Below are 56,050 nucleotides of genomic sequence, written 5' to 3' on the forward strand. Positions count from 1 at the left end.
GGGTTTACCCGTCCACAAAATTTGACACAGCCCAGCGTTTAATGCGACTCGGTGAGTTCGGGTTTGCTCCTAAGCTCACTTTTTGGCGTATTGATTGAGTTACGATGAGCGTTGATCGGGCAGGGACTCAAAACAGATTGGTGCAGCAACGATGAACCGTTTCACAGCGACCGCTGAGCACTCATCCGGCTGGTGGGTGGGGCAACTTGAAGAAGACGCTGGCGTCATAGTCCAGGCTCGATCTGTAGAGCAACTTAGAAATGAGTTCCGAGAAGCACTCCGACTCTTCCCCGAGCTCACCGCACACCCCGCCACTGCACACATTGAGATTACAGTCGTTGGTGAAGCAGGCGGTGCTGGATCGACCTCCTAGTGGCGCTTCGGGGCGATGCAAAATGTTGCAGGGCCGGGAGCTGCGACCTGCGCGGAGTGTAAAAACCTGCCGGCGAAGGTGCGGGGTTTTACACAAACGAAATAAGTAAAGCGGGGCGTCGGCGGCGGTGCGGGTCGGGGGACAGACCAGCGGCCGACGCAACCGGCAGGGGTGGGGCCTAACGCCCACGGAAGGCGCGGTCGTTGAGGTCCCTGCGGGCCTGCTCCAACGCAACCAAGTCGGAGAAGAGGGCGTTGTAGGCCTCTTCGTCGTCAGAGGGGCGCATGCGCTGCAGCTGCGCCTTGAGCTGAGCGATCTGCTCGCCGACGCGGGTCTCCTGCAGGCGGGAGAGGACGGAATCGGCGTATTCATCGAGGTCGTCGGCGTGAATGGGCTCGACGGCGAGTTCGGAAACAAAGTTGCGGCCGGAAAGGTCGCGCATCTCGCCGGCGACGGCAGCGATCCAGGAGGCGCCACCGTCGGGGGCAGAGTCGGTGGGCGCAGCGCCAGCGGGCCCTGCGACAGCAGCGGCACCAGCGGGCCCTGCGGCAGCAGCGGTACCAGCACCGGCACCCGCGCGGGCGCAGCCGCCGGCGGCGGTGATGGCCTCACGGACCTGCTGGTAGGCGTCGTTGGTGAAGGCGTCCGGGTTGATGCCGTCGAAGTAATTGCCGGCCTTCGACGGGTGCTGCAGAGCGATCTTCAAGGCTTCGCGCTGGGGCCACAGCATCGGGTCGTCGGGGCGCGGCGGAATGAGCAACTCCGCCTGGCGGCCGGAGGAGTCAGGACCTGCGGCGGCCTGCCGGGCGGCAAGGGAGACGCGCTGGCGCTTCTCCTTCTTCGGCTTCTTCGCCTCGGCGCGGACCTGTTCCAGCACTTCGTCGGGGTTGGGCCAGCCCACCCAGCCGGCGAGGCGGCGGGCGTATTCCTGTTGGAGAACTTTGTCGTCGATGGAGGCGACGACGGGGACGGTGCGTCGTAAAGCTTGGACGCGTCCTTCGGCGGAGTCGAGGGAGAAGTTCTTCAGCAGGGACTCGATGACAAACTCGTAGACGGGGATGCGGGAGGCGACGAGGTCTCGAAGCGCGCTGTCACCCTTCTCCAGACGCAGGTCGCAAGGGTCCATGCCGTCCGGGGCGACGGCGACAAACGACTGGCCGCCGAACTCCGTATCGGTGTTGTAGGCGCGCATCGCAGCCTTCTGGCCGGCCTCGTCGCCGTCGAAGGTGTAGATCAGTTCGCCGCGGAAGAAATTATCGTCGAGCATCAGGCGGCGGATCAGGCTCATGTGCTCGGAGCCGAACGCGGTACCGCAGGTGGCCACCGCGGTGGTCACGCCGGCGGCATGCATGGCCATCACATCGGTGTAGCCCTCCACCACCACCGTCTGGTGCTGCGTGGCGATGTTGCGCTTCGCCTTATCGATGCCGAAGAGCACCTTCGACTTGTGATACAGCATCGTGTCGGAGGTGTTCATGTACTTGCCCATGGGGTCGTCGTCGAAAAGTTTGCGCGCGCCGAAACCGATCGTGTTCGACGCGGCATCCTTGATCGGCCAAATCAGACGACGTCGAAACTTATCAATTGGCCCGCGCTTGCCCTGCGAGGAAATACCGGCGTCGATGAGTTCCTGGACCTCAAAACCCTTGCGCAGCAGGTGCTTTGTCAGCGTGTCCCAACCGTCGGGGGCGTAACCGCACTCGAAATCCATGATCAACTCGCGCGAAAAACCACGGTTGAGCAGGAAATCGCGGGCGACCTTTGCCTCAGGTGTCTCCAACTGCTCGCGGTAAAACTCGTGCGCCGCCTTATTCGCTGCCAGCAGCCGCTGGCGCGTGCCCGGCTTCACATCACGCGCACCCGTAGAACCGCCCTGGTAATTAATGCGGTACCCAATCTGGTCCGCAACCGCCTCCACGGCCTCAGGGAAGGTCAACTGCTCCATCTCCATCAGGAACGAGAACACATCCCCGCCCTTGCCCGTAGAGAAGCAGTGATAATACCCGTGAGCAGGGCGAACGTGGAAACTCGGGGTCTTCTCGTCCTTGAACGGGCTCAGGCCCTTCAGCGAATCGTGCCCGGCAGGTTTCAACTGCACATACTCGCCCACAATCTCGTCGAGCGGTGCGCGCTGACGGATAGCCTCAATGTCACTATCCGGAATTCTGCCCCTTGCCATGGCGCTCATCGTAGCGTGTGCAACGATATGGGCCTATGAAGCGCCCGATTGTCCTGCTGACCTGCCTCGCGTTGAGCAGTTGCGTATCGACGACCCCCTCACCCACCCCGGCACCAACCAGCGCCGTGTCGTCGAGCGCGACCTCCAGCGCGACCGCCTCGGGGCTGCCGGCGTGCGGCTCACTTCCCGACGAAGCTTGGGACACCGTCGAGCTCATCAAAGCTGGCGGACCTTTCCCCTACCCCGCCAACGACGACAAACGCTTCGGCAATTACGAACGCGTCCTCCCCCAGGAGTCCCGCAACTATTACCGCGAGTACACCGTGGACACGCCGGGGCTGCGCCACCGCGGGGCGAGGCGCATCGTCACCGGTGGCGACGCTTCCGGCGTCGAGGCCTGGTACTACACCGACGACCACTACGAATCCTTCTGCGAAATGGAAGTCAACTGATGAATCCGATCTTTCTCGCCACCCCGGTCCACACGCTTGAGGACCTCGCCCGCGGCATCCTCACCGCCGCCTACGGCCCCAAAGACGCCGCCGACCGTCCCGTGCCCACAAACCTCGACGCGCTCGCCGACCTCCTGCGGGAAACCCAAGTGAAACGGGTGGTGGTGGCTTCCTGGAGGGTGGAGGGGTCGTCGACAAGCAAAATGCGCGCAGTGTTTGAGGATGAAGGGGTCGAATTGGCAGCTTAGGGGCAAACCCGAACTCGGAAATGTCCACTATATTGTGCACGCGAGGGGTTCCCAACGCAGCCGCCAGGCGCGATACTGGCTTGCATGGGGTATGCAGAAATGGCTCACCTTCGGGGGTTGAGAGAAGATTTTGACGAGCAAGCCAACGCGCCCAGCGCGAACCCGCGCTACGTAACGCGGACTACCACCGTCGAGGAAGAATGGTGGCAATCGCTCCCGCTGCGCGATCAAATGCTGGTCCGCGGTGCGGGAGTCTCGCGCGACAGCCGCAAAGCAATCCTTCTTGGCCGTTGGGCCGCAGTACAACACGGCATGTGGATCGGGCCACTCACAGACTGGACCGTCGACGTCGCACTACCATCCGGAAAACCGCCCGCCAAAAGCAAATGGCCCATCCGGACACGATTCCGCTCAGTGCCCGTGCGTGACGACGAAACCATCACCGCCCAAAACATCCGCTACACCGACCGACTCCGCACCTACATCGACCTATTCCGCTTCGGCACCATCACCGACCAACTCACAGCAACCGATTGGATTCTGGGGCACTACTCACGCCGCAAAGTGCACGATTACATCGACGGGTTCGAAAGCTGTCGGCCTGAGATTCTCAAACGGGCGCACAATATCGTCGCCACCGTGACGCCTCTTCCCGAGTACAGGTATAGCCTCGCCCGCGCCGTCCTCTCCTCACACCGGATTGACTGTTACCCGGTGTTCCTAAAACCATGGGTCACATCCGGGCCTCTGATTGTCGACTGCGGCGGGATGCGCAACATCGCCATCATCATCGACGACGCCACCGGCTTCGATTCCGACTTCGGTTTCCCCGAAGACACACGCGCCTCCTGGACTTCGCACCACAACTTCCCGACAGTGCGCTGGGACTTCTCAGATCTGTTCTTCAGACCGGACCTTTTCATGAGGGAAGTAGGCCGGGCGCGTAATGCCGTCATATATAAGCACTCGCTGCCAAAGTGGGAGTGGTGAGGCGGTCGCCGGCTGTGTGAGCGCGTTGTGTGGGCGGTGTGTGAGCGCTGTTTGAGCGCGGTGAGGCGACCGCCCTGAGGGGTGAAAGGTGTCCGATTGGCAGCTTAGGGGCAAACCCGAACTCGGATGCGCGGCACGACCACAGTGGACCGCAGTGGAACGCAGTGAAGGCCGGTAGGAATCGCCGTCGGTGCGAGTTCGGGTTTGCCCTTAAGCTCAGTTTTCGCACATGTGCACCCCGGCGTGGGATGTGGCCGGGCGTGGGCGCTCCGGGGTGGAGGGGTCGTCGACAAGCAAAATGCGCGCAGTGTTTGAGGATGAAGGGGTCACGCTGGTCGCGTAACCACGCACGCGTCATCTGACGGGTCGAGCCACTCCAACTCTTTGCAATCAACCCCCTCGGCTATAGCAGTCGCAGTTTCCTTCCATGCTGTGAACTCGGCTGCCAGCAGGCTGGGGTCTTCCGAAGTAATCGCTTCTCGAAGGTCACGCGCGCACGCCTCTCGGTCGTCCGGGGAAAGCGAGACCATCCACGGAAACGCTCGAGTCATTCGTTCCACGCGATCAAACAAATGCCTTCGCCTTTCGATACAGCTAGAAAAGTTCTACTACGCAAACTTATGCGGTCATCGCGCGGAAGTCGAGGGGTATCAGACATCCCGTTCACATAAAACAGCGCATAAAAACACCCCAAATGGAAACTTAAGAGTGTGCTGTGTGTCATAATTCGCAAACTGTGAACCACGACACGAATGGAGGACGCCCATGAGCTCGCTCATCCTTGTGCTCGTCGGCCTCGCGATGATGGCCGCCGGCTACCTGCTGTACTCGAAGTTCCTGGGCAAAAAGGTGTATCAACTCTCGGACGCCTACTCCACGCCCGCCCACACCATGGAAGACGGCGTGGACTACGTGCCCACCAACAAATACGTCCTGTGGGGCCACCACTTCACCTCCGTGGCAGGCGCGGCGCCGATCATCGGCCCGGCCGTCGCGGTGATTTGGGGTTGGGTGCCGGCGTTCCTCTGGGTGACGCTCGGCACGGTGTTCTTTGCGGGGATGCACGACATGGGGGCGCTGTGGGCGTCGCAACGCCACCGCGGGCACTCCATTGGCACACTGTCCGGCCGCTACATCGGCGCGCGCGGACGCAACCTGTTCCTCATCGTGATCTTCCTGCTGCTGCTCATGGTCAACACAGCGTTCGCGGTGGTGATCTCCAACCTACTGATCTCCACCCCAACCGCCGTCATCCCGGCCTGGGGCGCGATCCTGGTGGCCCTGCTGATCGGCCAGGCGATCTACCGCTTCAACTGGAACTTGCCGCTAGTGTCCTTCGTCGGCGTGGCGGCGCTCTACGGCCTGATGATCCTCGGCGACCGCATGCCACTCGCCCTGCCCGAAGTCATGCTGGGTATTCCGGATCGCGGCTGGTGGATCATCTTCCTGTTCCTCTACGCCTTCATCGCCTCGCTGCTGCCGGTGTGGGTGCTGCTGCAGCCGCGTGACTACATCAACGGCCTGCAACTGTTCGTCGGCCTGATCATTCTGTACGGCTCGTTCTTCGTCGTCCGCCCGGAGGTCGTCGCCCCAACACTTCGCGACACCGTCCCCGACGGCACCCCCGGCATCTTCCCACTCTTGTTTGTCACCATCGCCTGCGGTGCGATCTCAGGCTTCCACGGCATTGTGTCCTCGGGTACGTCGTCGAAGCAGATCGATAAGGAAACCGACGTGCGCTTCGTCGGCTACTTCGGCGCCGTCGGCGAAGGCCTGCTCGCGCTGGGCACCATCGTTGCGACGACCGCCGGATTCAACACCATCACGGATTGGGAAAACGTTTACAACGAATGGAACGCCGGCGGCGTCAACGCCTTCATCCAAGGCGGCGGCGCGCTGATGAACGAAGGCCTGGGCATCCCGCAGTCCCTGTCCGCAACAATCTTGGCGACGATGGCCGTCCTCTTCGCCGCTACCACCATGGACTCCGGTATCCGCCTGCAGCGCTTCGTCGTCACGGAAATTGGCGACCTGATGGGCTTCAAACTCTCCGGCCTCATCGCCACCATCATCGCGGTCGGCTGCGCACTCGGCCTGACATTCTCCATGGGCATCGACGGTTCCGGCGGCATGCTCATCTGGCCACTGTTCGGCACCACCAACCAGCTCATGGCGGGCCTGACCCTGTCCATCGTGGCGATCATGCTGACCAAACTGCGCCGCCCTTCCTGGCCGGTGCTCGTCCCGCTGGTGTTCGTCACCATCATGTCCCTGTGGGCGGCGGTGCTGCAGGTGCGCACGTTCTACAGCTCCGGCAACTGGCTGCTACTCGTCCTCGATGTGATCATCATTTGCTGCGCGATCTGGGTCATCGTCGAAGCGTTCACGGCGATCGCGAAGGCACGCCGCGAGCCCGCAGTGATCTGGCGTGACGACGAAACCATGCCCGGCGAACACGCTGCCGCCGCAGCTGATGCTCGAGCGATTTAAAGCCTTCGCGGCCGGCTTGGACGAGTTCTACAAGGCGCCTTATCGTCGAGAATTTGCCCGCGCCGCCCGCGAAGAAGACGACCTGTTTACGCTGCTCGTCGCCTCCGAAACGCTCGGCATCCCCAACCCCGCCTCCTTTTACACCCTCGAGCTCATGCCTTTGCTTTACGACGAATTCCACGCCTGGCACACCCGCATGGGCATGTCCCACTCCCCCTTGGATGGCGTGCGATGCTGCTAGAAACCGCACCCGTGATGTTCTTCGGCGGCAAAGGCGGGGTTGGCAAAACAACCGTCTCCGCCGCCACCGCGGTACGCCTCGCCGAAGCCGGCCGGCGCGTACTGCTGGTGTCCACCGACCCGGCGCACAACCTCGGCCACATCTGGAACGTGTCGCTCTCCGACAGACCGACCGAACTCGAACCCGGGCTTTCCGTCGTCGAACTCGACCCCACCACCACCACCGAACGCCACCTCGCCGACGTTGAACAGTCCATGCGGGCAATGATGCCGGAACGCATGCACCCCGAAATCCGCCGCCACCTGGACCTGTCGCGCAACTCCCCCGGCATGCACGAGGCGGCGATGCTGGAACGCGTGGCGGAACTTGTGGACACGCAAGGCGTCGACCACATCATTTTCGACACCGCCCCCTCCGGCCACACCTCCCGCCTGCTCGCCCTGCCCGAGTTGATGGCGGCATACACCGGCGGGCTGATGCAGCGCCGCGAACAGTCCGACAAGTTCTCCCGCGCCCTGCGTGGCCTCGGCGGCGCGGACGAGGACCCGGTGCAGCGCCGCAACCAGCAGATCCGCACCACATTGTTGCGACGCCGCCGCAAGTTCGAGCGCCTGCGCGACATTCTCACCGACCCGGCCCGCTGCACGTTCACCATCGTGCTCACCGCCGAGCGGCTGCCGGTCCTCGAGAGCACCGAACTTTACGACGACCTCACCCAGCACCACATCCGCGTCTCCGGCCTCGTCGTCAATCGTCGCAGCCCCGCCGACACCGCTGGGGCTGGCGCTGGCTCGAGCGCTGGCGAGTTCTTGGCCGCCCGGCGCGCCGTGGAAGACGAAGCGCTTGCCCTTCTGGACGCGAAACTGCCCAACGTGCCGCGCGTGGAACTGCCGTGGCTGCCCGGGGAGATCGGCACCCGCGCCGCGCTCGCCGACATCGCCGCGCGCCTGTAGCCTCCCCGAGCCCCGCTCCGAGGAGTGGAAGGTGTCCGATTGGCAGCTTAGGGGCAAACCCGAACTCGCTTCGAAGCCCTTTTTCATCTGGCCAGCTGAGTTCGGGTTTGCTCCTAAGCTCACTTTTCGCCGTATTCCACCTCGGCGCGGTATAGGCTCACTCGCAATATCTGCGAGCGAGAGGAGCCCCAATGTGCCGTCCCGTCCACTGCACAACCTGCGGCAAGACGCAACGGCCGCGGGCCTAGTAGAAGCCCTCGAAGGCACTGGCTTTCTTCGTGGTGCGCTCGAGGCGGGACTCGGTCATGGAGGCGATCTGGTCGATGATCACGCGCTCGCGCTCGGCGTCGGTGTCGGCCGCTTCGAACCAGGCACGGAACATCGTGTCCAGGGTGCCCGGGGCGCCGGCGCGCAAGTACTCGTGGACGCGGTAGATGCGGTCGCGCTGGCGGTCCTGGCGCGCAAGATGGGCGGGCACGTCCATGACGTAGAGCACCGCGACGGTTTTCAGCAGGCGGACTTCGGCCTCGACGTCTGGCGGGACGATGAGGCGGCCGTGCTGGCGGCCCATCACGCCCGAGGCACCCGCAGCGCTCGCAGCGCCCGGGGCTGCAGCAGCGCCCGAGGCGCCCGCAGTGCCAGCGCCCGCAATGCCAGCGCCCGCAGCGTTCCCCTCGAGGGTCGCCTTGGTCACGCCGCCGATGTAGCGCCCCACCAACTGCGACGTCAGCCCCTTCAGACCGACCCAGGAGGACAGGGTGTAGTCGAAGTCGGCGGCGGCTGCGATGGCGGGAAGGGCGCGGAGGCGGTCGGCGGCGTCGACGAGTGAGTCGGCGTCGCCACCAAAGGCGGCGGCGCCCTTCTCAGCGAGGGCGGCGAGTTCGACGAAGTCCCACAGCACCTGCAGGGAGACGCGCCCGGAGACGATGCCGTCTTCGACGTCGTGGACGGAGTAGGCGATGTCGTCGGAAAAGTCCATCACCTGCGCCTCCATCGGCGGCATGTCGTCGGTGTGGCCTTCGCGCGCCCACGCAAGCACCGCTGCATCCTCGTCGTATGCGGAGTACTTCCGGTTCAGGGTGCCGTCTGGGTTGGTGCGGGTCACGGGGTATTTCACGGCGGCATCGAGGGAGGCGCGGGTGAGGTTGAGGCCGTACGAGTGGTCGTCGATAAGCACTTTGGGCTCAAGGCGCGACAGGATGCGCAGAGTTTGCGCATTGCCCTCGAAGCCGTCGGGCGCGACCTCGTTGAGCGCGACCTCGCCGTTGTGGCCGTACGGCGGGTGGCCAATGTCGTGGGTGAGCCCGGCCATCTCGCAAAGATCGGGGTTCAGGCCGAGGCCTTCGCCGATGCCGCGCGAAATCTGGGCGACCTCCAACGAGTGCGTCAGGCGCGTGCGCGGGGTGTCACCGTCGCGCGGGCCAACAACCTGGGTCTTGTCCGCTAATCGACGAAGCGCCGCCGAATGCAGCACACGGGCCCGGTCACGCGCGAACGCCCCGCGTGAATCCGGCGCAAGCTGCGCCCCCTTCGGCCCCTCAGCGGTGCGGCGTTTCGTATCGTCGGCGTTATAGGCGTACACGAAGCGCTACCCTAGTCGCATGACTAGCCGTTACCTTCGCGTCCTCGCCGTCGGCGGCATGCTGTTTCTCGCAGCGCCCGCCTCAGGTTTTGCCGAAACGCCCGCGCTTGCGCAAGGCGTAGCCACGGAAACTAGCGTCCAGCCAGGGCTTTTGACCAAGCCTGTGACCGACGACGCCGGCGTGCTCACCGATAGCGAGCGCGCCGAGATTGAGCAGGCGATTCAGCAGGTCAGCCAGTCCCAGGGCAAGTCGGTGCGGGTGGTGTTCCTGCGTACCTTTGGCGACATCACCCCGTCCGACTGGGTCGACCAGGCCGTCGCCGCGAACGGTTCCAACACCGCCGTGCTGGTGATTTCCCCCGACGAGCGCGCCTACAACGTCGGCGGTGGCGAAGAGTGGACCCAGGCCGAGATCGACCAGATGAACGACGCCGCCTACGCCCAGTTAAGCCAACACAATTGGTCGCAGGCGGCGCTGAATGCGGTTGAGTCGGTGAGTGGGTCGTCGTCAAGCGATGGCGCTGGCGCAGGCTGGGTCGCAGGCGGCCTCGGAGTTGCGGCGCTCGCCGGCGGCGGCATGTACGCGGCGGCGCGCAAGGGCTCACGCAAGCAGCAGGCGAAGCAGATCGCGTCTGCGAAGGCGCTCGACCCGGCGGATACTGACTCGCTCGGCCGCCTGCCCACCGCCACGCTGGAGGAGGTCGCGCGCGACGCGCTCGTCTCCGCCGACGAGTCGATTACCCAGGGCAAGGAGGAGCTGAAACTGGCCACCTCCGAATTCGGCGCCGAGCGCGTCCGCCCGTTCACCTCCGCCATGAACGACGCCACCCGCACCCTGCAGCGCGCGTTTTCCACGCACCAGAAACTTTACGACGCCATCCCCGAAACCGAACCCGAAAAACGCGCCATGCTCGTCGACATCATCTCCTCGTCAGGAAAGGCTGAACAGGCACTTCGCGACAAAACCGCTGAGTTCAACGACATGCGCGGCGTGCTCATGCGCGCCCCCGACGAGGTGGACAAGATCCTCGCCCGCACCGTGGACATCCGCGCGCGCCTCGAGCCGGCCCGCGCCACCCTTGCGCAACTGCGGGAGACGCACGCGCCGGAGATGTTGTCGTCGATAGTGGACAACGTCGATGTTGCGCAGGCCTCCCTCGATGAAGCCGAGAAGGCACTTAACGACGCCCGCAGCCTCGCCGCCCAGCCCGCCGGCCGCCAAGGCGCACTGCTGGACACGCTTGCCGCCGCGTCGCACGCCGTGGAGGTCTCCGACACGAACCTCAACGCGATCGAACACGCCGAAGAGAACATCCGGGCGGCGAAAACCAATTTGCCAGCGCTTATCGACGAAATCCGCGCCGAACTCCGCGACATCGACACAGTCAAGGGTGCCCGTGAGCAGGGCGCGCGTATCGACGTCGCCGCCCTCGACGCCGTCTCCGCCAAAGCCCAGCGCATGCTCGACGCGATGGGCAACCGCGCCGACACCGACCCGCTTGCCCTCTACGAGGAACTGGCGAACATGGACGCCGAAATCGACGACGCCCTCGACCGTGCCCGCGGCGTCGCCGGCGACCAAGCCCGCGCCCTGCAACTGCTCGACCAGCAGATGCAGGTCTGTACCGCACAGATCCAGCGCGCCGAAGACCTGATCCGCTCCCGCGGCCGCATCATCGGCTCCGACGCCCGCACCCTGCTCGCCGAGGCGAAGCGCCAGCACGCCCAAGCGATCCAGCTGCGGGTGCGTGACACACGTGCAGCTATCGACGCCGCCCGCACCGCCACCGACACCGCCCGCCGCGCCGAGCAGGCCGCTAACGACGACATCCGTCGCTACCAAGCGGCCCGCAACCGCGAAACCGCCGACTCCCTGGCCAGGGCGGTGCTGTGGGGCACGCTGCTCTCCGGTGGTGGAGGCGGCGGAGGTAGCTTCGGGGGAGGCGGCGGCTTTGGCGGTGGCGGAGGCGGAGGCTTTTCCGGCGGTCGCCCCTCCAACCGCGGCGGCACCTTCTAGGCCGCGCGGGGCCGCACAGCCAGGCTGACGCAGCGGTGGTGCTGGCCCGCGCTGGGCAGCCGCGCTGCCGGGCCGCCGCGGCGCTAAATGCGGGTGCGGCGCGCGGGCGTGTCCACGAAAGTGAGCGCCCACGTCATGAACACAAGATCCTCCATGGGCAGGTCGGCCTCGGCTGCAGCGTCAACATCGGCCTTGATGTCGACGTGGAGGTCGCCCGAGGCCTTCCCGCGGGACACGGCGACGAGGGTTCCGGCGGCGTCGCGGATCTCGCGGTGCAGGCCGGTGCGGTTCAGGGTGTAGCGGCGCCCGTCGCAATCCGCGGTGTAGCGCGCCACCGTAAACCCGGCCTTACGCAGCACGAACTCCCCGCCCGTATCCGCATCGACGGCCTTAAACCGGCGCGCGCTCCCGGCGGTGATGCGCAGCACCGCGCTCGGGTGTGCCCCACCGACGGTGATGGTGTCGGCGGTGGCGGTGGCGCGGGTGCGGGAGTCGTCGAGAAGCGTGGCGCCCTGCCAAATCACAGCAACGCCACCACAACGATGAACAGCGACAAGAACACCAAAGTGCTGATCAGCGCGGTCGAATTGACCATCTTGCGGGCCTCAAGCACCTCGCGGGTCAACCACGCAAGGCCGGCAACCTGGGTGGGCGGCAGGTCGGTCTCGCCCTCGAACTCGAGGATCGCCTTGCGCACACCGTTATGGTCCTGGGTGAACTGGGCAACCTTCTCGCCGCTCGCATCCTCGACCACCCAGTTCTTGGAGGTCTCGGGGATAAAGGCGTAGGCGTGGCCCTCGATGACCAGGTCGATGCGCTTCGCGCGCTTCAAACTGTTCGACGTGCGCACGATCTCCTCGCCGCGGCGCGTCGCTACCGCACCCGATTCGGGGTGCGACACCAACTGCCACTCCTCGCCGCCCACAACGGCGTGGTCGTGCGAGAACACGCCCAACACCTCAGGGCCGTCCTCGGCGAGCAACTTCGGCGCGTCGCGGTCCGTGCGATCCCAGCTGACGTAGTGCATTAGCAGCCGATCAGGCGGGCGGCCAGGTAGGCCTCCAGCTCGTCGAGAGGCACGCGCTCCTGCTCCATCGTGTCGCGCTCGCGAACGGTCACAGCGTTGTCCTCAAGGGTGTCAAAGTCGTAGGTGACGCAGAACGGGGTGCCGGTCTCGTCCTGGCGACGGTAACGACGACCAATCGCACCCGAGGTGTCAAAGTCCACGTTCCAGTACTGGCGCAGCTTGGTGGCCAGCTCCTCGGCGGGGCCGGCGAGTTCCGGCTTCTTCGACAGTGGCAGCACGGCAACCTTCACCGGCGCGAGGCGACGGTCCAGGCGCAGCACGACGCGGGTGTCGGTGCCGCCCTTGGCGTTGGGTGCTTCTTCTTCATCGTAGGCGTCGATAAGAAATGCCATCATGGCGCGGCCCAGGCCAGCGGCCGGCTCGATGCAGTACGGGATCCAACGCTCCTCGTTCTGCTGGTCGTAGTACGACAGGTCCTCGCCGGACGCCTCGGAGTGGGTCTTCAGATCGTAATCCGTACGGTTGGCCACCCCCTCGAGTTCGCCCCACTTGGAGCCGGTGAAGCCGAATGCGTACTCGATGTCCACGGTGCGCTTGGAGTAGTGCGACAGCTTCTCCTGCGGGTGCTCGTACAGGCGCAGGTTCTCCGGGTTGATGCCCAGGTCGACGTACCAGTTGAAGCGGTTTTCAATCCAGTACTCGTGCCAGGTTTCGTCCTCGCCGGGTTTGACGAAGAATTCCATCTCCATTTGCTCGAACTCGCGGGTGCGGAAGATGAAGTTGCCCGGGGTGATTTCGTTGCGGAAGGACTTGCCGATGTTGGCGATGCCGAACGGCGGCTTGAGGCGCGCGGACGTCATCACGTTTTTGAAGTTAACGAAGATGCCCTGCGCAGTCTCCGGGCGCAGGTAGTGCAGGCCTTCCTTGTCGTCGACGGGGCCGAGGTAGGTCTTCATCAAACCGGAGAATTCCTTCGGCTCGGTCCAGTTGCCAGGCTGGCCGGTCTCCGGGTCGTTGATGTCGGCGAGCCCGTTTGCTGGCGGGTGGCCGTGCTTCTCCTCGTAGGCTTCGATCAGGTGGTCGGCGCGGTAGCGCTTGTTGGTGTAGAGCGACTCAACGAGCGGGTCGGTGAACACCTCGACGTGACCGGAGGCTTCCCACACGCGGGTGGGCAGGATGATAGAGGTGTCGACGCCGACGGTGTCGGGGCGGGAGGTCACCATGTGCTTCCACCACTGGCGCTTGAGATTTTCTTTCAGCTCGACGCCGAGTGGGCCGTAGTCCCACGCGGAGCGTGTTCCGCCGTAAATCTCACCTGCGGGATACACCAAACCACGGCGTTTGCAGAGGTTGACGACGGTTTCGATCTTGGATGCGGGCATCACAATCTCCTGCGTGTAATACGGTTGCCAAAATACGTCGATCAGTCTAGCCGTTTCACTTTGCGACGACACAGACGACCCTTTGGACATAAGTCCCACCTTTACGCCTGCTTCGAGTAAACTGTGTGACAACTGTGTAGGACTGTCGTCGAAAGGGGCCGCCCATGCGTGACGACCTTCGCTTTTCGCCGGAGGAGTTAGACCACACTGCCGCACTGATCCGAGTGCTGGATTCGGAGATGCGTCTTCGGATTTTGCTGCTGCTGCACGATTCACAGCGCGCGGTCCATGAGTTGGTGGGAATTTTGGGGAAGTCGCAGCCGCTGGTGTCGCAACATTTGCGTGTGCTTCGCGACGAAGGCCTAGTCGCCGCCAAACGCTGCGGCCGCGAAGTCGCCTACGAACTTGCCAACCCCACCGTGATCCGGATTATCCACGCGCTCGTAGACCATGCCTGCGAGTTCTACGCGCCGGCCGCTGACACAACCCGGCGCACGTCGGTGCCGGGCCAGGACTAGCCCGAATCAGCACTAGGCAAGATCCGGCTAGGCCTCGTCCCAGTCGAGCGCCATCACGGCTAAGCTGGCCCGGTATGAACCGCCATCACAGCACGCGTCCCGTCCCGAAGCTTGGCCCGAGGATGACTAAGCAGCGCGCGGCGGTCGTCGATACGCTGCGTGGCTTAGACAAATTCGCCTCCGCACAAGCCATCCACGAGATCCTCACCGAACAAGGCGAGTCCGTAGGACTGACCACCGTCTACCGCACGCTGCAATCACTCGCGGACGTCGACGCGGTGGACGTGCTTTACTCCCCCGAAGGCGAAACGCTCTACCGCGACTGTCTCGCCGACCACCACCACCATCACCTCCTGTGCTCCAAATGCGGGCGCAGCGAGGAAATCGAAGGCGGCCCGGTAGAAAGATGGGCCGAGGTGATGGCGAAGCACTACGGCTACGAACTCGTCGGCCACGACGCCGAAATCTACGGCGTGTGCCGCGACTGCCAGGCCAAACGCTAGCTATCGAACTTATCTACCGCGCCGCCAAAGCGCCGGTCACGCTTCGCGTACTCCAGCACCGCGTCCCACAGGTCCTGCTTAGTAAAGTCCGGGAACAGCACGTCCTGGTACACCATCTCCGCGTAGGCCGACTGCCACAGCAGGAAGTTTGAGGTGCGCTGCTCCCCCGACGGGCGCAAAAACAGGTCCACGTCAGGCATGTCGGCGCGGTACAGGTAGCGTTGGATGGTTTTTTCGTCGACGTGGCGCACGTTGTCGTCGATAAGCGCCTGCACTGCGTCGGTGAGCTCGGCGCGACCGCCGTAATTCACGCACATCGCAAGGGTGAGCCCCGTGTTGTGCTTCGTGAGCTCCTCAGCGACCTCAAGCTCCTCAATCACGCTGCCCCACAGTTTCGGGCGACGCCCGCACCACACCACGCGCACGTTCTTCTCATGCAACTCGTCGCGCTGACGGCGCAGCACATCGCGGGTGAAGTTCATCAAAAAATGCACCTCGGAAGGGCTGCGCTTCCAATTCTCCGTAGAAAACGCGTACGCGGACAGCCACTCCACCCCACCAAGTTCGATGCAGGCGTCGACGGCATCCATGAGCTTCTCCTCGCCCACCTTGTGCCCCTCCGTGCGCTTCAAGCCCCGCTGCTGCGCCCAACGGCCGTTGCCGTCCATCACCAGTGCGATGTGTTTCGGGATGAACTTCTTGTCAATCTTCGGTGCGCCCATGGGCGTTAATTATGCCTGCTCCATGATCTTCAGACTCTTCAGCCCGGCCTCAAGGTTGTGCTGCACGTGCGCCACGGTCGCGCGGTGAATCTGCGCAACGCGTATCGACGACACCCCGTACCCACCCCGCAACAACCACATATCGTGCAGCGTCTCCGGATCCACGTCCATAGATCCGGTGGGGCGGCAGTTGTTGCACACCGCCCCGCCGACGGTGGCGTTGAACGCCCTGTGCGGGCCCGGGGCCTGGCAGTTCGCGCAGTTGAACAGGCTTAAACCCCAGCCGGCGTGCTCGGTGGCCTTAAGCATAAACGCGTCGAGCACCAGCGTCGGGTGCTGGTCGGTCTGCAGGTTGGTCAGCGCCTCCTGCACAAGCGCGAACAGTTCCGGATCCCCCTGGTCGTAGGAAAGCTTCTCGGCAACCTCCATGACGGCGCAGGCGGCGGCGTAGCGGTCGAAGTCGTCAATGATGCGGGCGCCGTAGTAGGTGACGGTGTCGGCGCCGGTGATCGTCGATAAGCCTTTGCCCGGATACACCTGCACATCCACATCCACGAACGGCTGCAGGCGCGAGCCGAAGCGGCTTTTCACCTTGCGCACGCCCTTCGCCACCCCGCGCACCAGGCCGTGGTTGCGGGTCAGCAGGACGATCACGCGATCCGCCTCACCGAAATCGTAGGTGCGAACCACAAAGGCGCGATCGCGCCAGGACGGCCTAGAAGCCAAGCCGGCCCAACGCCTTCGGATCCTGCTGCCAGTTCTTCAGGATTTTCACGCGCACATCCAAGTAGATGTTCTGGCCAACCAGGTCGATGATCTGCTTGCGCGCACGGTGCACAATGCCGCTTAAGCGCCGCCCGTCCGGGCCTTCGATGATGCGCTTTTGGCCCGGGCGCTCCAGATACAGCACCGCGTAGATCATGGTGCGCTTCGGGTTGTTCGGATCCGGGTGCATTTCGTCGATTTGTACGGCGACGGAGTGCGGGAGCTCGTCGCGAAGACCGCGCAGTGCCTCCTCGCGGATCAATTCGGCGATACGCGTCTCCACATCCTCGTCGGTGGTGTGGTCCTCCGGGTAGAAACGCGGGCCTTCCGGCAGGTGGTCGATGAGAATGTCCAGCAGCGTGTCCGTCTGCACACCTGCGGTTGCGGAGACCGGCACAACCTCACAGTCAGGCCCGAGCAGGTCGTGCAGCTCGAGCAGGCGCTCGCCGACAGTGTCCTTACCGGTCTTGTCCAGTTTGGTCACGATGCCCACGATCGGCGTGTTCGGCTTCGTTTTGCGGATCTCGTCGAGGATGAAGCGATCACCGGGTCCGATCTTCTCGTCCGCCGGCACGGTAAAGCCGATCACGTCGACGTCCGCGAAGGTGTCCTTCACCACGTCGTTGAGCCGCTCGCCCAGCAGCGTGCGCGGGCGGTGAATCCCCGGCGTGTCCACCACAATGACCTGCGCACCGTCACGGTTGATCACGCCGCGGATCGGGTGGCGCGTGGTTTCCGGCTGATCGGCCATAATCGCGATCTTCTCCCCCACCAGCGCGTTGGTCAGCGTGGACTTGCCGGTGTTCGGCCGCCCGACGAAGCTGACAAAGCCCGACTTGAACCCTTCCGGCGTGTTTGTGAAACCGCCGTTCGCGATCGCGTCTTCTGGCAGGTTGTCCGGGAAATCAATCATGGTGCGCATCCTACCGTTGTGGATAACTTTTCCCGAGGCGTGGGAGTTATCCACAGATTTTTTGCGGGGTCTTGTGGGGGTTGCGGTGGGTTTCTAGCGTCTGGTGCATGGATTTTATTGAGTTTTGTTCCGCGGGCGTGGGGATGCTCGCCGGGTTCTCGCGGGAGGCCGCAGTTGCAGCTGGCTTATCGACGACACGAGCGCGCGACCTCGCCCGCGTCTTCGATACGTACTATGGCCCGACCAAGTTCACGCGCAAGCAGGCTGATGCGCTGGCGTTGGCGGAGGGGTTGCCGATCGACCAGTTGGTGCTCATCGAGAAGAAGTTGGTTGTGGTGGCGTCGGCGGCTGAGCGGTGGCGCATCCGGTTGGATCTGGTGCGGCATCGTGGTTCGTTTCGCTCGCTGTCGAAGCGCATCAGCAGGCTTATCGACGTCCCCGTGACCGCCCCCAAACCCTCCTGCCGGTTCACGCGCTCGCGTGAGGGCATGCGTACCATGACGCTGACGTACAACGAGCGCGATCTGGCCGACTTGGAGCACACGCTGCGTTCCATGATCGATGAGGATCGGCCGGCTGCGGAGCAGATGGCCGGCTCACTGTTCCGCCTGTTGCGCGAGGGCGACGGGGTGCCGCGTGCCGTTTTGCGGCCGATGATCCTGGTGCCGATCCAGGCCTACACCCGCATCATGGACGGCTGTGGCGACGACGTCGAACTTGTGCTTACCGACGGCACCACGATGACCGGCGCCGAGTTTCTCACCCGTGAGTTCGGCGACGTGCTCGAGGTGGCTGCCTTCCACCCGCAGGCCGGCGCGGTAAACCTGTACCGGACGCAGCGGCTGGCGAATGGGAAGCAGCGGACGATGTCGAAGTTGATGTCGCCAAGGTGTGCCTTTCCCGACTGCCGACATTCCGCTGAAACCACCCAAACCCACCACATGCACGCCTGGAAACACGGCGGGATGACCAACATGAACAACCTGGCGCAACTGTGCGCCTACCACAACGGGGTCAACGACGACGACCGGTGGCGGGCGATCCGTGGGCACATCGATAACCCAAACGGGCGCATCTGCTGGATCGCCCCCAACGGGACCGAGGTACCCACCGTCACGGGGGCGATGGAGCTGCTGTTCGACTAATCGATTCACCCGGCCCCGAAAACGCGAAAAACCCGCCCGGGTGAGCGGGTGACGCGGTGTGCCTGAAACCGGTTAGAGGGCTTCGACCTCGAACTGGAGTTGCGGGTTGGCGTAAAACTCCTGGGCCTCGACCAACTGGAGCTCGTTCGCGTCGGCCTCGAAGGTCACGCGCAGCATGTCGTAGACCGAGGAGGCGGTCTTTGCCAACGCGTCCTTTGCGTCGTGGCTGCGCACGTAGTGGCCGGTAAACAGCGCTGCAGTAACATCGCCGGAGCCGTTGCGCTTAAACGGCAGGCGCGGGGTGCGCACGATCCACTTGCCGTTGTCGTCCACGGCGATCATCTCGATCGCATCCTCGGGCGTTTCGGGGCGCTCCACCGAAGTCACCAGCACGGTCGACGGGCCCATCTCGCGCGCGGCGTCCACGGCGGCGAGGGTGGAGTCGAGGTCGGTGACGTCGCGCTCGGTGAGGTAGCCCAACTCGAACTGGTTCGGCGTAATGATGTCCGCCGCCGGCACGATCGTCGAGCGGAACAGCGGCGGGATCGTATCCGCCACGAAGCAGCCCGACTTCGCCGACCCCATCACCGGATCGCACGCATAGAGCGCATCCGGGTTTTCAGCCTTGATGTCGCGCACGGTGCTGACGATCACGTCGGCGATTTCCGGGGAGGCCTGGTAGCCGGTGAGGATGGCGTCGATAAGCGGGAACGCATTGCGGTCGCGGATGCCCTTGAGCACCGCCGCAACGTCGGCGGCCGGAATGATCGGCCCCTCCCACGCACCATAACCCGTGTGATTGGAGTAGTTCACCGTGTACACCGGCCACACCTCGTGGCCGATGCGCTGCAAAGGAAAGACCGCCGCCGAGTTGCCAACATGGCCAAACGCGACGGCGGACTGGATCGAGAGAATATTGCTCATACGAGCATTTTAGAGCTCCGGCGACACCAGAATCTTCACTGCGGTCTCGTTGCGGTTAATCAGGGTGTCGAAGCCCTCGTCAACAACACCGTCGAAACCGATCTTGCCGGTGATAAACGGCTTCAGATCAATCTTGCCGGACTCCACCAACTTGATGGTCTGCGGGTGATCGTGGGCGTAGCCGATGATGCCGCGGATGGTCAGTTCCTTCATCACGAGCGCGTGGATGTCCAGCTCGGCCTTCTTCGACCAGATGGACTCGACGACCAGGGTGCCCTTGAGCTTCAGGCAGTCGATCAGCTGGTCGAGCACAACGTTGACGGAGGTGCACTCGAATGCGACGTCGACGCCCTTGCCGTCGGTGATCTTTTCGATCTCTGCCTTGAGGTCGGTTGCGCTCGGGTCGATCGCGTAGTCTGCGACACCTGCGTCGAGCGCCTTCTGGCGACGCAGCTCGGAGAGCTCGGAGACGATAACCGTCAGGCCGTACGCCTTCGCTACAGCAGCGGTGAGGACACCGATCGGGCCGGCGCCACCAATGAGGGCGACGTCGCCTTCCTTCGCCTCAGACGCAACGAATGCGTGGTGGGCGACGGACAGCGGCTCGATGAGCGCAGCCTCGTCGAGCGGAACATCGTTGGAAATCGGGTGAACCCAGCGACGCTGCACAGCGATCTTCTCGGAGAGGCCGCCGCCACCACCGGCAAGGCCGATGAAGTTCACATCCGGGTGGAGGTTGTACGGGCCCGGCTCCTTCGGATCAACGTCGTCCGGCAGGACGTACGGTTCGACGACGACGTGCTGGCCGACCTCGAGGTCGTCGACACCCTCACCGAGGGCTGCGACAACACCGGAGAACTCGTGGCCGAGGGTGACCGGCGGCTCCTCACCAGTGATCGGGTGCGGATGGCCAGGCTTCGGGCAGAAGATCGGGCCTTCGAGGTACTCGTGCAGGTCAGTGCCGCAGATGCCGCACCAGGCGACGTCGATGAGCACCTCTCCCTTACCTGCAACCGGGGCGTCGATCTCCTCGACGCGGATGTCCTTCTGGCCGTAGTAGCGAACTGCTCGCATGGTGGAACTCCTTTCGGTTGGTTACAGGTGCTACGATACCCCGTTTTCGGGTTCCTCGCCGACCGCAACCAGCACGGTCCGGGTCTTGATGCGCCCGCGGCGGTCGCGGCCGCCTTCTGCGGTGTAGCGGATGCCGTCGCGCAGGATGGAGGCGCCGGGAAGGGGCACGCGGCCGAGTTCGTACGACAGCAGGCCAGCAACGGTGTCCACATTGTCGACGACCTCCTCCGAGTACTCCAGCGTGTAGTCCAAGTGGTCGGCGAGGTAGTGCACGAGGTCGTCGAGAGGCAGGCGTGCTTGGACGCGGAAGACTCGCTCGTTGAGTTCTTCGATGGGGGCTTCTTCATCCTCGTCGTATTCGTCGGTGATTTCGCCGACGATTTCTTCGAGGAGGTCTTCCATGGTGAGGAGGCCTGCGACGTTGCCGAATTCGTCGATAACCACCGCGATGTGGGTGTTCTGCTGCTGCATCGCGCGCAACAGCAGGTCGAGCGGCTTGGAGTCCGGGATGAACATCGGTTGGCGCATCAACTCGGTCAGTGGCGTGTTCGGGTCGACGGGCGCGCCGCGGTCGGTGAACATGTCTTTGAGGTAGGCGACACCGATGATTTCGTCGACGTTTTCGCCGATGACGGGCACGCGCGAGTGGCCGGAGCGCACCATGAGTGCGGTGGCTTGGCGGGCGAGTTTTTCGCCTTCGATCCACACCATTTCGGGTCGCGGAACCATGACTTGGCGTGCGGTGGTGGAGGCGAGGTCGAAGATGTTTTGGATCATGCGGCCTTCGGTGGTTTCCACCACGCCTTTTTCTTGTGCGACTTCGACCATTTCGCGCAGTTCGATTTCGGTGGCGTATGGCCCGTTGCGGAAGTCTTCGCCGGGGTGGAACAGGTTGCCGATCCAGATGAGCAGTTTCGCCACTGGTCCGAGCACGGTGTGAAAGATGTGCAGGCCTTGGGCGGCTTTGAGCGAGATGGTGTACGGGTTACGTTTGCCGGCGGTGCGTGCGAACACGCCGATGATGGAAAATTGCAGCAGCGTGACGACGATTACCGCCACCGCAATCGCCCACGCATCCGACGCGATGACGTCCATGGCCAGCATCGCCGCCGAGACTGCCGCCATAACGTCTAAGACGGTGCGCAGCAGCACGAGGGTGTTGATGTGATTCGCGCGATTTTCGACGACGCGCAGCAACGCATCTGCACCCGGCGTCTCATCCTTGACCATGCCTTCCACGCGGGCACGCGAGATGGGTGCCAGGGCGGATTCGACGGAGCCGAGCAGGCCGGAGAGCAGTAGCGCAACGACGGTGATCGTTGCGAAGGTGATGGTGAGTGTCACTCGGCGCCCTTCATCAGCTTGTCTAGCTCGTCGCGGTCGGCCGCGGACGGGAAGGCGTGCGGGCCGGTCGGCTTCGGCTGGTATGCCACCCCGCGGCGGGCCAGGTCGTCGTACCAGTCGGCGAGGATCTCGTTTTGCAGCGCGAACATTTCCCGTTCGTCTTTCGGCTCGATGTGGTCGTAGCCGAGCAGGTGCAGCACGCCGTGGACGGTCAGCAGTGCCATTTCGTGGGCGAGGTCGTGGCCGGCCATCTCTGCCTGTTTGCGGTCGTAGGCCGGGCACAGGATGATGTCGCCGAGCATCGCAGGTCCCGGCATGTCGGCGTCGGGCCGTCCCCCACCCGGGGTGAGTTCGTCCATGGGGAAACTCATCACGTCGGTGGGGCCGTCGAGGTCCATCCAGCGGACGTGGAGGTCGGCCATGGTGGCTTCGTCGACAAGCGTGATGGTTGCTTCGGTGTCGGGGTGGACGTCCATGGTGCGTAGGGCGTAGGAGGCGACGTCGATAAGCATTTGCTCGTTGACTTCCGCCTCGCCGGACTCGTTTAAGACTTCAATGCTCACTGCGCTGCCTCCGCTTCGCGCTCTGCTTCAATCTTCTGCTGCCGCTTTTCGTAGCGCAGCGCGTTCTGGGCATCGTGGTGGTCGTAGGCGGCCACGATGCGGGAAATCAGGTGGTGGCGCACAACGTCGTCGGCGCGCATCTCCTGGAAGGAAATGTCGGGGATGTCGCTCAGGATGCGACGCGCCACGCGCAGGCCCGAGACGGTGCCGCGCGGCAGATCCACCTGAGAGGTGTCACCCGTGACCACCATCTTCGAACCAAACCCGAGGCGGGTCAGGAACATTTTCATCTGGGCGCCGGTGGTGTTCTGGGCCTCGTCAAGGATGACGAACGCGTCCGACAGGGTGCGCCCGCGCATGTAGGCCAGGGGCGCGACCTCGATGATGCCGGCTTCGATGAGTTTCGGGATGGCCTCTGGGTCCATCATGTCGCGCAGCGAGTCGTACAGCGGGCGCAGGTACGGGTCGATCTTGTCGGAAAGCGTACCGGGCAAAAAGCCGAGTTTCTCGCCGGCTTCCACGGCGGGGCGCGTCAGGATGATGCGTTTGACCTGCTTGTTCTGCAGCGCCTGCACCGCCTTCGCCACCGCAAGGTACGTCTTGCCGGAGCCGGCAGGCCCGATACCGAAGGTGATCGTGTTCTCGTCGATCGCATCCACATAGCGGCGCTGACCGGCAGTCTTCGGGCGGATAACCTTGCCGCGCCGCGCAATGATCTCCTCGCCGAGGATGTCCGCGACCGAGCCGGGGGCTTCCATCTCCATGAGTTTCACCGCCTCCACGACGGTGTCAGGGCGAAGCGACACGCCGCGTCGCGCCATGGACTCCAGCTCCTCTACCACGCGCAGCGCGTGCGCCACGTGGGCGGCCGTGCCGCGCACCGACAAGGTGGTGCCGCGGGCGTGGAAACTCACGTCCAGATAGCGGTCCAGCAGTTGGAGGTTGTTGTCGTTGATGCCGAGAACGGATTGTGCGTACGCCGAGTCGAGTTCGACCTTGCGCGTCACCATTTCTTCCATGTGCGTTTACCCTACCAGCGGTTTGTCAGCGCGCCGATCGCGCTGAGCGCCGCGAACGCTGCTGTTGCGGTGCGCAGGACTTCGGGGCCGAGTTTCACGGCGTTCGCGCCGAGCAGTTCGAGTTCGTCTTGCCCGATGCCACCTTCGGGGCCAACGATGAGCCAGATGTCCTCGCCGAAGTCCACCTCACGCAGCGGCACGGTCGCATCCTCGTGGAGCACCAATGCGCCAGCCGGCAGCATTTCCGACAACTGGTTTGTGGTCACCGGCTCGTGGATCTCGGGCACCCACGCGCGGCGCGCCTGCTTCGCGCTCGCCAGCGCTTGCGAGCGCCACTTTTCCACCTGTTTTGCCTGCTTGTTCGCCGGCCAGCGCGCAATCGTGCGGTGCGAAATCCACGGCACGATCGCGTCCGCCCCGCCTTGCACGGCGAGGTCGACGGCGAGTTCGGCGCGCTCGCTTTTCGGGATCGCCTGCACGACCGTCACGCGCGGCGTGGGTCGCTCCACGAATTCATGCTTATCGACGACCCCCTCCACCCTGGAGGCATCCATCCGCGTGACGGTGACTTCGGCGCGGTTGCCGGCGCCGTCGAAAAGCATGATGCGCTCACCCGGCTGGATGCGCTTAACGTGGGCGTGTTTGGCCTCGGGGCCTTCGATGATGCCGGAGGTGGGGTCGTCGCTAAGAAAATAGGGCAGGCTCATCGGCGGAAACGATCACGCATCCGGGAGAAGAAACCATCGCCGTGCTCGCCGCCCTCCGAGTGGACCTTAGGGTCCTCCGGGTGGCCAGCGCGCAGGTCCTCGAGTGCGGCGCGCTCCTCGTTGGACAGGGCGGTGGGCACAGTCACCTCGATGTGCGCGATCATGTCGCCGGCGCCCTCCTGGCGCAGGCGCGGCATGCCCTCGCCGGAAAGCACGACGCGGTCGTCCGGCTGGGTGCCGGCGGGCACCTCGATGCGGGTCTCATCGCCCGTGAGATTCTCCACGGTGAGCTCGGTGCCCAGCGCCGCGTCATACATGGGCACGGTCAGGCGCAGGTGCAGGTCATTGTTGTCGCGCACGAACACCGGGTGCGGCTCGACGTGCACCTCGACGTAGAGGTCACCGGCAGGGCCGCCGCCGTGGCCGACCTCGCCCTGGTCCGCCATGCGGATGCGCATGCCGTTATTAATGCCGGCCGGGATGTTGACCACCAGGTCGCGGGTGGCGCGCACGCGGCCGTCGCCAGCACACTGGGCGCACGGGTCGGTGATCACTTCGCCGAAACCGTGGCACTTGGGGCACTCGCGGGTGGTCATCACGTTGCCCAGGAATGACTGCTGCATCTCCTGGACCGCACCCTGGCCCTGGCACACGTCACAGGTGACCGGCTTAGCCCCTGACTTAGAGCCGGAGCCGTGGCACTTGTCGCACAGCACCGCGGTATCCACGGTGACGTCCTGCTTCACGCCCGTGAACGCCTCCGCGAGCGTGATCGAGGTGCGCAGCAGCGCGTCGTTGCCCGGCTGCACGCGCGAGCGCGGCTGGCGTGCACCACCGCCACCGCCGAAGAACGCCTCGAAGATGTCGCCGAGGCCACCGCCGCCAAAACCGGCGCCGCCCATGCCGCCGCCGGCCTCCATCGGGTCGCCGCCGCGGTCCACGATGGAACGCTTCTGCGGATCCAGCAGCACCTCTTGCGCTGCCGCGATCTCCGCGAACTTCTCGGCAGCTTCCTCGGACGGGTTCACGTCCGGGTGGTATTTGCGTGCGAGCTTGCGGTACGCCCGTTTAATTTCCTGCTCGGTGGCGTCCTTGTCCACGCCGAGGATGCCGTAGTAATCGCGAGCCATATCTTCCCTTCTATTCACCCCGCAGTGTGCGGCTGATGTAACGAGCCACGGTGGCAACCTTCTGCATGGTACCGGGGTAGTCCATGTGGGTTGGACCGACTACCCCGAGGCCGCCGAGTGCTGCATCGCCTGCCCCGTACGCTGTTGTAACAATTGAGGCGCTGGATAATTCCTCGTCTTCGTTTTCGCGGCCGATGCGCACGGAGACACGTTCGAGTTCTTGGGCGCCGGCGAGCAGTTTCAGTACGACAACTTGCTGCTCGAGGGCGTCGATGACGTCCTGGAGGCCGCCGGAGGGCACGAGCAGGTTTGAGGAGCCTGCGATGATGAGGCGGTCGGGGGCGGCGTCGACAAGTGTGGTGATGAGCACTTCGGCGGCGCGCGTGGTGGGTTCGGTCAGGTGCGGCGGGGCGCTGACCGCCACGCCGGCGAGGGAGGCGGACGCGTCGCGCATGTTCTTGCCCACAAGCGCGTCGTTGAGGAGGTCGCGCAGGATGCGCACGCCGTCTTCGCCAATTGGCGCGGCGAGATCGACGTTGCGTTGGTCGACGCGCCCAGCGTCGGTGATGAGCACGAGCAGCAGGCGCGTCGGGGTGAGTTCGACAACCTCGCAGTGCTTCACTCGCGAGGCCGAAAGGTTCGGCAACTGCACCACGGCGGCTTGGTGGGTCAACTGCGACAGCAGTTGCACGGAGCGGCGTAGCACGTCTTCGAGGTCCACCCCGTCTTCGAGGAAGTCCAAAATCGCGTGGCGCTCGGCGGCGGACAGTGGTTTGACGTCGTGGAGCGCATCCACGAACTTGCGGTAGCCGGCCTCGGTGGGGATGCGCCCGGACGAGGCGTGCGTCTGCGAGATGTAGCCCTGCTGCTCAAGCACCGCCATGTCGTTGCGGATCGTCGCCGACGACACCCCCATGTTGTGCCGCTCCACCAGTGCTTTGGAGCCGACGGGTTCTTGGCTGGCGATGTAGTCCGCCACGATCGCCCGCAGCACCTTTTGGCGCCGCTCGTCTGCTGCGCTCATGATCGCCTCCTTACTCGGCTGCCAGGATATCGGTGATGATGCCGTCTGCAAGCAGTCTGCCGGTATCAGTCACGCGCAAGCGCTCTCCCCGCTCTAGGAGCCCCGCGCGCACATGCTTATCGACGACCCCACGCGCCCGATCCCCAACCCACCCGGCCGGAATCCCCTCACGCAGGCGAAGCCCGAGCATGATCGCCTCCATGTGGGCTTCGTCTGCGGTGATGGTTTCGGTGTCCTGGATGGGCAGGGTGTCGTCGCCAAGCAATTGTGCGTAGCGCTCGGGACGTTTGACGTTGAAGAAGCGCTTCCCGTCAATGAAGCTGTGCGCGCCGGGGCCTGCGCCCCACCAGTTCTGGTTGTGCCAGTAGATGAGGTTGTGGCGGCACTCGCCGCCGGGTTTGGCCCAGTTGGAGACCTCGTACCAGTCGTATCCGTTGCCCTCCAGCGTTGCGGCGATGATCTCGTAGCGGTCCGCGTAGACGTCCTCTTGCGGTGCGGGCAGTTCGCCGCGGCGGATCTTGCGCGCCATGGCGGTGCCGTCTTCCACGATCAGTGAATAGGCGCTGACGTGGTCGACGCCGGTTGCAAGGATGGCATCCAGGGTGCGGCGCACATCGTCGTCGGTTTCGGTGGGCGTGCCGTAGATCATGTCCAGGTTCACGTGCTCGAAGCCTGCGGAAAGGGCCTCGCGTGCGGCGGCGACGGCGCGGCCCGGGGTGTGCTGGCGGTCTAGGACTTTCAACACCGGCGTGGAGGCGGACTGCATGCCGAGCGAGACGCGGGTAAAGCCGGCATCGCGCAGGCCCGCGAAGTAGTCGGGGCTAGTGGATTCCGGGTTGGACTCGGTGGTGATTTCCGCGCCTGCCGCAATACCGAACGTGTTGCGGATGGCGCCCAGGATGCGGCCGAGGCCTTGTGCGCCGAGCAGGCTTGGGGTACCGCCTCCGATGAACACGGTCTGGGCTTGAGGCAGCCCCCGGGCAGCCGCGAGTTCGAGTTCGCGCTCGAGGGCGTCGAGGTACTGCGCGTGCGAGGAATCCACCTCGGTGGGCGTATACGTGTTGAAGTCGCAGTAGCCGCAGCGCGTCGCACAAAACGGCACGTGGATATACACGCCGAAGGAATCCATCACGGAACCCACCACGGTCCCCACCTAAGCCCCGCGCAGAGAACGCTTCGCCGCCACCTTCGCCACAATGCGGTCGATGCGGGCACGCTCCTCCAAAAACTCCGGCGGGTTGGATCCGCGCATCGTGCGCACGAACGCCGGGTGGTCCAAGCAGACGGTTTCCACCCAGCCGATCACGGCTTCTTCGACGATCTCGCCGACCCGCGCGTACAGGTGCGGCAGCGAGACCACACCGAGTTCGCGGGCAACCATGTCAGTTTGCTCGAGCGTGAACGAGACGATCTCCTCCAAGTGCTGCACCACCAGTTCGGTGCGGCCGACGAGTGCGTCGTGCATCGTCTGCACCGAAAATGGTGCTTGCAGCGGGAAGAGGTCCTTGAGGCCGGCGGCGTCGAGAAGTTCGGGCTGCGGGATGCGCTCCTCCGGGCGCACACCCACCGACAGGTAGCCGGCGGCGCGGCCGGACGTTAATGCTTGGCGCAGGCCGATTAACTCGGCGACGATGCGGCGGGCGTCCTGGCGGGCGTCGTCGACAATCTCCTCGAACTCTGCCAGGCAATCTTCAGTGAGCTCACCGTCATAGTCCGCAATCGACTCGGCGACGTGCTCGATGTACTCCGCAACCTCGTCGCCGATGTTGTAAATCTCCTGGGTAAGTTCACGGTGACGCAGCACGGCTGCAGTTTTGTGCACGGCGTGAACCCCCTTAAAACGAACTGTGGAAGTGACAAAATGGGATGCTATGCCACACCGCGAGCCGATGAGGGTAGGCGCGCCGTTAACGCTGATACAGCTTGTCGATGTCCTCCTGGAAGCGCTGGAACACCACATTGCGCTTCACCTTCATCGTCGGCGTCATCTCGTCGTGCTGCTCCGACAGGTCGCGGTCGAGGATGCGGAACTTCTTAATCGCCTCCGCGCGCGAGACGGTCGCGTTGGCCATGTTCACCGCGTCTTGCACCTCGGCGCGCAACGCCGGGTCCTGCGCCAGATCCGACACCTTCTTGTTCGCCGGAATGTTGTGGTTCGCCTTCCAGCGCTTCAGTTCCTCCTCGTCGAGGGTGACCAGCACGCCGACGAACGGTTTACCGTCGCCGACCACCAACGCGTTAGAGATCAGCGGGTGCTGGCGGATAATCTCCTCCATCGGTCCCGGGGAGATGTTCTTGCCGCCGGCGGTGACGATGAGGTCCTTCTTGCGGCCGGTGATGGACACGAAGCCGTCCTCGTCGACCTCGCCGAGATCGCCGGTGTTGAACCAGCCGTCCGTAAGCGCTTCCTCGGTCGCGGCCGGGTTGCGCCAGTACTTGGAGAACACGCCGGGGCCTTTAAATTCGATCTCGCCGTCGTCGTTAATCCGCACCGAATAGCCGTTGACAGGGCGCCCGACGGTGCCGATCTTGTTGCTGTGCGCGTTGTTCACACACGCCGCAGCGCACGTTTCGGTCAGCCCGTAGCCCTCGTAGATCGGCACACCCATGCCGCGGAAGAAGTGCGACAGGTCCGCGCTCATCGCCGACCCGCCGGTGATGCCGTACCAGACGGAACCACCCATGGCCTCCTTGATCTTGGCGTAGACCAGTTTGTCGTAGAGCTTGACCTTGGCCTTCTGCACTCGCGACGGGCCCTCGTCGGTGTCCAGCGCCTTGGAGTACTCAATCGCGGCCTTTTCGGCCTCGAGGAAGATACGCTTGCCCACCGCGGAGCCGTCGGCAGCCTTGTTGTAAGCACCCTCGCGTACCTTCTCAAACACGCGCGGCACACCGATGACCAGGTTGGGGCGTGCGCGCTGCAGCTCCACGGTCAACGTCGAAGTATCCGACCAGTGCGACTGGGTCGCGCCCGAGATCGTCCACGCCAGCGCCACCGCGCGCGCAAGCACGTGCGCCAGCGGCAAAAACGTCACCATGCGCTGGCCCGGGAAGGACACGGAGCCGATCTCGTTTTCCAGCAGCGCCCACGCCTGGTACGCCCAGTTGCCGTGGGTGATCTCCACACCTTTGGGGCGACCGGTGGTGCCGGAGGTATACACGATGGATCCGAGGTCGGGGTGGCGGGTGGCGGCAACGCGGTCGTCGATAAGCGACTGCTCCACCTCGCGGCCCTCAAACTTGATCTGCTCCACGGCGGCCGAGTTGAACTCGTAGATGCGCTGCAGCTGCGAGGTCGAGTCGGTCATACGCGGGGTGCCGTCCTCGCCGAGGAGGAACGGGCTCATAAGCATGGTGTGGTCGCGCGTTTCCGTGAACGCGATTTTCGCGCCGGAGTCTTCGAGGATCCACTGGATTTGGTGCATCGACGACGACGGGTAGATTGGCACGGATGCGGCGCCGGCGGCCCAGATGGCGAAGTCGAGCAGCGCCCATTCGTAGCGCGTGTTGGACAGGATGGCCACGCGATCGCCGGGCTCGATACCTGCGGCAATCAGCCCCTTGGCTACGTCGTAGACCTCTTGCAGGAACTCCCCTGCCGTCACGGAGACCCATTCGTAGTTGCGGGGCCGCGAGAACAGCACGAGGTGCGGGTGCTTCTCGCACATTTCGATGAGTCGGCTCAGGCACGTTTCCGTGTCGTTGAGGGTGAATCCAAGTTCCGTCGTGTGAGAAGTCGATGGCATGGTGCCCAACATTACCGACGTTTTGGCAGAATGCGGAAGCGTGACCAACGTGGAACTGCTGCACGCCCTCGCCGAGTCCTATGGCTTTGGCACCTCCTATCGCGCGACTGACGGCCGGATGGTGTCGCCGCCGCCTGAGTCGTTTGTGGCGTTGTTGCGGGCGTTGGGACTTTCGCTTGACGACGACCCCACCGACGAGGAACTCCACTTCCACCTCGATGCCCGGCGCGAACACTGGGCCACGCGCCCGTTGCCGCCGACGGTGGTGGCGACGCAGGGCCGCGAGCAGCATTTCAACGTGCATGTGCACGACGGGCACCCGGCGCATTGTTGGATCCGGTTGGAGGATGGTTCCTCGCGGGATTGTTACCAGGATGAGAATTGGGCGCCGCCGTTTACGGCTTCAGATGGTGTGGTGTGGGGCGAGGCGACGTTTCATACGCCTGGGGATCTGCCGCCGGGCTGGCACGAGCTGCACTTGGAGTCGGACAATTTTGATGCGGTGTGCACGTTGCTCGTGGTGCCCGATTGCTTGTCGACGAACTCCCGAATCGTCCAACACCCTGTCTGGGGTGTGATGGCGCAGTTGTATTCGGTGCGCTCTGCGTCCTCGTGGGGGTTAGGTGATTTTGGGGACCTGGCGTTGTTGGCGGAGACGGTTGCCGCGCAGGGGGCCGATTATCTGCTGATCAACCCGGTGCACGCCGCCCAGCCGGTGCCGCCGGTGGAGGATTCGCCATATTTGCCCACCTCGCGTCGGTTTATTAACCCGCTCTACATCGCGGTGGAGCAGGTGCCGGAGTTCGAGCTGGTGGATAGTGATTTGCGTGCGGCGATCGCCGAGTTGGCCGCGCCGCTGAAGGACCTGAACACTTCGCCAGCGCCACTGGATCGCAACCGTGTGTTCGCCGCGAAGTTGGCGGCGCTGCGCGAGCTGTTCTGGGCCTCGCAGGCCGATGCCGCGCGCACCCACGACTTTGAGCTGTTCTGTCTGGACGAGGGCGAGGGCCTGCGCGAGTTTGCCACCTGGTGTGCTGCGCAGGCCGCCGAGTCGGAGCACGAAGGTGCCCCGAAGCACGCCGGCGACGACATCGAGGATCTGGTGCAGTTCTATATGTGGCTGCAGTTCATCGCCGACGAGCAACTGCGTCTGGCCCAGGAACGTGCGACAGCGGCCGGGATGTCGATCGGCATCATGACGGACCTTGCGGTGGGCATCCACCCTGGCGGCGCGGACGCGGCGACACTGCGCGAGGTGTTGGTGTCCGATGCGTCGGTGGGAGCTCCCCCGGACCAGTACTCGCAAAAAGGCCAAGACTGGTCGCAGCCGCCGTGGAACCCGCAGCAACTCGCCGAGGCCGGCTACGGGCCGTGGCGCGACCTGCTGCGCACAGCGCTGCGCCACAGTGGCGGCATCCGCGTCGACCACGTGCTCGGACTGTTCCGCCTGTTTTGGGTGCCACGCGCCGGCACACCCGCTGGCGGGGTGTACATGAACTACGACTTTGAGGCCATGGTGGGCACCCTCGTGTTGGAGGCGCAGCGCGCCGGGGCAGTCGTCGTCGGCGAGGACTTAGGCACGTTCGAGCCGTGGGTGCAGGACTTCCTTCGCGACAAGGGCATTTTGGGCACCTCGGTGCTGTGGTTCGAATCCATCCCGCCGGGCGTGCCGCGCCCCTCGCAGCAGTACCGCCACCTGGCGCTTACGGCTGTGGGCACGCACGACCTGCCGCCCACCGCTGGCTACCTCAGGGGTGCACACAACGAATTGCGCCATGAGCTTGGGCTTGTCGACGACCCCGTGGAGCACCTCAACGCCACCGACCGCATCTGGATCGACCAGGTGCTTGGCCTCGCGCGGGAGGAAGGTGCGCTTACCGGCGACGACGAAAAGGCACTGATCACGGGACTGACTCGCTTCGTCGCCTCCACCCCATCGGCGATGACGTGTACGAACCTGGTGGACATGGTTGGCGACGAGCGCATTCAAAACCAGCCCGGCACCAACGGCGAGCAGTACACCAACTGGCGCATGCCACTTTGCGACGCCACCGGCACCCCCGTGCTCATCGAACACCTACCGGAGATGGAGTTGTTTAAGGCGGTGGCGGGGGCGTCGATACGCAACTAAAGCGCGCCGATCACCGCAGCAACAATGACAAGAGCGATGAGCACCCACATTGCTTGGGTCACCCGCGACTGCGGGTACTTACGCTGCGGCTTGGGCAGCTGTTGATCCTGCTTGCGCAGCTCTTCAGGGTTGGCCATGGTGCCCAAGCCTAGACCGAGCCGGTCGACGACCCAAAGCAGCACATAGGACACCGCCGCGCACGCCGGCAGCGCCAGCACCACAATCAGCGGCACCTGCAACCACGGGCTCAACCCCATTAACCAGCTCATTTAGACCGCTTTCAACGCCATCATCACGATCGGGCTCACCGCGGCAACAACCACCAAAATGCCGATAATGATCCCGATAACTTGCGACGCCGACGGGCCCGACGGCGCCTGCTCCACCGCCTTCTGCCTTGGTGCCACCGTCGGCACACTCGTCGGCGTCGCGGCACCAGACTCAAACGTCGCCTGCGCAGGCGTCCTTCGCGGCACCAAGGTCGGCGTCAACGTGATCGTGCCACCCGGCGGGTTGGTGATCGTCGTGGAGTAGCGCAGCGAATACTGGTACTCCAAAAAGTCGTCGACCTGCTCCTCCCCGTACACCGGGCCACTGTCGAGCGAGCTGGCGCGCTGGAACCCAATCAACTGATGGTTATCCTCGCCCGCGACATAGTTCGCCCCAGAGATCACACCCACCAGGCCGCGGCCCGGGATGTACACCGGCCCACCGGAGTCACCTGGCACCGGCATCTTCGGCGCGTCGAAGTACGTGGTGTTTTCAACCGTGCCGACGAACTTGCCGCACGTCGAGGCATCCGAGCGCCCGTGGGTGGAATAGCCGCGGAAGCAGATCGTGTCGGTGCTGCTGATCTTTTCCACCGGTATAACCGTCCCGCCATACGGGTTGCCGCCAACACGAACGTCTTCGAACCAGTAGATCACCGCCCAGTCGTTGGCGGACGTCTTCGGCGAATACGCCCGCGCGGGGAAGATCAACCCTGCGGGCTCGTCGATTTGTTTGCCGGCGCTATCTGCAAGGTAGACCAGCGCACCCTGGGGGAAGTACTGCTCGTTTTGTACCACGCAGTGGGCGGCGGTGTAACTGCGGCGGTGCTCGACGTCGTTGAAACCAAGCGTGCAGGCAGTGAGGCGGTTAGAGCCTAAATTATCGACGAAAATCCGCCCACCCTGCGCCGCATTCAACGCAGGCGAAGCAGGCGCGACTGCAGGAACCACCGACGCCGCAAGCGTCGTGGCAACCACCGCAGCCGCGCACCAATGCTTCACACTTCCGCGGGACATGTCGCCAGCGTAGCGCAGGCCGTTAACCGGCTATGCCGATACGTCGGAGCCCGCCAGGCCGCGACGCTCCAGCAACGGACGCGTGTCCTTGTCTCGGCCACGGAACGCACGGTAGGCCTCGGCGTAGTCGCGCGAGGACCCCTTGGACAGGATGGTCTCGCGGAACTTCGCGCCGGTGTCGCGGTTGATGCCTTCCTGTTCGACCAACTGGTAGCCGTCGGCGTCGAGAGCTTCTGCCCACAGGTAGGAGTAGTAGCCCGCCGAGTAGCCGCCGGCGAAGATGTGGTTGAACCAGGTGGAGCGGTAGCGCGGCTCGAGCCCGTCGATGTCCAGACCGACCTCGCGCAGGGCTTCTTCCTCGAAGGTTTGGATGTCGGACGGGGTGTCCTCGGTGATCGAGTGCCACGCCAGGTCGATCGCGCTGGCCGCGAGGTACTCGGCGGTGAGGAAGCCCTGGCCGAACTGACGCGAGGCCTTCAGTGCGGCGAGTTGCTCGTCGGAAATGACCTCGCCGGTGTCCACGTGGCGCGCGTAGTTGCGGGCGATCTCCGGGGCGAACGCGTAGTTTTCGTTGATTTGGGAGGGGAACTCCACCCAGTCGCGCGGCACGTTGGTGCCGGAGTTCGACGGGTAGCGCACGTCCGACAGCAGGCCGTGCAGAGCATGGCCGAACTCGTGGAACAGGGTGGTCACTTCGTCGATAGTGAGCAGGTTCGAGGTGATCGACATGACGTTGACCACCACCGGCTTCGTGCCCGCCAGGTGCGACTGGTCCACAAAGGAGCTCATCCAGGCGCCGCCGCGTTTCGACGAACGCGCGTTGTAGTCCGTCAGCAACAACCCAATGCCAGTGCCGTCTTCTTCCTTCACCTCCCAGACGTCCACGTCGTCGCGGTAACCGTTGAGGTCCTCGCGCTTTTCCACCGTGATGCCGTAAAGGAGGTTGGCGGCGTAGAACACGCCGTCGGTGAGCACCTGCTCGAGCGGGAAGTACTTGCGGATCTCCGCTTCGTCGATGCCCAGTTCCTGCTCGCGACGCTTCGCCTGCCAGTAGGGCCAGTCCGCGCCGTCGAGGTCTTCACCGGCGAGTTCGGAGGCGAGCTTGCGCTCAGCCTCAGCGTTTGCGGCGGCCGCAGGCGCCAGGTCCGCGATCAGTTGGCGGGCGGCGGCCGCGTTGCCTGCGGTCTCCTCGGCGATGACGTAGTCGGCGTGCGAATCGAAGCCGAGCAGCTTCGCGCGCTCGAGGCGCAGCTTCACCGACTCGGCGACGATGTCGGCGTTGGTGTCGCGACCGCGGGCGCGGGAGGCGTCGAAAAGCTTGTGGCGTGCGCCCGAGTTTTCGAGTTCGGCCTGCAGGGACTGGGTGGTCGGCAGTTCGATCGGCACGACGAAACGCTCGCCGTCCTGGTAGGCCTCGATCTGTGCCTCGGACAGGCCGTCGAGTTCTTCGCGGGTCAGTTCCACGGCGAGTTTCTTCGTATCCGCCAGCAGGTTGCGGCCGAAGAGTTCGGACAGTTCGGACAGGCGCTGGTTGATCTCCTGCAGGCGCGTCTTGCCGGCCGCATCCAGGTCGGCGCCGCGACGTGCGAACCGGCGCTTGAGCTCGTCGTGAAGCCGCTGCGATTCCTCATCCTCCGGCGCCGTGACCTGCTGGATGCGGGAGTAGAGCTCGCTGTTTTGGTAGATCGAGTCCACGTGCGCGGACAACTTCGGCACGATTCGGTCGGCGACGGCGTCGAACTCGTCGGTGGAATCGGTGCCCTGCAGGTTGAAGAACCACGCCATGACACGGTCCAGGTCCGCACCGGCGAGCTCGAAGGCCTCGACGGTGTTCTCCCAGGTTGGGGTGTCTTGGGTGGTGATGTCCGCGATTTCCTGCGCGTGGTTGACCAACGCCTGTTCAAAGGCGGGTTCCACATGCTCAAGCCGGATTGCGGCGAAGTCCGGCAGGTTGTAGGGCAACGTCGATGGCGCAAGCAAAGGATTTGTCATGCGCGACAGTCTAATAGCTCAAATTGCCCTTGAATGTGACGTTGCCAACAGTGAACTCGGCGTCCCATAGGTTGCCCTGCGCGACCTCGAAGGGGAACTTCGCGTTCGTGGTGGCACCCGGGCCGAGCGGCATATCGATGCCGACGACATCCACCTGGGCCTTCTCCGCATTGGAGATATACGTGGCGTCGGTGTAAGAGGAGCCGTCGGTGCTGTAGCGCAGTTCCGGCTTCAGGGCGTCGACAGGCAGTGGCGCGTCGGACGTGTTGGTCACCGCGATAACGACCACGGTGCCCACGCCTGTCGACGACGTCCCCTGCCACTTGTACGACAACTCCATCGCCGGATCCTTGACGGACTTGCCGGTGAGCTCGTCGGTGACCTTCGGGTCGGTTTCCTCAACGTTGAAGGTGGGCTTGTCGTTGACCTTCGATTCGACGGATTCTTCGAGGTTCTGGCTGGTTTCGTCGCCAATCGGGTCTTCTTGTTGGTCCACGCAAGCTGCCAGCGGCATGGTCGTGGCCAGGATGACGGCGGCAAGCCGGGTGCTCGTGCGGATGGACATGTGCGCCTCGTTTTCTGTCGCGTAACTAGTGCTTCGCTGCACACAATACCGCGCAGGTACCCTGTGGAAATTATGCAGTCTTTGATGCGCGTCGTTCGCAGTGCTTCCGCGTTGTGGCCGTTTTATATCGCGGTTGTGGTGGTGTCGTCGATAGTCGCGGGGCTTGGGCTTATCTCCCCGTTCCTCATTCGGGAGGCAACCGACACGATCATTGCGGCGCTTGGCGACGAGCCCGTGCCCGACGCAACCCGCACCGTCGTCTGGCTCGCCATCGCGCTGTTTGTCGCAGAGGCGTCCGCTTCCATGCTGCACAACGTGTCCGGATACCTGGGCGATGTGATGGTGGCGCGCATCCGCCAGATTCTGTCTACGCGCTACTTTGCCAAGTTGCTCGCACTACCGCAGCGTTACTACGACAACCAGGTCACCGGCACGATCATCGCGCGGCTGGACCGCTCGATTGCGAACGTCACGCAGTTCATCCAATCCTTTACCAATAATTTCCTGCCGATGCTGCTGCAGGTCGTGGCCATTTTGGGCATCACGGCCTACTACTACTGGCCGCTGACGGTGCTGCTGGCGCTGCTGTTCCCGCTGTATACGTGGCTGACGGCGTTGACGTCGAAACGCTGGCAGGTTTTCGAGCAGGAAAAGAACGCCAATATCGACGAGGGCAACGGGCGTTTCGCCGAGGTCGTTGGCCAGGTGAAGGTGACCAAGTCCTACGGTGCCGAGGTGCGCGAGTTAGAAAAGTTCGGCCGCCACTACACCAACACGGTGGACATCACACGGCCGCAGTCGCGCTGGTGGCACTCCATGGATACCGCGCGCGGCGTGGCCATGAACCTGATCTTTTTGGGGATTTACCTGATCCTGTTCACGCGCACGCTCGATGGGCATTTCACGGTTGGTGAGATGGTCATGCTCATCCAGATGGTGACCATGGCGCGCCAGCCGGTGACCATGATGAGCTGGATCGTCGATTCCGCGCAGCGCGCCATCGCCGGCTCGCGCGACTACTTCAAGGTGATGGACGAGCCGGTCGAGCCGACCGCGAACCGCCAGCTGGTGGCCGCGACGGAAGCCTCCGGCATGCCGGCGCTCGACGCAACGCAGCAGACACCGCTGAGGGTGCGCGAACCGGTCGTCGCATTCGACAACGTCACCTTTGAGTACATGCCGGGTGAGCCGGTGCTGCACGATGTGACGTTTACCGCCCGTGAGGGCGAGAAGATCGCGCTGGTTGGCGAGTCCGGCGGCGGCAAGTCCACGATTGTGAACCTGCTGCTTGGCCTCTACCCCATCACGCGTGGCCGCCTTGAGGTGTGCGGCGAGGAGATCTCGCACCTGGACGTGGAGAAGCTGCGCGCCACCACGGGTGTGGTGTTCCAGGAGGCTGCGCTGTTTTCCGGCTCGGTGTTTGAAAACATCGCCTACGGCAAGCCGGACGCGACGATGGAAGAGGTCGTTGCCGTGGCCAAGCGTGCGAACGCGCACGACTTCATCATGAAGTTCACCGATGGTTATGACACGATCATCGGCGAGCGCGGCCTGCGCCTATCCGGTGGTCAGCGCCAGCGTGTGGCGGTGGCGCGCGCGATGCTCAAGGACGCCCCGCTGTTGATCCTCGACGAGGCCACCTCCGCCCTGGACACCAAAGCCGAGCGCGCCGTCCAAGCGGGCCTGGATGAACTTATGCGGGATCGCACGACGATCATGATCGCGCACCGCTTATCGACGATCGCCGGCGTGGACACCATCATCACCCTGCGCGACGGACGTATCGACGAGATCGGCTCGCCCGCAGATCTGGCTGTCTCCGGCGGTATTTATTCAGAGCTGTTGCGCCTAACGGCATCCTCTTCTGCTGCAGATAGGAAGCGGTTGAAGGCGTTCGGTTTCGCCGCCGACGGCGCCGAAGACGACGAGTACGACGAAGAAGACCACGGCACCAGCGCGGGTACAGCGGACTAAACCGAAATCACGTTTAAAAGTTCCTCAAGACCTCTAAAGTCCTGCGGGTTCCTCGTGTACAGATCAAGTCCTTCCGCCAAGGCAGTGCTAGCGATCAAAAGATCAAACGCGCGGCCTCGTGGCTTTCGCCCGGCACGGATCACTGCCCCATATACAAGGGCATAGGCTTGTGCTGCACGATCGTCGAACGGAATACACTCAACTAGTTCAGCGATTGCACGGGCCTGATTTGATCGGCGGGCACGCTCCAAAGGATCCTGCGCTGCAACAGGGCCGACAGCCAGCTCAGCGAAAGCGATAGACGAGATTGTCCACTGCTCTGGCAGTAGATTTGGATCTATTTCATCGAGATCGAGGAGCACTGATGTATCCAACAAGCCTCTGCTAGTCACGCGGATCAATTCGTTGGTCTACATACTCGTCAATATCGGCCCGGAACTCTTCAAACTTAACTTTCGGAAGCCGCTTGACCGTTGCTAACAAGTCTTCTTTTCGAGCGAATCGTGACTTTCGTAATGGTCGCAATTCACCGACCGGTTGCGAGTTGCTCGTAATCACAAATGTCTCCCCCTCATCAAGCGCTCGCATGATACGCCCGCTTTCATTGCGCAGCTCTCGCTGGCTGATTGTCTCCGTCATGTACTGACCGTAGCACCACGCGCTACGGCATAAAAGGGTCCGCAAAGGAAAAAATCCCACTACCGTAGGGCGCATGCAATTTCCCAGCCTTGAAACCCTGCAAGCCCGCGGCACGCGCAAGTGGACGCAGTTCGACGCTGACGTGCTGCCGTTGTTCATCGCGGAAAGCGACTTCCCCACCGCCCCGGCGGTAAAGGAAGCGATTGCGGATGCGGTGGAGCGCGAGATGTTCGGCTACACCCCGGCGCCACATGCGCACCATTTGGGTGAAGCGGTAGCTGGGTTCTACGAGCACCGCTACGGCTGGCGCCCGGATGCAGCAAAGATCTTCCCGGTTGCGGACGTGGTGCGCGGCGTGATGCTGGCGATCAAGTACTTCACCGAGGGCGATGTGATCGTGCCGGTGCCGGCGTACTTCCCGTTCCTGGAAGTGGCTCAGGTTGCGGGCCGCAAGCGTGTGGATGTCTCCAGCGCAGGCGGGCTCGAACTGGATGAGGTGGACGCGGCGTTTGCCAACGGTGCCGGTAGCATCATCGTGACCAACCCGTTCAACCCGGGCGGCTACGTGTTCACGGCCGACGAGTTGGATGCCGTCTGTGAGGTTGCCCGCAAGCATGGCGCGCGCGTGATTGTCGACGAAATCCACGCGCCCTTAGTCTTCGACGGCGCCCACGTCTGCGCCGCAGCAAACAACCCGGACGTGTGCATCACGGTGACGGCAACGTCGAAGGCATGGAACGTGGCGGGCTTAAAGTGCGCGCAAATGATCTTTACCAACGACGAGGACGTTCGTACGTGGAACGCGATGTCGGGGGTAGCCAAAGACGGTGTGGGCACCCTCGGCATTGTGGCCGCGGAGGCCTGCTACACGCATGGTCGTGAGTTCCTCGACGAAGAGATAGAGCAGCTGCGGGCCAACCGCGACTGGCTGGTGGAGCACCTCCCCAAGGCCGTGCCGGGTATTGCAATTGAGGTGCCGCAGGCGACCTATTTGATGTTCCTGGACTTCTCAAAGACCAAGCTTGTGGATGAAAAACCGGCGGCGTGGCTTCGTCGTCACGCAAAAGTTGCGATGAATGAGGGCGTGGACTTTGGCCCTGGCGGAGAGCACCGTGCGAGGATGAACTTTGCCACCTCCCCGGAGATTCTCCAAGAGGCTGTCAAGCGGATCGGGGACGCAATCAACACCATCTAACGTCCCACCTATTGGAACTTAGTTCCCATCTAGCGGGCGTGTGGTCTATGCTAAGGCAACTGCACACTAGCTAGAGAGGTTCTCCCAATGGGTTCCACAGCGATTTCACGGGCAGACGGCCAGTCAACGAATGGACGCTCCACCAGCGCCATCATCGTGACTGCGCTCGCCCTGTTCTCAATGTTCTTCGGCGCGGGAAACCTCATCTTCCCGCCAATGCTGGCCGTCCAGGCCGGTGACAACTTCTGGCCGGCACTCATCGGCTTCCTCCTCACCGCATCGCTGCTGCCGGTGCTCGCCGTGATCGCGATTGCACTGTCCGGCTCGAACCTGCGCGACCTTGCACAGCGCGCCGGCACCGCCTTCGGCGTGGTCTTCCCGGTCCTGGCATACCTTTCCATCGGCGCGTTCTACGCACTGCCACGTACCGGTGCCGTGTCGTTTGAAACCGCGATCACTCCGCTGTTCGGCTTTGACTCGCTGGTTGCCTCGGGCATCTTCAACGTCGTGTTCTTCGGCATCGCCCTGGCGCTGTCTTGGAACCCGACCACCATCATGGAGAAACTGGGCAAGTTCCTCACCCCGGCGCTGCTCGTACTGCTGATCGTCATGATCTCCGTGTCCGCATTCCGCTGGAGCACCGAGCCGGCCACCCCGCAGGAGCCGTACGACAACGGCCCGCTGACCTCCGGCCTGCTCGAGGGGTACCTGACCATGGACTCCATTGCCGCACTGGCGTTTTCCATCGTGGTGATTTCCACCCTGCGTGGCCGCGGCTTCAAGGAAGGCGCCCCGCTGGTCAGCGGCACCATCTATGCAGGTGTTGGCGCCGGTGCCATGCTTGCGCTGGTGTACGTCGGTCTTGGTGTCATTGGCCGTGTCATGCCGGGTGCAGCCAACTTTGACAACGGCGCAGGCTTGCTCGCTGAAGCCTCCAACCTGACCATGGGTGGTGCTGGACAGGCAGTGTTCTCCGCCATCGTGCTGCTCGCCTGCCTGACTACTGCTGTCGGCCTGATCACCGCGACCGCCGAGTACTTCTCGGAGCAGTTCCCGGGTTCCTACCACGTGTGGGCTGTCATCTTCGCTGTCGCTTCCATGATCATGGCAACCCAGGGCCTGGACTTCGTTATGGCGATCGCTGCTCCGGTGATCGGCTTCCTGTACCCGCCGGCGATTACCCTGATTGCCCTGACGCTCATCGAGCCGGCCTTCCGTGCACGTACCCGCTTCAGCTGGGCGTTCTTCGTCCCGCTGTGGGTCGCCGTGGTCTGGTCCGCGATCGAGACCTTCATCTCCTTGGACTGGGCAGCCGATGCACTGCGCCCGATTGTGCAGTGGGCCCCGTTGGCCGCTGAGGGCCTCGGCTGGGTTGTTCCGGTTGTTGTGGCCTTCATCATCGGTTTGATCGTGGACCTGGCCAAGCCGAAGCCTGCGATGATCCCGGGCACCATGGAGTCCATCGAAGGCGAAGACCTCTCCGCCGAAGGTGACGCTGCACCGGTGCTGCAGTCGTAGTCGCACCTGGCTCTCCTGCGAGGCCCCACTGTTCGCAAAACGCGTACGGTGGGGCCTTATGCGTACGCCACTTTCTCTGATCGATTTTTGCACCCGCTACCCCGACGAGTCCGTCGGCGAGGCGATGAAGCGCTCCGTTACTTTCGCGCAAAAGGCGGAAGGGTTGGGCTACGACCGGATTTGGTACGCGGAGCACCACAACATGTCGAGCATTGTGTCGTCGTCACCCGCAGTGCTCATTAGCCACATCGGCGCGAAGACCGAGCGCATTCGCCTCGGTTCGGGTGGGGTGATGTTGCCGAACCACTCCCCGTACGTCATTGCGGAGCAGTTCGGCATGCTCGAGGAGCTCTACCCCGGCCGCATCGACCTTGGTTTGGGGCGCGCGCCCGGTACTGATCAGCAGACGTTGGGCCGCGCTTTGCGACGAGACCCTGCCGCCGCCGAGCGCTTCCCCGACGATGTTCTCGAGCTACAGGCCTGGCTGTCCAACGAGTCCCCACTGCCGGGCGTGACGGCGATGCCCGGGTTTAACACGAACGTACCGCTGATCATTCTGGGTTCGTCCATGTTCGGCGCATCCCTGGCCGCGAAGCTGGGCCTGCCGTACGCGTTCGCCTCTCACTTCGCGCCGCAGCACTTGGAGCAGGCCACCACCTATTACAAGGAGAACTACCAGCCTTCGGAGCGCCGCCCCGAGCCGTACTGCATCGCCGCGGTCAACGTCACGGCTGCCGATTCCGAGCAGGAGGCCGTGGAGGAAACCCGTATCGTGCACCGCAACCGGGTGCGCGCGTTCATGGGGCGGCGCGGAACGATGCTTTCGGACGACCAACTTGACGCCGTGGTCAATTCCCACCAGGGCCGCCAGATCACGGACATGCTGCGCTACACGGCGAAGGGCACCGGCGAGCAGGTTGCGGAATACCTCGAGGCCTTCCAAAAACTGGCCAAGGCGGACGAGTTGATGATTTCGCTGCAGTCTGGCAGCCACGACGCAACCCTGCGGAATATGGAAATTCTTGCCGGTTCCTGGGGAAAGTAAAATTCTGGTGAACAGTGGTCTAGGATTTGGCTATACAAATCCGCTTCGACCACGAAAGAACTGACCCTCATGGCTCAATTGCCCACCGGTCCACTCCGTCGCCCACAGCAGCACGAGGAGATCGCCGATTACCTTCGCGACGAGATTTTCGCAGGCCACATCCCTGCAGGCGAATCGTTGCCAAGCGAGGTCGAGTTGTGTGAGCAGTTCAACACCTCCCGCGGACCGGTGCGTCAAGCGGTAGCGACGTTGCGCGCGGAGGGCCTGCTCTCCTCGGGCCGCGGGCGTCGCTCTCTGGTGCTGTCGAATACCCGCACTGAGACGTTCGAGGAGATCCTGTCCACCACCTCGTGGTTGTACCGCATGGGTAAGAACCCGGGCGAGGTGGTTAACCGCCGCGGCATCATCGAGGCGGACGAGACTGTCGCCGAGAAGATGCGCATCACTCCTGGCACAGACGTCTACGTGCTCGACCGGGTGCGCAGCGCCGATGACGAGCCGCTCGTGGCCGAAGTGATGTACTTCGACGCTTCGCTGACTGACGTGATTGAGACGGTGGACACCTCCGAGGATTCCATCCACCGCGAACTCATTCGCGCGGGCGCGGACTTTAACAACCTGTCGCGTTCCTTCACAGTCGAGCGCGCCGACGCGAAGCTGGCCAAACAGCTCGGCATCGAGGAAGACGACCCGGTTGTTGTGGTGGCGCTGAAGGCCCTAACGCACAACGGTGACGTGCTCGAATACGCGGTGCACATCTTCCGCGCGGACAAAGTGTCCTTCGGATTGAACAATGTTCGGGGGCACTCGTCCCCCCTGTGGTTCCAGGTGGAATCCGACATCCACTAATCTCACAGCATGCTTTCAAGGACGCTGGTCGCAGCCACCGTCTCCCTGTCACTTACGTTGGCTGCTTGCACCAATTCCGAGGCCCGCGATGAGGTGGTGGTTGCGGCTTCCGCAGCACCTGCTGGCTTGGACTTCACCACCGTTGGCGGCGCTGCTGCACCCCAGGCTCTCGTGGGCAATGTGTACGAGACGCTGGTGCGTATCGACGACAACGGCCAGCCCATCCCCCACCTCGCCTCCTCGTGGGACCTCGACGGCGACACGTTCACGTTCCACTTGCGCGACGACGTGACATTCTCCAACGGCAAAGCGTTTACCGCCGAGGACGCCGCGTTCTCAATCGATTACGTGCAAAACGAGTGGACGAATGGGTTGAAGGCCCAGATGGCTCCGGTCGTCGATACGCACGTGCTCGACGAGCACACCTTGGCCGTCACCATCGAGGGTGACGCGGACGCGTGGCTGTGGTCCATGGCAACGCTGACCGGCGCGATGATGACCCCGGCGAGCATCGAGCGCCTGGCCACCGACCCGCTGGGAACCGGCCCATACACAGTGCAGCGCTTCGACATCGGCGAGAAGATCGTCTTCGAGGCACGCGAGGACTACTGGGACGGCTCCGTCGAGCGCAACGCCGTGATGCGTTACTTCGACGACCCGGTCTCCGCCGTCAACGCGCTACGCGTGGGTGACGCGGACGTGGTGTGGGCGATGCAAGCCCCGCAATTGATCGAGACGCTGCCCGAGGACATCCGGGTGGAAGTGGGCACCACCAACGGCGAAGTGCTACTGAGCATGAACAACCAGCGCGCCCCCTTCGACGACCCCGACATCCGCCGCGCGGTGGCGTACGCAATCGACCGCGACGCGATCAACGAGGTGGTCTACAACGGGCTGGCCACCGACACCGGCGGCGCCCCCGTCCCACCGACCGACCCATGGTTTACCGGGCACAACTACTACCCCTTCGACCCCGACAAGGCCCGCGAACTGCTCGCCGGGCGCACCCCGGAGGTCACCATCACGGTGCCCAACCTGCCGTACGCGCAGACCGCATCCGAGCTGCTCTTCTCGCAACTTCGCGACGTCGGCTTCAACATCAAACTGGAAACCGTCGAGTTCCCCGCCGTGTGGCTCAGCCAAGTGCACAAGGGCCACGACTACCAGTCCTCACTCATCGCCCACGTGGAGCCGCGCGACGCCGCCCAACTGTTCGGCAACCCGGACTACTACCTGGGCTACGACTCGCCTCAGGCTCAGCAACACTTCGCGGACGGCGACATCAAAGCCGCCATCGACCAAGTCATGGCCGACACGGCGTCGCTGACCCTGGTCAACGCGCCCAATATCGTGCTCTACGCCCCAGGCGTGAGTGGGCTCAACCCCAACGTGGTCACTGACTCGCTACGGCTGAACGAGGTGAAGAAATGATCCGCACCATCAGCAAACACCTGCTGCGCTTTGTGCTGCTGCTCGTCGCCGCCAGCCTGATCATCTTCACGCTGCTGCGCGCAGTACCCGGCGACCCGGCACGCATCGCGCTCGGCGTGGCGGCAACCGAAGCAGACATCGCAGAGCTCAACACCCGCCTCGGGCTCGACCGCCCGTTGCCAGCGCAGTACTTCGACTGGATTTCAGGGCTGATCACCGGCGACTTTGGTGTGTCGTTGTCCTCGGGCAAGGAGATCACCGAATCCGTCATTGAACGCGCCGGGGTATCGCTTACGCTCACGGTGCTTGCGATGACGGTGTCGCTGCTCGTCGCGGTACCCGCCGGTGTGTACATCGCGGGTCGGCGCCGTTCCGCGGGACCTGCGCTGGTCAGTGGCCTGTCGCAGGTGGGCATCATCGTCCCGTCGTTTTTGGTCGGTATCGCGCTGGTGGCGTTGTTCTCCGTACGCTTAGGCTGGCTGCCCGCCAACGGGTGGGGCACGCCTGCGCACGTGGTGCTGCCGGTGGCGGCGCTTTCACTTGTGCAGGCGTCGATTCTGACCCGCTACATTGCGGCGTCGGTGCGCGAGGAGCTGGGGAAGGATTATGTGCGTACGGGACGGGCGCAGGGGTCGTCGATACGCGCAGTGCTCTACTCCTCTGCCCTGCGCAACGCGGCACTGCCGGTGATAACGGTCGTCGGTGTGCAGCTGGCGTCGCTGGTCGTTGGCGCGGTGGTCATCGAGCGCGTGTTCACGATCCCGGGGTTGGGCACAATGCTTCTCGACGCCGTAGGCAACCGCGACCTCACCACCGTCCAAACTGTGATGATTTTGGTCGTGGCCTTCACGCTGGTGGTCAACCTCATTGTGGATCTGACGTACACGGTGGTCGACCCGCGGATTCGGAGGCAAGCATGACAACACAACGCAAAATCGGCGGGCTGATCGTCCTGGCCGTCGCGGCAGTTGCGCTGCTGTCGCTGGTGTGGACGCCGTTCGACCCGCTACAGGCCGACGTTCAGAACCGACTCCAGGGCACTTCGGCAGCGCACTGGATGGGCACCGACCAGTTCGGCCGCGACATCACCTCGCGCGTCATGGACGGTGCGCGCCTGACCCTAACGGTGGCCATCGGCGCTGTTGGGCTTTCCGCGTTGGTCGGCGTGCCGCTGGGCATCTGGGCCGGTATGCGCCGCGGTGCGTCCCGATTCGTCATGGCCGGCGCCGACCTTCTGCTCGCCTTCCCCGCGCTGCTGCTGGCCATCGTGTTCACCGCCGTGTTTGGTGCCTCGATTTGGATTGTTGTGCTGGCCATCGGCATCGCCGGCGCCCCCGGGTTCGTCCGCGTCGCCCGCGCCGGCACGCTGCAGGTGATGCAAAACGACTACATCCTGGCCGCGCGCATTGCCAAGGTGTCGGGCCCTGGGATCGCGTGGCGCCACGTCCTTCCGAATATCTGGCCGATCGTGCTCACACAGGTCTCCGTCGCCGTAGCTCTCGCCATTCTCGCCGAGGCTGGCCTGTCCTTCCTCGGCCTCGGCTCCCCCGCACCCTACGCGTCGTGGGGCCGTATGCTGCAGGCCTCGCAACCATTCTTGGCCACTTCCCCGCACCTCGCACTGTGGCCGGGCCTGGCCATCGCGGTGACCGTGCTGGGATTTAACCTGCTCGGAGGCACCGATGATCGACGTTAAGCACTTCAGCATCGACGGCATCCTCCACGACATCACCTTCCACATCGCCCCCGGCGAGCGCGTGGGCATCATCGGTGAATCCGGATCCGGCAAGTCCGTCACCGCCTTAAGCATCATGGGGTTGAGTGACCTGCCCGCGACCGGATCCATCACCGTCAACGGCACAGAGATGGTGGGCACCCGCGACCGCGTGCGCCGCCGCGTGCGCGGCAAAAACGTCGCCATGGTGTTCCAAGAACCCATGACCGCGCTCGATCCGCTGAAGAAGATCGGCCGGATCGTTGCCCGCGACCTGCTCCGAGACGTCGGCGTGGACCGCCCCGACGCCTACCCGCACGAACTCTCCGGCGGCCAGCGCCAGCGTGTGCTCATCGCGCTCGCGCTATCCCAGAACCCGGACGTGCTCATTTGCGACGAGCCCACCACCGCCCTCGACGCCATCGTCCAGTCCGACATCCTCGACCTGCTCGACCGCCTCGTCCGCGAGCGTGGCATGGGCCTGCTGTTCATCTCCCACGACCTGGCCGTGGTGCGCCGCATGACCGACCGGGTGCTGGTGTTTAAGGACGGGCGCATCGTCGCTGGCGACTCCGACTACGCCAAAGCACTCGCCGCCGCAGCCGAGCCCGGCGCGCCCGCTGCCCCTGTCACGCTCGGCGAGCCGGTCGTCGAACTGGATGGTGTCTCGCTGCAGCGCGGCGCCACCATGGCGGTGGACAACGTCACCCTCACCGTCCGCGAGGGCGAGCGCCTGGCCATCGTGGGCGGCTCAGGCTCCGGCAAGACGTCGCTGCTCCACCTGATTGCGGGGCTGCGCCAGGCCACCTCCGGCACCGTGACGGTCGCAGGGGACGTGCAGATGGTGTTCCAGGACCCGTACTCCTCCCTTGACCCACGTATGGAGGTTGGGGCGTCGATTCGTGAGGTAGGCGTCGATAAGCAACGCTCCGACGAAATGCTCGAGCGCGTCGGCCTTGCCGGCACCGGCCACCGCAAGCCGGCGCAATTCTCCGGCGGGCAGCGCCAACGCATCTCCATTGCGCGTGCGGCCGCCCCTCGCCCGAGCATTCTGCTTGCCGACGAACCCGTGTCCGCCCTCGACGCCACCATCCAAGACCAAGTGCTTGACCTGCTTCGCGACACCATAGGCGCCAACACCCTCATCTTCGTCACCCATGACTTAAACGTCGCGCGTGAACTCTGCCCCACCGTCGCCGTGATGCAGTCAGGGCGCATCGTCGAGCAGGGGCCAACCGAGGAGATCTGGGCCAACCCACAGCACCCCTACACCCGAGAACTGCTCGCCGCCGTACTATAGGCACCCATGAGTGCCGCAAAAATCTGCGTGGTCGGTTCCATCAACGCCGACCTCACCGTCAACGTCGAACGACACCCCACCCCAGGCGAAACCCTGCTCGGCTCCGGCGGAGGCATCACCGCTGGCGGCAAGGGTGCCAACCAGGCCTGCGCCGCCGCACGCCTCGGCGCCCCCGTCGCACTGGTCGGCGCGGTGGGCACCGACTCCAACGCCATTCCGGCAACCGCGCTGCTGCGCGAAGCGGGCGTCGACCTCACCCACGTCGAAGAAGTCACTGAGGTCACCGGTCTTGCCGTGATCACCGTCGCCGCGAACGGCGAAAACACCGTCCAGGTCGTCCCCGGCGCCAACGCACTGGTCGACGCCGACTTCGTCTCCCGCCACGCCGAACCCGTCGAAGCCGCCGAAGTTGTCCTGCTGCAAGGCGAAATCCCGGCCGACGGCTTCGCCCGCGCCGTCGAACTGGCAAAGGGTCGCGTGGTGATCAACCTCGCCCCCGTCGTCGACGTACCACGCGAGGCCCTGCTCGCCGCCGACCCACTGATGGCCAACGAGCACGAAGCAGGCCTGATCCTCGACCAGCTTGGCTACGACTCCACCGGCACCCCCGAGGACCTCGCACGCCGCCTGAAGGACGCAGGCTTCGCCTCCGTCGTGCTCACCCTCGGTGCAGCAGGTGCGCTCGTGGTTGAAGGCGACGCGCTGACCCACATCCCCTCCCCACAAGTCGAGGCCGTAGACACCGTCGGCGCCGGCGACTCCTTCGCAGGCGCGTTCTGTGCCCGCATCATCGAGGGCGACACGCTCGTCGAGGCCTCCACCTATGCGTGCCGCGTCGGCGCGTTCTCCGTCACCCGCCCCGGGGCGCAACCGTCCTACCCGACCGCCGCCGACACCCTGCCTGGAGCGTAAACCCAAATGAGCCCTCAGATGATGCCGCGACGGTCGTCGTCGACAAGCAATAAACGCCCCATGCGCGTCCAACGCACACAAGGCGTCTACCCCGACGACATGCACCCCGGCCTCGTCCCGGGCATCAGCGTCGAAGAATCACGCCACAACTTCAGCCTGGACAAAGTCGTTTTCGGCGTGACCGCCGCAGCGATCCTTGCCTTCATCATCTGGGGCGTGACCTCCCCAGAACAGGTCGGCTCGAGCGCGTCAAGCGCACTGTCATGGGGCCTTCGCAACTTCGGCTGGCTCTTCAACATCGTGCTCGTCGCCTGCGTCATCATCATGGCAGTGCTGGCGTTCTCTCGCTTCGGCAACATCACACTGGGCAAAGACGACGAAGAACCCGAATACTCGTTCTTCTCCTGGGTCGCCATGATGTTCGCTGCAGGCATCGGCGTAGGCATCTTCTTCTTCGGCCCCTCCGAACCACTGACCATGTACCTCGACCCGCCACCGCTGACCGTCGAGGCCGAAACCGAAGAAGCACTGCACCGAGCAATCGCCCAAGCCAACTTCCACTGGGGCCTCTCCCCGTGGGCGCTCTACGCACTGGTCGGTGGCGCCATGGCCTACTCCTGCTACCGCCGCGGACGACCCACGCTTATGTCGTCGCTGTTTACCCCGGTGTTCAAGCGCTCAGGCCCTTTCGGCACCATCATCGACATCCTGGCGATCGTGGCCACCCTGTTCGGCACCGCGGCCACGCTGGGTATTTCTACCCTGCAGATCGGCGACGGCATCGCCATCATGCGCAGCGGCGACTCCGCCCCCCCATGGGCGTGCTGCTGACCGTCATGGGCGTGCTCACCATCGGCTTTGTTATCTCCGCCGTCTCTGGTGTGGGCAAAGGCATCCGCATCCTGTCGAATATCAACATCTCGTTGACGTCGGCGGCCATCCTGTTCATCTTCGCCACCGGGCCAACCCTGCTGCTGGTCAACCTGCTGCCGTCAGGCACCCTGGTCTACGCCGACCGCTTCTTCGACATGGCGTCGCGCTCCTTGTCCTGGGGTGAAGACACCCTCGACTTCCAGTCTGCCTGGACTGCCTTCTACTGGGCGTGGTGGATCGCCTGGGCACCGTTCGTCGGCATGTTCATCGCACGAATCTCCCGCGGACGCACTCTGCGCCAATTCGCGGTAGTGACCACGCTCGTCCCCACCGCCGTGCTCATCTGCGCGTTCACCATCTTCGGCGGCACCGCAATCACCTTCTCCCGCGAAGGCCGCGAAGGCTTCGACGGCACCGCCACCCCGCAGCAAGTGCTCTTCAACATGTTCGGCGAAATGCCGCTGGCGGAGATCACCCCGTACATCCTCATCGGCATCCTCGCGGTGTTCTTCATCACCTCCGCAGACTCCGCCTCCACGATCATGGGCTCCATGTCCTCTAAGGGCGACCCCGAACCGAACAAACTCGTGGTGGTGTTTTGGGGCCTGGCCATGATGGGCATCGCCGTGGTCATGCTGCTCTCCGGTGGCGAAGACGCCCTGTCCGGCCTGCAATCCCTGACCATCCTATCCGCAATGCCGTTCTCGGTGGTCATCCTGCTGCTGATGTACTCGTTTATCAAGGACCTCTCCACCGACCCCATGGCCATCCGCAATTCCTACGCCCGCAACGCGGTGAAGTCCGCCGTCATCCGAGGCATCGAAGAATACGGCGACGACTTTGAAATCGTTGTCGAGCCCTCCGCGGCGGGCGAAGGCGCAGGTGCCGAGTTCGATTCCACGTCCGACGAATACACCGACTGGTATCGACGCACCGACGAAGAAGGCACCCCCGTCGGCTACGACTACGAAACCGGCGAATGGTCCGACGGCTACCAGCCCGAAGAGGAAGACAGCACAACCGCCGAGAACGACGGCGCCGCCGAAGACAACCGCGGCTAGCTACTTCCCCGCCATGTCCAGCAGGCGGCCGAGCACCGCCTTGCCGTGGCGGCGCAGCCCGTCGTGCTGGAACTGGTCCGTCTCAAACACCTTCGCACCGATGACATCCGCAGTTTCCAGCGACAGCTCGCGCGGCACGTAGATGTCGTCGGTGTACACCGCCGCGTATGCATCGTGGCCGGAATCGAGCCCGGCGTACAGGTTGTCCCAGTCGTCCTTCTTTGCCAACGCCTCTGCCACAGCCTTGAACGGGCGCAGCTCCGGATCCTCGTCGAATTGGAACGGGAAGATGTGCTCGCCGGTGAGGTAAAACTCTTCGTCGTCAGGGCTAGCGTCCGGCGCAAAGCCTGCAAGTTCGCGGGAGACCCGCTCCGCTGCCCAGTTCGTCGCCCCCGGCACCGTGCCGCCGTAGATCGACTCGTGCACCGCCGCATACAGCGGGCCTTTGGCGAAACTCACACGCTCCCCCACCGACGCCAAAAAGTCCGTGCGCAGCCTGCCGTTCGGGTGAAACGGCGCCTCAAACAACTGCGCCAGCGACGCGAACCCGTCCTCGCGCCCCAACTCAATACCGAGGGTGCGCAGGCGCCGCGCGCTCAGCCGCTCGCCGGTGGGCAGCAGTTCCTCCTCCGCCTCCAGGTGGCGGCACACCTCGCGGATCGTCCGCTCGGCTTCCGGGTACTGCTCGTTGAACTGCAGGTGGCGGTGCTTGAGCTTGGCAAAGGTCGCACGGTAGACACCATCCGCGCCCTCGCTTATCGACGGCAACCCACCCGTAAACAACGCCCTCCCCACACTCTCCGGGTGCACGGCCAAATAATGCGTCAGGCAGAACCCGCCAAAGGATTGGCCCAGCACATCCCACTGTTTCAGCCCCATCTCCTCACGCAAGGCTTCCGCATCGGCGATGATGTCGCTGGCGCGAAGCTGGGTGAGCACGGTGTCGTCGATAAGCGAAGGCGTCGCGGAATCAACCCTGGTCGAGCGCCCCGTCCCCCGCTGATCCAACATGACCACCTGGTAGCCACGCTCGAGCGCAGTCTCCACCCACTCAAACCGCTCACGTGGCGCCGGAAACCCCGGCCCACCCTGCAGGAACAACAACGCCGGAGCGTCAGCCTCGCCGAAGACGCGGGCGAAAACGGAGAAGCCGCCACGGTTCAACACAATTTCACGCATACGGCGATTGTAGGAACCGGGGCGAGAGTTTCCACGTCAAATAGTTATGTACGACGGAATGAACATCGAATTCCCACCAACCATCGTCAATGCGTCCCAGATGGAACGCGGACAAAACTACCTGCCTGTTAGCAAACAACGCTTCATCCACGAGCGCCACAGCCTGGAACAATGGGCAGTCCAACTCGCGGCACGACACCACCCGCACAACCAGAAATACGACGTGCCCGCAGCCGTGCGCGCCGTCGTCCACGCGTACGAACGCCCAGGCAGCGTGGTGTGCGGATTCTCCGCGCTCGCTCTCTACGGATTGCCGTACCTCGTTGAAGGCGCAGACACTACTCTGCGAGCACCCACACCCCAAAAACTCACCGCTTCCGCTATACGTCCCTCCGTCGCACGACTCCACGCCCCACACACAGAAACATGGACCCTCACCCACCGCGGTGTGCCCATCCGCGTTTCTCGACCATTACGTGCAACCGTGCAGGCTCTGCAACAGATTCGACGAGGCGAACACTCGTGGCAGACAGAGCCAATCCCCGGTGTGAGCCCAGAAATGGTCAAGGCTGTACAACTTGTCGACTGCGCCCGTCGACACCTCGGACTACAGGCGGAAGACATTCGCGCCAGCGCCCTTCGGCAAATCAATCAACGGTGGCTGTCTCGGGCGCTCGATCTGTCCCGTTCAACTGCCGATTCGCCGAAAGAAACCGAACTGCGGTTGCTCCTCCAGCCAATGGTTCGCAACTACGGCCACACGCTCGTAGAGCAGTATCCGCTGACAGTGGGCGGCAAAGCCATTACGACCTTTGATTTTGCCATCCCCGAACTCAAGATCGGGATCATGTTCGACGGCCGACACCACTGGGAGTACGACCAACGACAGTTAGATACGTCCATCAACCTGACATCGATGCTTCATGGTTGGACGGTTCCCCGGGCGGGGTCGAAAACCATGCAGCAATGCGTCGAGGTCGTGGAGAAAACGATCCGGCAGGCGCGTCGGCCCTAGCGCGATGCAAGATGTTACAAGGCCCACGGTAGCGACCTGGGCAAAGTGTAAAACCACGCAGGCGGTACTGCGTGGTTTTACATCAAACTAGGGCGCCGAACTACTCCTCGTCGGTGGACAGCGCTGCCACGAACGCTTCCTGCGGCACGGTGACCGAACCGATGGACTTCATGCGCTTCTTACCGGCCTTCTGCTTCTCCAACAGCTTGCGCTTACGGGAAATGTCGCCGCCGTAGCACTTCGACAGCACGTCCTTACGCAGGGCGCGGATGTTTTCACGGGCGATGATCTTCGAGCCGATCGCGGCCTGGACGGGCACCTCGAACTGCTGGCGTGGGATGAGCTCTTTGAGCTTCTTGGTCATCTTGTTGCCGTACCACTGGGCGGAGTCCTTGTGCACGATGGCGGAGAACGCATCGACGGGTTCGCCCTGAAGCAGGATGTCCACCTTGACCAGGTCGGCTTGCTGCTCGCCGGCTTCTTCGTAGTTGAGCGATGCGTAGCCCTTGGTGCGGGACTTCAGCATGTCGAAGAAGTCGAAGATGATCTCGCCGAGCGGCATGAGGTAGCGCAGCTCCACGCGGTCCTCGGAGAGGTACTCCATGTTCTTCATCTGGCCGCGCTTGGACTGGCACAGTTCCATGGTGGAGCCGACGAACTCTTGGGGCACGATGATCGTCATGTTCACGATCGGCTCGTACACCTCGGGGATTTTGCCGCCGGGCCAGTCGGACGGGTTGTGCACCATTTGTTCGGTGCCGTCTTCGGCGATCACGCGGTAGGTGACCGACGGCGCGGTGGAGATCAGATCCAGGTCGAATTCGCGCTCGAGACGGGTGCGGGTGATCTCCATGTGCAGCAGCCCCAAGAAGCCACAGCGGAAACCGAAGCCCAGGGCGACGGAGGTTTCGGGCTCCCAGGTGAGGGAGGCGTCGTTAAGCTGCAGCTTCTCTAGCGACTCGCGCAGGGCCGGGAAGTCCTCCTGGGAGACTGGGAACAGGCCCGAGTACACCATCGGCTTGACCTCCTCAAAACCTTCTAAAGGTTGCGAAGCGCCCTTGGAAGCCCAGGTGACGGTGTCGCCGACGCGGGTTTCGCGCACGTCCTTCACGCCGGTGATCACGTAGCCGACCTCGCCCGGGCCAAGCCCCTTGGTCTTCTTCATCGTGGGTGAGACCACGCCGATTTCCAGGATCTCGAGCGTGGTGCCGGTGTTCATCATCTGCACCTTCTGGTTCGGCTCGAGGCGGCCGTCCATCATGCGCACATAAGTGACAACGCCGCGGTAGGTGTCGTAGACGGAGTCGAAAATCAGGGCGCGGGCCGGCGCCTCTGCGCCGTGCTCGGACTCCGGAGCCGGGATCAGCTCAACGACGCGGTCGAGCAGTTCCGGCACGCCCTCGCCCGTCTTGCCGGACACGCGCAGCACGTCTTCCGGTTCGCAGCCGATGATGTTGGCGATCTCGAGTGCGTACTTTTCCGGGTCGGCTGCCGGCAGGTCGATCTTGTTCAGGACCGGGATGATCTCCAGGTCATTGTCGATGGCCATGTAGAGATTGGCCAGGGTTTGGGCTTCGATGCCTTGGGCTGCGTCGACAAGCAAAATTGCGCCCTCGCACGCGTCGAGGGAGCGGGCGACCTCGTAGGAAAAGTCCACGTGGCCTGGGGTGTCGATCATCTGCAACACCATCTCTTCACCCGCGTGCGCGCCGGTCTTGGGCACCCACGGCAGGCGAACGTTTTGGGCCTTGATGGTGATGCCGCGTTCGCGCTCGATGTCCATGTTGTCGAGGTACTGGTCGCGCATCTCACGCTCGTCCACCACGTTGGACAGCTGCAAAATGCGGTCTGCCAGCGTGGACTTACCATGGTCGATGTGGGCGATAATGCAGAAGTTACGGATGCGGGCGGGGTCCGTGAACGTGTTTTCCGCGAAGTTCGTCGATTTGGCAGCCATAATTGCTTCATCTTACGTGTCGCGCGGCGCGCTAACGTGTGGGCATGCCAACTGAGTTTCACAGAGCTGGTTTATTGCACCGTTTGCGCAAGGCTGCGTGGTGGCGTCCGCTCGTCGAATTGCTGGTGCTCGCTGTATGCCTTGTGGCGTTCACGATGGCGATGGCGGTGCCGATCGGCCTTGCCGCTGGGTTCTACGGGCTGGGCGATCTTTTCGACGAAACCTCCTCCGACCCGCTTGCCTCCCTGGTCCAGGTGTTGTTCATCGCGGCTTGGCTGCCTGCGCCGTTTATCGCCGCGCGGGTACTCGGCCGCAAACCTGGTGCGCTCTCCAGCATCGAGGGGCACTTCCGCTGGGGCGTTGCTGGGCGCGCGTTCGTGGTGGTCGGCGCGATCTACGGGGCGCAGGTGCTTCTCGACGCCCTCCTGTTCGGGACCGGCGACCTTTCGCTGAGTCCTCGCGAATGGATGCTGCTCGCCGCCTTTGTCGTCGTCGTCCCGCTGCAGGCCGCGGCCGAGGAGTACGTCTTCCGCGCGAGCCTGCCGCAGATCCTCGGCCAGTGGATCTCACCTGGCTGGATTTGCTACGGACTGCCCGCCGCCGTGTTCGTGGCGTTGCACTTGTACAACTGGATCGGCCTGCTCGACATCGCCATTTTTGCCCTGTGCGTCGCACTGCTGACCTGGCGCACCCGCGGGGTGGAGGCGGCCGTAGTTTTGCACGCGGTGTCCAACACCATCGTGTTTTCCTACGGCACGCTGGGATTGACTGATCCAGGCGAAACAGAAATCACCCTGCCTCAAACGGCCGTCTCCGCGTTGCTCACCATCGGAACGACCGCGCTACTCATGTGGGTGCTGCGCGACGTAGGGAAACATTCGCAGCAAAAAGTGGTTGTTCCATCCCCCGCGAAGGCTTAGAGTGGCCAGTGACCATAAACCGGAGGTGAAACCGTGGCGTTTGAGCGCTTTAAGCGAAAGAGGAAACCCGTCCTCGACCACGGTTTTACGCTGCTTGGTGATCGACTGACATCCCAGATCCAGCAACGCCGTGGTCGTGCCCCGCAAGTCTCGGTGCGCCCCACCGACTCCGTGTGTCGCAGCATCTACTACGCCCCGGACATGGACGGCACCGCCGAACCAGGCGAGGTTGTTTGGGTCACCGTCCCTTCACATCCGCCGCGGCAGCGCTCGATCCTGATCGTGGGCCGCGAGCGCCACGACGTGTTGGGGTTGCTGATCTCCCCCGAGCGGGAACACGAAAACGACGAGCGGTGGTTTGAAATCGGGCCGGGCGATTGGGAATCCTCCGGCCAGCCATGCTGGGTGCGTTTGGATAAGACCCTGGTCGTGCCGGAATCAGACGTGGAACGTCGCGGCACCA

General features: G+C 63.8%; 52 protein-coding genes and 1 pseudogene (1 of these 53 cut by a window edge). 26 read left to right on the forward strand and 27 right to left on the reverse strand.

Features of this window, described 5'->3' with window-relative positions; genetic code table 11:
* Positions 1-151: 151 nt before the first annotated feature.
* Positions 152-373, forward strand: a complete 222-nt coding sequence (locus HMPREF2734_RS11755) for a hypothetical protein (protein ID WP_141750423.1) — start codon at positions 152-154, stop codon at positions 371-373.
* A 178-nt stretch (positions 374-551) separates the two neighbouring features.
* Here HMPREF2734_RS11755 and dnaG read toward each other — a convergent pair whose 3' ends face one another.
* Complete coding sequence (dnaG, locus tag HMPREF2734_RS04335; RefSeq protein WP_070569543.1) at positions 552-2,552, reverse strand: DNA primase; 2,001 nt, start codon at positions 2,550-2,552, stop codon at positions 552-554.
* Between the two features lie 35 nt (positions 2,553-2,587).
* On the opposite strand from dnaG, the gene HMPREF2734_RS04340 reads away from it, so the two are divergent.
* From HMPREF2734_RS04340 to HMPREF2734_RS04370, 6 genes are all read left to right on the forward strand, one after another.
* Entirely contained in the window at positions 2,588-3,004 is a 417-nt protein-coding gene (locus tag HMPREF2734_RS04340) for a guanyl-specific ribonuclease (RefSeq protein ID WP_070569546.1), read from the forward strand.
* A complete protein-coding gene (locus HMPREF2734_RS04345) occupies positions 3,004-3,252 on the forward strand; it encodes a hypothetical protein (protein WP_070569548.1) in 249 nt (82 codons plus the stop codon). The genes HMPREF2734_RS04340 and HMPREF2734_RS04345 overlap by 1 nt, the downstream gene beginning before the upstream one ends.
* A gap of 84 nt (positions 3,253-3,336) precedes the next feature.
* Positions 3,337-4,242 carry a hypothetical protein gene (locus HMPREF2734_RS04350; RefSeq protein WP_070569551.1) on the forward strand — a complete coding sequence of 302 codons (906 nt, stop codon included), beginning with the start codon at positions 3,337-3,339 and terminating at the stop codon, positions 4,240-4,242.
* Positions 4,243-5,007: 765 nt separating this feature from the next.
* Complete coding sequence (locus HMPREF2734_RS04360) at positions 5,008-6,732, forward strand: carbon starvation CstA family protein (protein ID WP_070569557.1); 1,725 nt, start codon at positions 5,008-5,010, stop codon at positions 6,730-6,732.
* Positions 6,716-6,973, forward strand: a complete 258-nt coding sequence (locus HMPREF2734_RS04365) for a cory-CC-star protein (RefSeq protein ID WP_070421363.1) — start codon at positions 6,716-6,718, stop codon at positions 6,971-6,973. The genes HMPREF2734_RS04360 and HMPREF2734_RS04365 overlap by 17 nt, the downstream gene beginning before the upstream one ends.
* Complete coding sequence (locus HMPREF2734_RS04370) at positions 6,964-7,926, forward strand: ArsA family ATPase (protein WP_070569560.1); 963 nt, start codon at positions 6,964-6,966, stop codon at positions 7,924-7,926. Before HMPREF2734_RS04365 ends, HMPREF2734_RS04370 begins: the two co-directional genes overlap by 10 nt.
* A 244-nt stretch (positions 7,927-8,170) precedes the next feature.
* On the opposite strand, the gene HMPREF2734_RS04375 is transcribed toward HMPREF2734_RS04370, so the two are convergent.
* Positions 8,171-9,508, reverse strand: coding sequence for a deoxyguanosinetriphosphate triphosphohydrolase (locus tag HMPREF2734_RS04375; protein WP_070569564.1), 1,338 nt, complete (start codon positions 9,506-9,508; stop codon positions 8,171-8,173).
* Positions 9,509-9,527: 19 nt separating this feature from the next.
* Here HMPREF2734_RS04375 and HMPREF2734_RS04380 point away from each other — a divergent pair, with 19 nt between their 5' ends.
* On the forward strand, positions 9,528-11,525 hold the full coding sequence (locus tag HMPREF2734_RS04380; protein ID WP_070569567.1) for a TPM domain-containing protein: 1,998 nt from the start codon (positions 9,528-9,530) through the stop codon (positions 11,523-11,525).
* 83 nt (positions 11,526-11,608) lie between these two features.
* On the opposite strand, the gene HMPREF2734_RS04385 is transcribed toward HMPREF2734_RS04380, so the two are convergent.
* The 3 genes from HMPREF2734_RS04385 to HMPREF2734_RS04395 are packed head-to-tail and all read right to left on the reverse strand — an operon-like array spanning position 11,609 to position 13,934.
* A complete protein-coding gene (locus tag HMPREF2734_RS04385) occupies positions 11,609-12,049 on the reverse strand; it encodes a hypothetical protein (RefSeq protein ID WP_070569568.1) in 441 nt (146 codons plus the stop codon).
* A complete protein-coding gene (locus tag HMPREF2734_RS04390; RefSeq protein ID WP_070569571.1) occupies positions 12,046-12,552 on the reverse strand; it encodes a hypothetical protein in 507 nt (168 codons plus the stop codon). The genes HMPREF2734_RS04385 and HMPREF2734_RS04390 overlap by 4 nt, the downstream gene beginning before the upstream one ends.
* Positions 12,552-13,934, reverse strand: coding sequence for a glycine--tRNA ligase (locus HMPREF2734_RS04395; protein ID WP_070421399.1), 1,383 nt, complete (start codon positions 13,932-13,934; stop codon positions 12,552-12,554). The genes HMPREF2734_RS04390 and HMPREF2734_RS04395 overlap by 1 nt, the downstream gene beginning before the upstream one ends.
* A 164-nt stretch (positions 13,935-14,098) precedes the next feature.
* Between HMPREF2734_RS04395 and HMPREF2734_RS04400 the strand changes: the two genes are divergently transcribed.
* Positions 14,099-14,452: an ArsR/SmtB family transcription factor gene (locus tag HMPREF2734_RS04400; RefSeq protein WP_070453541.1), complete on the forward strand. Its 354-nt coding sequence runs from the start codon at positions 14,099-14,101 to the stop codon at positions 14,450-14,452.
* Positions 14,453-14,526: 74 nt separating this feature from the next.
* Complete coding sequence (locus tag HMPREF2734_RS04405; protein ID WP_070569574.1) at positions 14,527-14,955, forward strand: Fur family transcriptional regulator; 429 nt, start codon at positions 14,527-14,529, stop codon at positions 14,953-14,955.
* Here the strand turns inward: HMPREF2734_RS04405 and HMPREF2734_RS04410 are convergent.
* The 3 genes from HMPREF2734_RS04410 to era are packed head-to-tail and all read right to left on the reverse strand — an operon-like array spanning position 14,952 to position 17,355.
* Entirely contained in the window at positions 14,952-15,677 is a 726-nt protein-coding gene (locus HMPREF2734_RS04410; protein ID WP_070569577.1) for an isoprenyl transferase, read from the reverse strand. The genes HMPREF2734_RS04405 and HMPREF2734_RS04410 overlap by 4 nt on opposite strands.
* A 9-nt stretch (positions 15,678-15,686) precedes the next feature.
* Positions 15,687-16,403, reverse strand: coding sequence for a DNA repair protein RecO (gene recO / locus HMPREF2734_RS04415; protein ID WP_070569580.1), 717 nt, complete (start codon positions 16,401-16,403; stop codon positions 15,687-15,689).
* On the reverse strand, positions 16,393-17,355 hold the full coding sequence (gene era / locus HMPREF2734_RS04420) for a GTPase Era (RefSeq protein ID WP_210384730.1): 963 nt from the start codon (positions 17,353-17,355) through the stop codon (positions 16,393-16,395). Before era ends, recO begins: the two co-directional genes overlap by 11 nt.
* Positions 17,356-17,462: 107 nt before the next feature.
* Between era and HMPREF2734_RS04425 the strand changes: the two genes are divergently transcribed.
* Entirely contained in the window at positions 17,463-18,500 is a 1,038-nt protein-coding gene (locus HMPREF2734_RS04425; protein WP_070569586.1) for an HNH endonuclease signature motif containing protein, read from the forward strand.
* Between the two features lie 72 nt (positions 18,501-18,572).
* Here the strand turns inward: HMPREF2734_RS04425 and pdxY are convergent, their stop codons facing one another.
* The 11 genes from pdxY to HMPREF2734_RS04480 form a co-directional block, all read right to left on the reverse strand.
* Entirely contained in the window at positions 18,573-19,424 is an 852-nt protein-coding gene (pdxY, locus tag HMPREF2734_RS04430) for a pyridoxal kinase PdxY (protein ID WP_070453559.1), read from the reverse strand.
* Between the two features lie 9 nt (positions 19,425-19,433).
* Positions 19,434-20,498 (reverse strand): 2,3-butanediol dehydrogenase, encoded by a 1,065-nt coding sequence (locus tag HMPREF2734_RS04435; protein WP_070569588.1) that lies wholly within the window; start codon positions 20,496-20,498, stop codon positions 19,434-19,436.
* 30 nt (positions 20,499-20,528) lie between these two features.
* On the reverse strand, positions 20,529-21,842 hold the full coding sequence (locus HMPREF2734_RS04440) for a hemolysin family protein (RefSeq protein WP_070569591.1): 1,314 nt from the start codon (positions 21,840-21,842) through the stop codon (positions 20,529-20,531).
* Positions 21,839-22,405, reverse strand: coding sequence for an rRNA maturation RNase YbeY (ybeY, locus tag HMPREF2734_RS04445; protein WP_070453569.1), 567 nt, complete (start codon positions 22,403-22,405; stop codon positions 21,839-21,841). The genes HMPREF2734_RS04440 and ybeY overlap by 4 nt, the downstream gene beginning before the upstream one ends.
* The gene (locus HMPREF2734_RS04450) at positions 22,402-23,424 is read right to left on the reverse strand and encodes a PhoH family protein (protein ID WP_070569594.1); all 1,023 of its coding nucleotides are present in this window, start codon (positions 23,422-23,424) and stop codon (positions 22,402-22,404) included. Before HMPREF2734_RS04450 ends, ybeY begins: the two co-directional genes overlap by 4 nt.
* Before the next feature lie 11 nt (positions 23,425-23,435).
* The gene (locus HMPREF2734_RS04455) at positions 23,436-24,131 is read right to left on the reverse strand and encodes a 16S rRNA (uracil(1498)-N(3))-methyltransferase (protein WP_070569596.1); all 696 of its coding nucleotides are present in this window, start codon (positions 24,129-24,131) and stop codon (positions 23,436-23,438) included.
* Complete coding sequence (gene dnaJ, locus HMPREF2734_RS04460) at positions 24,128-25,261, reverse strand: molecular chaperone DnaJ (RefSeq protein WP_070569600.1); 1,134 nt, start codon at positions 25,259-25,261, stop codon at positions 24,128-24,130. The genes HMPREF2734_RS04455 and dnaJ overlap by 4 nt, the downstream gene beginning before the upstream one ends.
* A 10-nt stretch (positions 25,262-25,271) precedes the next feature.
* Positions 25,272-26,288, reverse strand: a complete 1,017-nt coding sequence (gene hrcA, locus HMPREF2734_RS04465) for a heat-inducible transcriptional repressor HrcA (protein WP_070569671.1) — start codon at positions 26,286-26,288, stop codon at positions 25,272-25,274.
* 7 nt (positions 26,289-26,295) lie between these two features.
* The gene (hemW, locus tag HMPREF2734_RS04470; protein ID WP_210384732.1) at positions 26,296-27,414 is read right to left on the reverse strand and encodes a radical SAM family heme chaperone HemW; all 1,119 of its coding nucleotides are present in this window, start codon (positions 27,412-27,414) and stop codon (positions 26,296-26,298) included.
* Between the two features lie 24 nt (positions 27,415-27,438).
* Positions 27,439-28,107 carry a hypothetical protein gene (locus HMPREF2734_RS04475; protein ID WP_070421344.1) on the reverse strand — a complete coding sequence of 223 codons (669 nt, stop codon included), beginning with the start codon at positions 28,105-28,107 and terminating at the stop codon, positions 27,439-27,441.
* Between the two features lie 85 nt (positions 28,108-28,192).
* Positions 28,193-30,031, reverse strand: a complete 1,839-nt coding sequence (locus HMPREF2734_RS04480; protein WP_083308086.1) for an AMP-dependent synthetase/ligase — start codon at positions 30,029-30,031, stop codon at positions 28,193-28,195.
* Here HMPREF2734_RS04480 and malQ point away from each other — a divergent pair.
* Positions 30,030-32,162, forward strand: a complete 2,133-nt coding sequence (gene malQ, locus HMPREF2734_RS04485) for a 4-alpha-glucanotransferase (RefSeq protein WP_371440418.1) — start codon at positions 30,030-30,032, stop codon at positions 32,160-32,162. The two genes, HMPREF2734_RS04480 and malQ, sit on opposite strands and share 2 nt — an antisense overlap.
* Here malQ and HMPREF2734_RS04490 read toward each other — a convergent pair.
* Genes HMPREF2734_RS04490 through HMPREF2734_RS04505 form a run of 4 tightly spaced genes read right to left on the reverse strand, consistent with a single transcriptional unit; the run spans position 32,159 to position 36,005 of the window.
* Positions 32,159-32,431, reverse strand: coding sequence for a hypothetical protein (locus tag HMPREF2734_RS04490; RefSeq protein WP_070772110.1), 273 nt, complete (start codon positions 32,429-32,431; stop codon positions 32,159-32,161). The genes malQ and HMPREF2734_RS04490 overlap by 4 nt on opposite strands.
* On the reverse strand, positions 32,432-33,448 hold the full coding sequence (locus tag HMPREF2734_RS04495; protein ID WP_070569608.1) for a trypsin-like serine protease: 1,017 nt from the start codon (positions 33,446-33,448) through the stop codon (positions 32,432-32,434).
* Between the two features lie 30 nt (positions 33,449-33,478).
* Positions 33,479-35,440, reverse strand: a complete 1,962-nt coding sequence (locus HMPREF2734_RS04500; RefSeq protein WP_070569611.1) for a M3 family metallopeptidase — start codon at positions 35,438-35,440, stop codon at positions 33,479-33,481.
* Positions 35,441-35,450: 10 nt separating this feature from the next.
* The gene (locus tag HMPREF2734_RS04505) at positions 35,451-36,005 is read right to left on the reverse strand and encodes a hypothetical protein (protein WP_070484906.1); all 555 of its coding nucleotides are present in this window, start codon (positions 36,003-36,005) and stop codon (positions 35,451-35,453) included.
* Between the two features lie 72 nt (positions 36,006-36,077).
* On the opposite strand from HMPREF2734_RS04505, the gene HMPREF2734_RS04510 reads away from it, so the two are divergent.
* Positions 36,078-37,979: an ABC transporter ATP-binding protein gene (locus tag HMPREF2734_RS04510; protein ID WP_070569614.1), complete on the forward strand. Its 1,902-nt coding sequence runs from the start codon at positions 36,078-36,080 to the stop codon at positions 37,977-37,979.
* Here the strand turns inward: HMPREF2734_RS04510 and HMPREF2734_RS04515 are convergent.
* The gene (locus HMPREF2734_RS04515; protein WP_353935784.1) at positions 37,976-38,371 is read right to left on the reverse strand and encodes a type II toxin-antitoxin system VapC family toxin; all 396 of its coding nucleotides are present in this window, start codon (positions 38,369-38,371) and stop codon (positions 37,976-37,978) included. The two genes, HMPREF2734_RS04510 and HMPREF2734_RS04515, sit on opposite strands and share 4 nt — an antisense overlap.
* Complete coding sequence (locus tag HMPREF2734_RS04520) at positions 38,364-38,618, reverse strand: type II toxin-antitoxin system Phd/YefM family antitoxin (RefSeq protein ID WP_070569615.1); 255 nt, start codon at positions 38,616-38,618, stop codon at positions 38,364-38,366. The genes HMPREF2734_RS04515 and HMPREF2734_RS04520 overlap by 8 nt, the downstream gene beginning before the upstream one ends.
* 73 nt (positions 38,619-38,691) lie before the next feature.
* On the opposite strand from HMPREF2734_RS04520, the gene HMPREF2734_RS04525 reads away from it, so the two are divergent.
* The 10 genes and pseudogenes from HMPREF2734_RS04525 to HMPREF2734_RS04570 all read left to right on the forward strand — a co-directional run bounded on the left by HMPREF2734_RS04525 (position 38,692) and on the right by HMPREF2734_RS04570 (position 50,516).
* Positions 38,692-39,813, forward strand: a complete 1,122-nt coding sequence (locus HMPREF2734_RS04525) for a MalY/PatB family protein (RefSeq protein WP_070569617.1) — start codon at positions 38,692-38,694, stop codon at positions 39,811-39,813.
* Positions 39,814-39,900: 87 nt separating this feature from the next.
* A complete protein-coding gene (gene brnQ / locus HMPREF2734_RS04530; RefSeq protein WP_070569620.1) occupies positions 39,901-41,331 on the forward strand; it encodes a branched-chain amino acid transport system II carrier protein in 1,431 nt (476 codons plus the stop codon).
* A 58-nt stretch (positions 41,332-41,389) separates the two neighbouring features.
* Positions 41,390-42,376, forward strand: a complete 987-nt coding sequence (locus HMPREF2734_RS04535; RefSeq protein ID WP_070569623.1) for an LLM class flavin-dependent oxidoreductase — start codon at positions 41,390-41,392, stop codon at positions 42,374-42,376.
* Between the two features lie 69 nt (positions 42,377-42,445).
* On the forward strand, positions 42,446-43,225 hold the full coding sequence (locus HMPREF2734_RS04540; protein ID WP_070569626.1) for a GntR family transcriptional regulator: 780 nt from the start codon (positions 42,446-42,448) through the stop codon (positions 43,223-43,225).
* Positions 43,226-43,234: 9 nt separating this feature from the next.
* Positions 43,235-44,656, forward strand: a complete 1,422-nt coding sequence (locus HMPREF2734_RS04545; protein WP_083308081.1) for an ABC transporter substrate-binding protein — start codon at positions 43,235-43,237, stop codon at positions 44,654-44,656.
* Entirely contained in the window at positions 44,653-45,576 is a 924-nt protein-coding gene (locus tag HMPREF2734_RS04550) for an ABC transporter permease (RefSeq protein ID WP_070569628.1), read from the forward strand. The genes HMPREF2734_RS04545 and HMPREF2734_RS04550 overlap by 4 nt, the downstream gene beginning before the upstream one ends.
* Entirely contained in the window at positions 45,573-46,352 is a 780-nt protein-coding gene (locus HMPREF2734_RS04555) for an ABC transporter permease (protein WP_070421331.1), read from the forward strand. Before HMPREF2734_RS04550 ends, HMPREF2734_RS04555 begins: the two co-directional genes overlap by 4 nt.
* A complete protein-coding gene (locus HMPREF2734_RS04560; protein WP_070569630.1) occupies positions 46,339-47,670 on the forward strand; it encodes an ATP-binding cassette domain-containing protein in 1,332 nt (443 codons plus the stop codon). Before HMPREF2734_RS04555 ends, HMPREF2734_RS04560 begins: the two co-directional genes overlap by 14 nt.
* Positions 47,671-47,676: 6 nt before the next feature.
* The gene (locus HMPREF2734_RS04565; protein ID WP_070569632.1) at positions 47,677-48,582 is read left to right on the forward strand and encodes a ribokinase; all 906 of its coding nucleotides are present in this window, start codon (positions 47,677-47,679) and stop codon (positions 48,580-48,582) included.
* A 21-nt stretch (positions 48,583-48,603) separates the two neighbouring features.
* A pseudogene (locus HMPREF2734_RS04570) lies at positions 48,604-50,516 on the forward strand (BCCT family transporter).
* Here HMPREF2734_RS04570 and HMPREF2734_RS04575 read toward each other — a convergent pair.
* The gene (locus tag HMPREF2734_RS04575; protein WP_246816780.1) at positions 50,517-51,695 is read right to left on the reverse strand and encodes an alpha/beta fold hydrolase; all 1,179 of its coding nucleotides are present in this window, start codon (positions 51,693-51,695) and stop codon (positions 50,517-50,519) included. It abuts the pseudogene before it with no gap.
* 58 nt (positions 51,696-51,753) lie between these two features.
* On the opposite strand from HMPREF2734_RS04575, the gene HMPREF2734_RS11760 reads away from it, so the two are divergent.
* Positions 51,754-52,710 carry a hypothetical protein gene (locus HMPREF2734_RS11760; protein ID WP_141750425.1) on the forward strand — a complete coding sequence of 319 codons (957 nt, stop codon included), beginning with the start codon at positions 51,754-51,756 and terminating at the stop codon, positions 52,708-52,710.
* Positions 52,711-52,810: 100 nt separating this feature from the next.
* On the opposite strand, the gene lepA is transcribed toward HMPREF2734_RS11760, so the two are convergent.
* On the reverse strand, positions 52,811-54,667 hold the full coding sequence (gene lepA / locus HMPREF2734_RS04590; protein ID WP_070569638.1) for a translation elongation factor 4: 1,857 nt from the start codon (positions 54,665-54,667) through the stop codon (positions 52,811-52,813).
* Between the two features lie 44 nt (positions 54,668-54,711).
* Here lepA and HMPREF2734_RS04595 point away from each other — a divergent pair, with 44 nt between their 5' ends.
* Both HMPREF2734_RS04595 and HMPREF2734_RS04600 read left to right on the forward strand, forming a co-directional pair.
* Complete coding sequence (locus HMPREF2734_RS04595) at positions 54,712-55,587, forward strand: CPBP family intramembrane glutamic endopeptidase (protein ID WP_083308082.1); 876 nt, start codon at positions 54,712-54,714, stop codon at positions 55,585-55,587.
* A 33-nt stretch (positions 55,588-55,620) separates the two neighbouring features.
* A protein-coding gene (locus HMPREF2734_RS04600; RefSeq protein ID WP_070453629.1) for a type II toxin-antitoxin system PemK/MazF family toxin crosses the window boundary here: on the forward strand, positions 55,621-56,050 show its 5' portion. The gene runs 65 nt beyond the window's last position; only the first 430 of its 495 coding nucleotides appear in the window; it begins with the start codon at positions 55,621-55,623; the stop codon falls past the right edge of the window.

Origin of the sequence: Corynebacterium sp. HMSC055D05 (assembly GCF_001810365.1) — a bacterium.
Taxonomy (GTDB): domain Bacteria; phylum Actinomycetota; class Actinomycetes; order Mycobacteriales; family Mycobacteriaceae; genus Corynebacterium; species Corynebacterium coyleae.

Bases quoted from the DNA above. Each gene is read 5' to 3' on its own strand.
- HMPREF2734_RS11755 (WP_141750423.1), top strand. From the start codon at position 152: ATGAACCGTTTCACAGCGACCGCTGAGCACTCATCCGGCTGGTGGGTG.
- dnaG (WP_070569543.1), bottom strand. From the start codon at position 2,552: ATGGCAAGGGGCAGAATTCCGGATAGTGACATTGAGGCTATCCGTCAG.
- HMPREF2734_RS04340 (WP_070569546.1), top strand. From the start codon at position 2,588: ATGAAGCGCCCGATTGTCCTGCTGACCTGCCTCGCGTTGAGCAGTTGC.
- HMPREF2734_RS04345 (WP_070569548.1), top strand. From the start codon at position 3,004: ATGAATCCGATCTTTCTCGCCACCCCGGTCCACACGCTTGAGGACCTC.
- HMPREF2734_RS04350 (WP_070569551.1), top strand. From the start codon at position 3,337: ATGGGGTATGCAGAAATGGCTCACCTTCGGGGGTTGAGAGAAGATTTT.
- HMPREF2734_RS04360 (WP_070569557.1), top strand. From the start codon at position 5,008: ATGAGCTCGCTCATCCTTGTGCTCGTCGGCCTCGCGATGATGGCCGCC.
- HMPREF2734_RS04365 (WP_070421363.1), top strand. From the start codon at position 6,716: ATGCTCGAGCGATTTAAAGCCTTCGCGGCCGGCTTGGACGAGTTCTAC.
- HMPREF2734_RS04370 (WP_070569560.1), top strand. From the start codon at position 6,964: ATGCTGCTAGAAACCGCACCCGTGATGTTCTTCGGCGGCAAAGGCGGG.
- HMPREF2734_RS04380 (WP_070569567.1), top strand. From the start codon at position 9,528: ATGACTAGCCGTTACCTTCGCGTCCTCGCCGTCGGCGGCATGCTGTTT.
- HMPREF2734_RS04390 (WP_070569571.1), bottom strand. From the start codon at position 12,552: ATGCACTACGTCAGCTGGGATCGCACGGACCGCGACGCGCCGAAGTTG.
- HMPREF2734_RS04395 (WP_070421399.1), bottom strand. From the start codon at position 13,934: ATGCCCGCATCCAAGATCGAAACCGTCGTCAACCTCTGCAAACGCCGT.
- HMPREF2734_RS04400 (WP_070453541.1), top strand. From the start codon at position 14,099: ATGCGTGACGACCTTCGCTTTTCGCCGGAGGAGTTAGACCACACTGCC.
- HMPREF2734_RS04405 (WP_070569574.1), top strand. From the start codon at position 14,527: ATGAACCGCCATCACAGCACGCGTCCCGTCCCGAAGCTTGGCCCGAGG.
- HMPREF2734_RS04410 (WP_070569577.1), bottom strand. From the start codon at position 15,677: ATGGGCGCACCGAAGATTGACAAGAAGTTCATCCCGAAACACATCGCA.
- era (WP_210384730.1), bottom strand. From the start codon at position 17,355: ATGATTGATTTCCCGGACAACCTGCCAGAAGACGCGATCGCGAACGGC.
- HMPREF2734_RS04425 (WP_070569586.1), top strand. From the start codon at position 17,463: ATGGATTTTATTGAGTTTTGTTCCGCGGGCGTGGGGATGCTCGCCGGG.
- pdxY (WP_070453559.1), bottom strand. From the start codon at position 19,424: ATGAGCAATATTCTCTCGATCCAGTCCGCCGTCGCGTTTGGCCATGTT.
- HMPREF2734_RS04435 (WP_070569588.1), bottom strand. From the start codon at position 20,498: ATGCGAGCAGTTCGCTACTACGGCCAGAAGGACATCCGCGTCGAGGAG.
- HMPREF2734_RS04450 (WP_070569594.1), bottom strand. From the start codon at position 23,424: ATGGAAGAAATGGTGACGCGCAAGGTCGAACTCGACTCGGCGTACGCA.
- HMPREF2734_RS04455 (WP_070569596.1), bottom strand. From the start codon at position 24,131: ATGAGCCTGCCCTATTTTCTTAGCGACGACCCCACCTCCGGCATCATC.
- dnaJ (WP_070569600.1), bottom strand. From the start codon at position 25,261: ATGGCTCGCGATTACTACGGCATCCTCGGCGTGGACAAGGACGCCACC.
- hemW (WP_210384732.1), bottom strand. From the start codon at position 27,414: ATGGATTCCTTCGGCGTGTATATCCACGTGCCGTTTTGTGCGACGCGC.
- malQ (WP_371440418.1), top strand. From the start codon at position 30,030: ATGGTGCCCAACATTACCGACGTTTTGGCAGAATGCGGAAGCGTGACC.
- HMPREF2734_RS04480 (WP_083308086.1), bottom strand. From the start codon at position 30,031: ATGCCATCGACTTCTCACACGACGGAACTTGGATTCACCCTCAACGAC.
- HMPREF2734_RS04490 (WP_070772110.1), bottom strand. From the start codon at position 32,431: ATGAGCTGGTTAATGGGGTTGAGCCCGTGGTTGCAGGTGCCGCTGATT.
- HMPREF2734_RS04495 (WP_070569608.1), bottom strand. From the start codon at position 33,448: ATGTCCCGCGGAAGTGTGAAGCATTGGTGCGCGGCTGCGGTGGTTGCC.
- HMPREF2734_RS04500 (WP_070569611.1), bottom strand. From the start codon at position 35,440: ATGACAAATCCTTTGCTTGCGCCATCGACGTTGCCCTACAACCTGCCG.
- HMPREF2734_RS04505 (WP_070484906.1), bottom strand. From the start codon at position 36,005: ATGTCCATCCGCACGAGCACCCGGCTTGCCGCCGTCATCCTGGCCACG.
- HMPREF2734_RS04510 (WP_070569614.1), top strand. From the start codon at position 36,078: ATGCAGTCTTTGATGCGCGTCGTTCGCAGTGCTTCCGCGTTGTGGCCG.
- HMPREF2734_RS04520 (WP_070569615.1), bottom strand. From the start codon at position 38,618: ATGACGGAGACAATCAGCCAGCGAGAGCTGCGCAATGAAAGCGGGCGT.
- HMPREF2734_RS04525 (WP_070569617.1), top strand. From the start codon at position 38,692: ATGCAATTTCCCAGCCTTGAAACCCTGCAAGCCCGCGGCACGCGCAAG.
- brnQ (WP_070569620.1), top strand. From the start codon at position 39,901: ATGGGTTCCACAGCGATTTCACGGGCAGACGGCCAGTCAACGAATGGA.
- HMPREF2734_RS04535 (WP_070569623.1), top strand. From the start codon at position 41,390: ATGCGTACGCCACTTTCTCTGATCGATTTTTGCACCCGCTACCCCGAC.
- HMPREF2734_RS04540 (WP_070569626.1), top strand. From the start codon at position 42,446: ATGGCTCAATTGCCCACCGGTCCACTCCGTCGCCCACAGCAGCACGAG.
- HMPREF2734_RS04545 (WP_083308081.1), top strand. From the start codon at position 43,235: ATGCTTTCAAGGACGCTGGTCGCAGCCACCGTCTCCCTGTCACTTACG.
- HMPREF2734_RS04550 (WP_070569628.1), top strand. From the start codon at position 44,653: ATGATCCGCACCATCAGCAAACACCTGCTGCGCTTTGTGCTGCTGCTC.
- HMPREF2734_RS04555 (WP_070421331.1), top strand. From the start codon at position 45,573: ATGACAACACAACGCAAAATCGGCGGGCTGATCGTCCTGGCCGTCGCG.
- HMPREF2734_RS04560 (WP_070569630.1), top strand. From the start codon at position 46,339: ATGATCGACGTTAAGCACTTCAGCATCGACGGCATCCTCCACGACATC.
- HMPREF2734_RS04565 (WP_070569632.1), top strand. From the start codon at position 47,677: ATGAGTGCCGCAAAAATCTGCGTGGTCGGTTCCATCAACGCCGACCTC.
- HMPREF2734_RS04575 (WP_246816780.1), bottom strand. From the start codon at position 51,695: ATGCGTGAAATTGTGTTGAACCGTGGCGGCTTCTCCGTTTTCGCCCGC.
- HMPREF2734_RS11760 (WP_141750425.1), top strand. From the start codon at position 51,754: ATGAACATCGAATTCCCACCAACCATCGTCAATGCGTCCCAGATGGAA.
- lepA (WP_070569638.1), bottom strand. From the start codon at position 54,667: ATGGCTGCCAAATCGACGAACTTCGCGGAAAACACGTTCACGGACCCC.
- HMPREF2734_RS04595 (WP_083308082.1), top strand. From the start codon at position 54,712: ATGCCAACTGAGTTTCACAGAGCTGGTTTATTGCACCGTTTGCGCAAG.